The following is a 57376-nucleotide window of genomic DNA, read 5'->3' on the forward strand; positions in this document are numbered from 1 at the left end:
GACCCTCCCGCGGATCCGCCGTTCCACTCGGTGCCGTCCGACGCCGTGTTCCCCGACCCGCCGACCGCCGACGAGAGGCATCCCGCACCGTGACCGACCGCATCCGCGTCGCCCTGGTCGACGACCAGGCCCTGTTCCGCACCGGCATCCGGATGCTGGTCAGCTCCCAGCCCGACCTCGAGTTCGTCGGCGAGGCCGGCGACGGCGTGGAGGGGATCGCCCTCGCGGGCTCGACGCGACCCGACGTGATCCTCATGGACATCCGGATGCCCGTGCTCGACGGCATCGACGCGACCCAGCGGATCGTGGCCGCCCGGGCCGCCGGCGCCGAGAGCCCCCGCATCCTCGTGCTGACCACCTTCGACCTCGACGAGGCCGCCGCACGGGCGATCCGCGCGGGGGCGAGCGGCTTCGTGCTGAAGGACGCGGACCCGGAGTTCCTGCTCGCCGCGATCCGCACCGTGCACGCCGGCACCTCGGTCATCGCGGCGTCGGCGACGCGCGAGCTCTTCCAGCAGTTCGGCTCGCGCAGCGCCGGCTCGACGCCGCCGCCCGAGTTCGGCGGCCTGACGCAGCGCGAGCGCGAGATCTTCCTGCTCGCGGCCGCCGGGCGCAGCAACAGCGAGATCGCCACCGAGGAGTTCGTCAGCGAGGCGACCGTCAAGACGCACATCAGCCGCATCCTCGCCAAGCTCGGCCTGCGCGATCGCGTGCAGCTCGTCGTCTACGCCTACGAGAACCGGCTGATCGACTGAGCCCCGGGGCCCGGGAACTCGCGCGACTCGCGGGGGAGCCACGATCATCCCGTCGGATGACGAGGCACCTCCCGAGGTCCGACGCGCCGACTCCGCGGCCTTCGTAGCGTCGAAGACATGGAGATCACGACCACCGACATGGGCCTCGTCGCCCGGGTGCAGAACCTGACCAAGAGCTACGGGCGGGCCGCCGGAGAGGTGGTCGCGCTGCGCGACGTGACGCTCGGCATCCGCCGCGGCGAGTTCACCGCGATCATGGGGCCGAGCGGCTCGGGCAAGTCGACGCTCATGCACATCATGGCGGGCCTCGACTCGCCCACGGGCGGCCGCGTCTGGCTCGGCGACGCCGAGATGGGCGCGATGGGCGACAGCCAGCTGACGCTGCTGCGCCGCCGTCGTGTCGGCTTCGTCTTCCAGTCGTTCAACCTGGTGCCGACGCTCGATGTCGCGGGCAACATCCTGCTGCCCTTCGAGCTCGACGGGCGCCGCCCGACCGACCAGGAGCAGGCCTGGATCGCCCAGCTGCAGCAGGCGCTCGGCCTCGAGTCACGGCTGCGTCACCGACCGCACGAGCTCTCGGGCGGGCAGCAGCAGCGCGTCGCGATCGCGCGCGCGCTCGCGACCCGCCCCGAGCTGGTCTTCGCCGACGAGCCGACCGGCAACCTCGACTCCCGCACCGGGCGAGAGGTGCTGGGCCTGCTGTCCACCGCGAGCCGCGAGTACGGCCAGTCGATCGCGATGGTCACCCACGACCCCGTCGCGGCGAGCTACGCCGACCGCATCCTGTTCCTCGCCGACGGCATCGTCGTCGACGACCGACCCCGCCAGAGCGCCGAGGAGATCTCGCGCACCATGCTCGCCATGGAGAGTGCGGCGTGAGCCGGCTCAGCGGGCACGGCTCGAGCATCACGGTCGCCACGCTCAGCGCGGCCTTCGGCGTCGCGCTGCTGCAGGTCACCGGATTCCTCGGCGCACTGGTCTCGCAGGATCCCGCCGCCGGGCGCAGCGGGTCGACCCTGCCGCTCATGCTCTCGATCCTCGCCCTCGTGTTCATCGCCATCTCGATCTACGTCGGCGCGATCGTCACCGCGAACACCTTCTCGACGATCGTCGCCGGGCGGGCGCGCACGATCGCGCTGCTGCGTCTCATCGGCGACAGCGCCGCGTCGCAGCGCCGGGCGATCGCCCGCGAAGGCCTGCTCGTCGGGATCATCGGAGCGGCGCTCGGCGTCGTCATCGGCACCGGCTTCGCGATCGCGCTCGATCGGGTCGCGGTCGCGACCGACACGATCCCCGACATCGACTACAGCGCCGGCTGGCTCAACCCGGCGGTGCTCATCCCGCTCGTCGCCGTCGTGCTCACCACCTGGGCCGCATCCTGGATCGGGTCGCGACGCGTGCTCACGGTCACGCCGCTGCAGGCCATCGGCGGGGCGCAGGAGGCGGGGCGCGAGGAGCTCGTGCGTCGCCCGGCGCGCACGGTCGTGGCGATCGTGCTGTTCGCACTCGGAACCGGCATCTTGTTGCTCGGCGTCGCGGTCGGACTCGTCAGCCCGTTCGGCGTGCTGATCGGGATCTTCGGCGGCATCCTCTCGTTCAGCGGACTCATCGCGGGCGCGCACCTCGTCATGCCGCCGGCGCTGCGCGTCGTCGGCCGGCTGTTCGGCTCGGCGCCGACCGCCCGACTCGCCGCGGAGAACGCCCTGCGCTACCCCGAGCGCAGCTCGCGCACGACGATCGGCGTCGTCATCGGCGTGACCCTGATCACGATGTTCGGGGTCGCGATCGCGAGCTTCTCGGACATGATCCACGCGGCCCAGTCGGCGAGCCCGGAGGTCTACGCCGGCACCGACACCGTGCTGACGGCGATCCAGGCGGTCTTCTCGGTGCTCGTCGGCTTCAGCGCGCTCATCGCGGCCGTCGGACTCGTGAACAACCTGTCGCTCTGCGTCGTGCAGCGCACCCGCGAGCTGGGGCTTCTGCGGGCGCTCGGGTTCAGCGTGCGCCAGCTGCGCACCATGATCACGGTCGAGAGCGCGCAGCTCACCGCCACCGCGGTGCTGGTCGGGCTCGTGCTCGGCGCGTTCTACGGCTGGTGCGGCGCGCAGTCGCTGCTCGGCAGCATCAACGGCTCGCCCGGCATCATCGTCCCCGACATCCCGTGGGTGCTGCTCGGCGTGATCGTGGTCGCCGCCGCCGCGCTGACCTGGGTCGCGTCCCTCGCCCCGGCCCGCCGCGCGACCCGCGTCGCCCCGGTCACCGCCCTCGCGGTCGACTGACCCCGGGCCGTCCAGCCCGGGTGCCGCCCGCCCGGGGCCCTGTCGGAAACTCAGGCGTTGCGCATCCCGCCCCGCATCAGGGCTGGGATGCGCGGCATCCCGCTGTGGGCAACGCCTGAGTTTCCGACACCGAGCCTCACGGACGGGGCCCCGCGGAACGGTGGTAGCCTCGGTCCGTGCTCTTCGGCCTGCTTCTTCTTAGCTGCCGCGACGAGGCCTAGATCCAACGGCCTCCCTCGTCGCGGAGTCTGTCGTCGGCTGTTTCCGTCCATCCCTCACAGGAGAGACCAGCTAGACCATGAAGAACACCCAGAAGCCCAGCCCCCTGCCGGTGCACCGCTACCGCTCCTACAGCGAGCAGTTCCGCACCGACCTGCCCGACCGCACCTGGCCCGCGAAGGTCATCGACGTCGCCCCGATGTGGTGCGCCGTCGACCTGCGCGACGGCAACCAGGCGCTCATCGACCCGATGAGCCCCGAGCGCAAGCGCATCATGTTCGACCTGCTCGTGAAGATGGGCTACAAGCAGATCGAGGTCGGATTCCCGTCGGCGAGCCAGACCGACTTCGACTTCGTCCGTCAGCTCATCGACGACGGCGCCATCCCGGATGACGTCACCATCCAGGTGCTGACCCAGGCGCGCGAGCACCTCATCGCCCGCACGTACGAGTCGCTGTGCGGCGCCAAGCAGGCGATCGTGCACCTCTACAACTCGACCAGCATCCTGCAGCGCGACGTCGTGTTCCGCACCGACCAGCAGGGCATCGTCGACATCGCGCTCGAGGGCGCGCGCCTGTGCCGCGAGTACGAGAAGACGATCCCCGAGACGACCGTCTACTACGAGTACTCGCCCGAGAGCTACACCGGCACCGAGCTCGAGTTCGCCCGCGACATCTGCAACCAGGTGCTCGAAGTGCTCGAGCCGACGCCCGAGCGCAAGGTCATCATCAACCTGCCCTCGACGGTCGAGATGGCCACGCCGAACGTCTACGCCGACTCGATCGAGTGGATGTCGCGCAACCTGAACCACCGCGAGAACGTCATCCTGAGCCTGCACCCGCACAACGACCGCGGCACCGCGATCGCCGCCGCCGAGCTGGGCTACCAGGCCGGCGCCGACCGCATCGAGGGATGCCTGTTCGGCAACGGCGAGCGCACCGGCAACGTCGACCTGGTCGCGCTGGGCATCAACCTGTTCACGCAGGGCATCGACCCGCAGATCGACTTCAGCGACCTCGACGAGATCCGCCGCACGGCCGAGTACTGCAACCAGCTGCGGGTGCCCGAGCGCAGCCCGTGGGCGGGCGACCTGGTCTACACCGCGTTCAGCGGCAGCCACCAGGATGCGATCAAGAAGGGCTTCGAGGCCATGGAGCGCCGCTCGGCCGAGACCGGCACCCCGGTCGCCGACCTCGAGTGGGCCGTGCCCTACCTGCCCGTCGACCCGAAGGATCTGGGCCGCGGCTACGAGGCCGTCGTGCGCGTCAACTCGCAGTCGGGCAAGGGCGGCGTCGCTTACCTGCTGAAGGCCGACCACTCGCTCGACCTGCCGCGTCGGCTGCAGATCGAGTTCAGCCAGGTCGTGCAGGGCAAGACGGACACCGAGGGCGGCGAGGTCACGAGCGAGCAGATCTGGAGCGTCTTCCAGGACGAGTACCTGCCCGCCGCCGCGGCCGACGACAAGTGGGGTCGCTTCGAGATCCTGTCGACACGTACCGCGAGCGAGATGACCGGCTCGATCGAGCTGGAGATCCGCTGGCGCGTGGGCGAGGAGGTCACGTCGGCGACCGGCGTCGGCAACGGCCCCATCGCCGCGTTCCTCGGCATCCTGGCGGAGGAGGGGCACGAGGTGCGCCTCTACGACTACGTCGAGCACGCACTGTCGGCTTCGGGCGACGCTCTGGCCGCGGCCTACGTCGAGCTGCAGGTGGGGGATGCGCGCCTCTGGGGCGTCGGCATCGACGCCGACATCTCGACCGCGTCGCTCAAGGCGGTCGTCTCGGCGGTCAACCGCGCCGTGCGCACCCACGGCGGCGACCGCGAGCTCGCCTCGGTCTGACCCGTCACCCGGCCCGCCGGCCCGTCGCATCCGCCGCGGGTGTCGGAAACTCAGGCGTTGGCGTCGTCGAGCGGTGCGGTCTCGTGCAGCCCTCGACGCGCGCCGCACTCAACGCCTGAGTTTCCGACAGGGCACGCCGACGTCGGCCGACTTGAGCAGGTCTGCGGCCGACGCGCCCGCTCAGTCGTCCGATGACGGCTCGGCGGAACGAACGGAGCGGCGCCAGGCGAACCGCCAGGCGAGCGCTCTCTGCTCGGGGAGCGTCCACGAGAACAGCACCGCGAGCACCCTGATCACGACCGTGATCGCGACGCACACCGTCGCGGCGGTCGCGATCGGCGCGCCGAGGGCGACGAGTCCGACGAGGCTCGTCGCCCCGGCGATCGCCGCGATGGCGTAGAGCGAGCTGACGTGCATGAGCGCGATCGGCAGGTTGAGCAGCAGATCGCGCAGCACAGAGCCGCCGACCGCGGTGAGCGCGCCGAGGAAGACGGCCGGCACCGGCTCGAGCCCGAGCGCGAGCGCCTTCGAGGTGCCGATCGCGCCGAACAGGCCGAGCGTCAGGGCGTCGAGCACGGTGATGAAGTGCCGCAAGCGGTGGAAGATCCGCTCGAGCAGCATCCCGAGCAGCGCGGCCCCCGTGGCGACGATCAGATGCCAGTTCGTCTGGAGCGCGGCCGGCACCTGGGCGAGCAGCACGTCGCGCAGGATTCCGCCGCCGAAGCCGGTCGCGATGCCGATGATCGCGACGCCGAGCAGGTCGAGGCGGCGGTCACGGAATCCGGCGGCGAACAGCGCCCCCTGCAGGCTGCCGATGCCGATCGACAGCAGGTCGGCCCACAGCGGGATGATGAACTGCTCGGTCACCGGGCAAGTCTGACGCGGGGTCGGTCGGGAGCGTCGTCGGCGCGCCCTACAGTGGATGCGCGGGGCCGCGCGGCGTCGCGGAGGGAGCCCCATGACGATCACCGCCGCCGCCGACGGATCCGCTCTGGGCAACCCCGGACCGGCGGGCTGGGCATGGTTCGTCGACGAGCAGAACTGGGCTGCGGGGGGCTGGCCGCACGCGACCAACAACCGCGGCGAGCTGCAGGCGGTGCTCGAGCTGTTCCGCGCCACCGCGCACGTCGACGACGACCTGCTGGTGCTCTGCGACAGCCAGTACGCGATCAACTGCATCACCAAGTGGATGCCCGGCTGGAAGTCGAAGGGCTGGCGCAAGCGCGACGGCGCTCCCGTGCTCAACGTCGATCTTCTGCAGGAGCTCGACGAGGCGATCCGCGGCCGCCGCTACCGCTTCGAGTGGGTCAAGGGCCACGCCGGCCACGACCTGAACGAGGCCGCCGACGTGCGAGCGCGCGCGGTGGCGGAGTCGTACCGCAGCGGGGGAGCGGCGGATGCCGGACCAGGATTCGCGGGCGCCCCGGGCGGGGCTGCCTCGGCGGGCGCCTCCGCCTCGCCCGAGCCGGTCGTCGGCGGAACGGCCGCGACGACGGCGGACGCGCATCCCCTCGATCTCGGCGACGACCCGGCCGACCGGGATCTGCCGGCCGAGACCGCGCTGTTCGACTTCGATGAGCCGACCGAGGTCGAGGTCGTGGTCCGCCTCGACCCCGACGAGCACCGCCGCCTCGTCGGACGCGCTCAGGACGAAGGCGTCTCGCCCGAGGAGCTGCTGCGCTCGCTCATCTGAGCTGCGTGCAGCCCGCTCATCCGCGCGAGCGCTCGGCTGCGCGCGGTCAATGCGGCTTCTTGATGACGAAGTAGGAGCCGCGGATCGTGCCGGCGAGCTTCGACTTCTGGCGCGCGAACTTGAACGTCGAGGCCAGCTCCTCCGGCACCTCCATGCCGTCGGAGAGCTTGAACCCGACGGCGCGCTTGCCGGCGTCGTCGAGCGTGTACATGACGTTGATCGACAAGCCGCTCTCGTAGAACACGTAGGCCATGCGGATGCCGTCGACCTCGAACTCGGTCGCCTCGAGCGGCGTCGAGGCGACCGACAGGTCCCTCTCCTCGGCGAGGATGTCGTGCACCCAGGCGATCGTGTCCGCGGCGTCGGCGGCCGGCACGACCGTGAACACGTGGTCGTACTTGTTCTTGAAGTAGCGCGCCTCGTTGGCGCGGAGGCCGGCGAGCGCATCGGCGACCGGAGACGACTCGAGCCCGACGGTGGAGACGTCGGCGAAATCGACGGCGTACGACATGGGTGGTCCTCTCGCGATGTCCGGGTCAGGGAAGCGGATGCGGATGCGGATGCGGCGCCGGGGAGCGCGGCCGCGCATCCGAACGGCCTGGACCGAGCGTAGACCCGGGGTGGCATCCCGGCGCAGGTCGGAGGTGCGCGGCAGAATGTGTCGGTGCCGACCTACCGTGACGACGTCGTGGTCCTGCGCACCCACAAGCTGGGTGAGGCGGACCGCATCGTCACGATGCTCAGCCGGCGTCACGGCAAGATCCGGGCGGTGGCGAAAGGCGTGCGGCGCACGGCATCTCGGTTCGGCTCGCGGCTGGAGCCGTTCATGGTCGCCGACGTTCAGTGCTACGAGGGCCGCAGCCTCGACATCGTGCAGCAGGCCGAGTCGATCGGCGCCTACGGGGCCGACATCGTCGGCGACTACGCGCGGTACACGGCGGCGACCGCGATGGTCGAGACCGCCGACCGGCTCACCGACCACGACGCCGGCCTGCAGCACTACCTGCTGCTCGTCGGCGCGCTGCGATCGCTGGCGCGCGGTGAGCACAGCCCCGCGCTCACGCTCGACTCGTACCTGCTGCGGGCGCTGTCGATCGCCGGCTGGGCGCCGAGCTTCGTCGACTGCGCCGTCACGGGCGCGTCGGGTCCGCACACGGCGTTCTCGCCGCAGCTCGGCGGAGTCGTCGCCGATGCGGTCGCGCCGCCCGGCACGCCGCGCCTCGACGTCGCGACCCTCAGTCTGCTCGGGGCGCTGCTCGCAGGCGACTGGGATGCGGCCGAGGACAGCGACGACCGCGCGCGCGGCCAGGCCTCGGGCGTCGTCGCCGCCTACGTGCAGTACCACCTGGAGCGCGGACTGCGCTCGATCGCGCACGTCGACCGCTCCGCGCATCCGACCGCCGTGGGCCGACGCCCGCAGTACTCAGGGGCGTCGACCTCGTCACCGGCGCCGACCGCGTCATCCGCCCCCTCAACCGCCGCACCGGGTGTCGGAAACTCAGGTGTTGCGACCGAGTCGACGCCCGAGAGCACGCCGACGGCGCTCGAACTCGACCACAACGCCTGAGTTTCCGACAGCAGCGCGGGCGTCGCGCCGCCGCGCAGACCGCGGCATGGCACGATCGACACGATGACCGATGCCTCGCGCTTCCTGCGCACCCACCGCGACGCCGTCGACTTCAAGCCCGTCGACTGGACGGGCCTGTACCCGCCGCGGATCCCGCGCGCCGCCGTGCCCGAGCACGTCGCCATCGTGATGGACGGCAACGGCCGCTGGGCCAACCGGCAGGGACTGACCCGCACGCAGGGCCATCAGGCCGGCGAGGCGGCGCTGCTCGACGTCGTCGCCGGGGCGATCCAGATCGGCGTCAAGCACCTCAGCGTCTACGCCTTCTCGACCGAGAATTGGAAGCGCAGCCCCGACGAGGTGCGCTTCCTCATGGGATTCAACCGCGACGTGCTGCACCGTCGGCGCGACCAGCTCAACGCCTGGGGCGTGCGCGTGCGCTGGGCCGGCCGCAAGCCGAAGCTGTGGCGCTCCGTCATCGACGAGCTGCAGTTCGCCGAGCGGCTCACCGCCGGCAACGACACGATGACGCTGACCATGTGCGTCAACTACGGCGGGCGCACCGAGATCGCGGATGCGGTGCGCGCGATCGGCGCCGAGGTCGCGGCCGGTCGGCTGAATCCGGCGAAGATCACCGAGAAGACCATCCAGCGGCACCTCTACACGCCCGATCTGCCCGATGTCGACCTGTTCGTGCGCAGCTCGGGGGAGCAGCGCACGAGCAACTTCCAGCTGTGGCAGTCGGCCTACGCCGAGATGGTGTTCCTCGACACGCTGTGGCCCGATTTCTCCCGCACCGAGCTGTGGCAGGCGGTCGAACTGTACGCGCGGCGCACGCGCCGCTTCGGCGGGGCGGTGGATGCGCCGGACTCCGTCGAGGGATGACGCCGGCCCGATAGGCTGGCGTGAACCCGAGGAGTCATCGTGTCCCTGCAGCAGTACGGCGCCGCCGATCCCGTGCTCATCGTCATCGGCGACGTGCAGGTGACGCACAACTGGGTCGTCACGCCGACCGGAACGGTCCCGCTGCGCGGCACGAGCATCGTCGCGAACGACTACACCCGCGTCGAGCAGGCGACGCCGACGTGGGCGATCGTCGTCGCGATCGTCGGGTTCTTCGTGATCACGTTCTTCAGCCTGTTCTTCCTGCTCGCGAAAGAGCAGCGCGTCGTCGGCTCGGTGCAGGTCACCGTGCAGGCTCCGGGCTTCGTGCACGTCGTCATCCTGCCCGCGTCGCACGCGGGCGCCTCGGCGGATGTGCATGGTCGCGTGCACTACGCGCGGCAGCTCGCCGCGGCGCTCGGCTGAATCCGGCGCGGCGCGGCGGGCATCGACGCGGCAGGCCTCAGCGCGGCGGATCGGTGATGAGCCGGTGCACGAAGGCGTCGGCCTCGCCCGACGACCCCAGCCGCACGATCGGCAGCTCGGGTCGCGCCGCGGCCAGCGCCGGCACCCGCTCGCGGTACTTGTCGCGGGTCGCGATCGTCCAGCGCAGGATGCTGTCGTCGGGTCGGGTGAAGAAGGTGCGCAGCGGCGGTTCGACATTCCCTGCCCAGAGGACCTCGCGGCGCACGCGACGGCGCACGGTCCGCCGGAGCACCCGCTGCATGGTCACCCGGAAGGGCAGGTCGAGCCACACGAGCAGATCAGCGCGGTCGAGGAGCCGATCGCGCACGAGGCGGTAGGACCACTCGGTGATCCAGCGGTCGCCGGCGACCAGCGCATCCACGTCGTCGGCGAACTGCGGGCGCGGCGTCCATTCCGGGCCCCAGTGCAGCGAGTCGATGTCGGTGTGCGGCAGATCGAGCACGCCGCCGATCTTCGCGGCGAGGGTCGTCTTGCCGCTTCCCGAGAGCCCGCAGACGAGCACGCGGCGCGGTCGCGCGGGCAGCGGCTGGTCGGCGGTGAGCACGGGCTCAGGCTATCGGCGCGCGCCCGTCAGAGGGCGAGGCGCCTGGAAGAGCCAGGGCGCGCCGAGCCGCGTCGTCAGCCACCAGAGGGCGAGGGGGAACGCGAGGCCCGCGATCACTCCGCCGGCGACCTGGAGCGCCGGTTCGTCGATCCCGAGCCGATCGAGCACGATCCGCGCGCCGGCGGTGGCGAGGATGTGCGCGAGGAAGATCTCGAGGGAGCGTTCGCCGAGCAGCGCCAGCACGCGGGTGAGCGGTCCCAGTCGGGAGAGAGCACGCGCCGCGGACAGCACGACGCCGGTGCCGACGACCGCCGCGAGGACGCCGAGCGCGACCGAGGTCGGCGTGCGCGTGGCCCCGCCCTCGGTGGGCGGAGTGGTGGTGCCGGCGAGCACGGCGACGAACACGAGCGCCAACAGCACGGCCACGAGCAGCGCCCGCACCACGCCGAGACGGCCGACAAGTCGACGCACGCGCTCGGCCCCGATCATGCAGCCGGCGAGGTAGAAGGCGGTGAGGGCGAGGCCCTGGCCTCCGACGACGTTCCAGCCGAGACCCCAGAAGGCGAGGCTCCCGATCGCCGCCGCGACGCCGATCCAGCGGCGCACACCGACGCGCCAGGGGCGGATGAGCACCGCGATCACGGTCGCGACGATCAGCCAGGTGAGGAACCAGAACTGATCTTTCGGCACCCACAGCTCCAGCACCTCGATCGGCGAGCGGGGACGGTTCACCAGCGACGACAGCGCGACCGTGACGAGTCCCTGCAGCAACGACCAGAGCACGTAGAGCCAGGCGAACAGCACGACGCGGGACCGCAGGTAGCGAGCGACGCCGTCGCGCTCCACCCCGCGGGCCACGAAGAGTCCGGCGAGGAAGGCGAACACCGGCAGGTGCACCAGATAGAGGATGCGATCGAGCTCGACGATGGCGGGAAGTGCTCCGTCCAGCAGGTCGGCGCGGATGAGACCGCGCTCGACATGGCCGAGCACGATCGCGATGATCGCGAGTCCGCGGGCGACGTCGACGGTCGCATCCCGAGTCGTGCTCATGGCCTGACGATAGTGCCGCAGACGGTTCAAGTCACCCGCACCTTTAGTGCTAGACTCCGTTCAGGTCAGTCAGACCTTTACTCCCCGATCGCACCGCGATCCCGGACCCGATCACGAAGGAGCCGCGGATGTCGACCATCGACCTCGCCGTCTCGACCGTGATCTTCGCGCTGCGACCCTGCGCCGAGGACGGGCGCGCGACCGTCTGGCTGCCGCTCGTGCGCCGCACGCGCGATCCCTTCGCCGAGCGGTGGGCACTGCCGGGCGGTGTGGCCGACGCCGTCGAGAGCCTCAGCGCGACCGCGGCCCGCAAGCTCTTCGAGACCACCGCCCTCGAGCCCGCGTACCTCGAACAGCTCTACGCCTTCGGCGAGCCGGACCGCTCGCCGACCGGACGCGTCGTCTCGATCGTCTACTGGGCCCTCGTGCGCACCGAGCAGGCCGAGGCCGCCACGGTCGACGAGAACGTGCGCTGGTTCGAGGCGGATGCGCTGCCGCCGCTGGCCTTCGATCACAACCTGATCGTCGAGTACGCGCTGTGGCGCCTGCGCACCAAGATGGAGTACTCGCGCATCGCCCACGCCTTCCTCGGCGAGACCTTCACGTTGAGCGAGCTGCGCCAGGTGCACGAGGCCGTGCTCGGCAAGCCGCTCGACCCCGCCAACTTCCGCCGTCAGGTGGAGTCCAGCCCCGCGATCGTGCGCACCGAGCAGCACGTCACCGGGGGTCGTCATCGTCCGCCGCGGCTCTATCGCTACGACGCCGACATCGAGCTGGTCGACAACGGCCCGCTCATCGCCAGCCCGGCCCCCGCCGGGCGCTAGGAGAGTCCCGTGCCTTCCGTCGACACCCTGATCCAGACCATCCGCACCACCGGCGCGGGCGCGAGCTGCGCCCCCGACCTCGCCAAGGGGCCGTGGGAGTTCGACAAGGTCGTCGGCTACGGCCCCGGATCGTCGATGGGCGACGTCATCCCGGTCGGCGCTCCGCGCCAGGGTGCACTGCCCGAGGAGTACCGTCTCGCCTCGAACGACGAGCTGCACGCCCGCATCCGCGCCGCCAAGGAGACGCTGGGCAGCCGCGTCGTCATCCTCGGCCACTTCTATCAGCGCGACGAGATCGTGCAGCACGCCGACTTCCTCGGCGACTCGTTCCAGCTCGCGAACGCCGCGCAGACGGTGCCCGAGGCCGAGACGATCGTGTTCTGCGGGGTGCACTTCATGGCCGAGACGGCCGACATCCTCGCCAAGCCGACGCAGAACGTGATCCTGCCGAACCTCGCCGCCGGATGCTCGATGGCCGACATGGCCGACCTCGACTCGGTCGAGGAATGCTGGGCGCAGCTCGAGGAGCTGTACGGCACGGAGCCCGACGCCGACGGCCGTGTGCCCGTCATCCCCGTCACGTACATGAACTCGAGCGCCGCGCTCAAGGGCTTCTGCGGTCGCCATGGCGGCATCGTCTGCACCTCGTCGAACGCCGAGACGGTGCTCGAAGACGCCTTCGCGCGGGGCCAGCGCGTGCTGTTCTTCCCCGACCAGCACCTCGGGCGCAACACCGCCAAGAAGATGGGCGTGCCGGTCGAGCAGATGCCGATGTGGAACCCGCGCAAGCCGCTCGGCGGGTCGACGGTCGAGCAGCTGCACGACGCGCGGGTCGTGCTGTGGCACGGCTTCTGCTCGGTGCACAAGCGTTTCAACGTGCGGCAGATCGAGGCCGCGCGGGCCGAGTTCCCCGGGGTGCGCGTGATCGTGCATCCCGAGTGCCCGATGGAGGTGGTGGATGCCGCCGACGAGGCCGGCTCGACCGACTACATCCGCAAGGCGGTCGCCGCCGCCACCGAGCCCACGACCTTCGCGATCGGCACCGAGATCAACATGGTCAACCGGCTGCAGGCCGAGTATCCGCAGCACACGATCTTCTGCCTCGACCCGGTCGTCTGCCCGTGCTCGACGATGTACCGCATCCACCCCGGCTACCTCGCCTGGGTGCTCGAGGAGCTCGTCGAGGGCCGGTCGCCGAACGTGATCGAGGTCGACGAGGTCACGGCCGCGGATGCGCGCCTCGCGCTCGAGCGGATGCTGGCGCTGCGTCCGAAGCCCATGCCGGGCGACGTGCCGCCGAGCAGCAGCGCCCACGCGCCCGCGCCGCGCGCGCCCGGTGCTGCGAGCGCAGTCGGCGCGCCTGGCGCAGCTCGCATCGGAGCCTGAGATGCGCGTGCTCGTCATCGGCTCGGGGATCGCCGGGCTCATCGCCGCCTATCGTGCGTGCCGCGACCACGACGTCGTGCTCGTCACGAAGGCGGCCGCGGGCGAGGCGAACACCGCCTACGCGCAGGGAGGGATCGCAGCCGCGCTGTTCCCTGACGACAGCGCCGAGTCGCACGCGGACGACACGCTGCGCGCCGCGGACGGCCTCGCCGATCCGGAGGCCGTGCGAGTGCTCACCTCCGAGGGACCGCAGCGCGTGCGCGACCTCATCGGGCTCGGAGTCGCATTCGACCGCGATCCCTCGGGCAGCGGGCTGGCCCGCGGACACGAGGCAGCGCACTCCGCGCGTCGCGTCGTGCACGCCGGCGGCGACGCCACGGGCCGCGAGATCGAGCGCGTGCTGCTCGACGCCGTGCGCCGGTCGGCCGTCGCACTGCACGAGCGCACCGCGCTGGCCGAGCTGATCGTGCGCGACGGCCGGGTCGTCGGAGCCGAGCTGCTCGGGCCCTCGGGGCTTCTCGTCGAGACCGCCGACGCCGTGATCCTCGCGACCGGGGGAGCCGGGCAGCTGTTCCGGCACACGACGAACCCCGCCGTCACGACCGGCGACGGAGTCGCGGCCGCGTGGCGCGCGGGCGCCGAGCTGACCGACGTCGAGTTCTACCAGTTCCATCCCACCGCGCTGGCCGTGCCGGGCACGCCGCTCATCTCCGAAGCCGTGCGCGGCGACGGAGCGGTGCTGCTCGACGAGCAGGGGCGGCGGTTCATGCTCGACGTGCATCCGGACGGCGAGCTCGCGCCGCGCGATGTGGTGGCGCGGGGGATCGCCGACGCGATGGCCAGACAGGGCGGACGCCCGGTGCTGCTCGACGCGACCTCGCTCGGCGGCGCGTACCTCGAGCAGCGCTTCCCCGGACTCACCCAGGTGACCCGCACGCACGGCTTCGACTGGGCCACGACGCCGATCCCGGTGACGCCGGCGGCGCACTACTGGATGGGCGGAGTGCGCACCGACGTCGACGGGCGCACCAGCATCCCGGGCCTGTTCTGCGTCGGCGAGGCCGCCTGCACCGGCGTGCACGGGGCGAACCGGCTCGCGTCCAACTCGCTGCTCGAGTCGCTCGTGTTCGCCGAGCGCGCCGCCGGCGCGCTCGACGCGCCCTGGCAGCCGCTGACCCCGGCGGACGATCTGCGCGTGATCGTCGCGCCCGCGCCCGCCGTGACGTCCTCGTCGGCCGCGCCCTCGTCGACCGCACGGCGGGCGGCGTCGGAAACTCAGGCGCTGTTCTCGGCCGGCCCCGTCGCCCGGGCGCGGATCCAGGAGCTCATGTGGTCTCACGTGGGTCTCGAGCGGGACGCCGCGGGTCTCGCCGCGGTGCTCGATGAGCTCGCCGCGCGGCCCGCATCGCGCGATCCCCGCGAGACCCTCATGGGTCTCGAGGACCGGAATCTCGCCGATCTGGCCGCCCTCGTCGCGACCGCGGCGCTGCACCGAACCGAGTCCCGCGGTGCGCATCACCGCCGCGACCACCCTGTCGCCGACCCGTCCTGGCTGCGACGCGTGACGTGGACGCGCACGCTGCACGTCGAATCGGCAACGCCTGAGTTTCCGACACCGCCGGCGTCGGCGACCGATCCGGCCGCGCGCGCATCCCGGCGCCGCCCGGCGAGAGCATCGAGCCCGTCGCGCGACCCCGAACCCGCCGTCACCACGAGAGCAGCCCTGGCATGACCCCCGAGCAGATCGACGACATCCTCCACCGCGCCCTCGCCGAGGATGCTCCGTGGGGGGACGTGACGTCGGAGACCTTCCTGCCCGCCGACGCGCGGGCCGAGGCGGTGCTCGCCGCGCGCGAACCGGGCGTGCTGAGCGGCGTCGATGTCTTCGCTCGCGCGTTCCGTCTGGTCGACCCGGCCAGCGACGTGCGCATCCACCTCGCCGACGGCGCCCGCTTCGCGGCCGGCGACGAGATCGCGGTGGTCACCGGCACGGCCCGAGCCGTGCTGCGCGCCGAGCGCATCGGGCTCAACCTGGTGCAGCGGATGTCGGGCATCGCGACGCAGACCGCCCGCTACGTCGAGGCGGTCGCCGGCACCCGCGCGCGGATCGTCGACACGCGGAAGACGACTCCCGGCCTCCGGGTGCTCGAACGTCACGCCGTGCGCAGCGGCGGCGGGCACAACCACCGCTTCTCGCTCAGCGACGCCGTGCTGGCGAAGGACAACCACCTCGCCGTGCTGCAGGCGCAGGGGATCGGCGTCGGCGACGCGATCCGGGCCGCGCGCGCCCGCATCGGTCACACGACGCACCTCGAGGTCGAGGTCGATCGGCCCGACCAGGTCGAGGAGGTCGTCGCCGCCGGCGTCGACACGATCATGCTCGACAACTTCACACCCGAGCAGCTTCGCGAGGGCGTCGCTCTCGTCGCGGGGCGCGCCCTCGTGGAGGCGAGCGGGGGCGTCAACCTCGACACGGTCGCGGCGATCGCCGCCGCCGGCGTCGACGTGATCTCGGTCGGCGCGCTCACCCACAGCGTGCGCGCGCTCGACCTCGGTCTCGACGTGCGGATCGGCTGAGGTCGCTCGTGCTCTATCTCGACCACGCCGCGACCTCGCCGGTGCGGCGCGAGGTGCTCGAGGCGATGTGGCCCTGGCTCACCGGCGAGTTCGGCAACCCCTCGAGCACCCACGATCTCGGACGCCGCGCCGCCGACGGCCTCGCCGACGCCCGCCGCCGCATCGCCGCGCAGCTCGGCTGCCGGGCATCGGAGGTCGTGCTCACCTCGGGCGGGACGGAGGCCGACAATCTGGCGGTGAAGGGCATCGTGCTCGCCTCGACCCGAGGCCGCCACATCGTCACGACGCCCATCGAGCACGAGGCCGTGCTCGCGGCGGTCGAGCAGCTCGGGCGGCTCCACGACGCGACCGTGACGCTGCTTCCGGTCGATCGCTCCGGACTCGTCTCGGCCGAGCACCTCGCGAACGCGATCCGCGACGACACGGCGCTCGTCAGCATCCAGCACGCCAACAACGAGGTCGGCACCGTGCAGGCGATCGGCCGCCTCGCCGAGGTCGCGCACGCCGCCGGCGTCCCGCTGCACAGCGACGCCGTGCAGTCGGCGGCCTGGTTCCCGGTCGGGCTCGGTCAGCTCGGCGTCGACGCCCTCACGGTCTCCGGACACAAGCTCGGAGCACCGAAGGGCATCGGCGCGCTGGCGGTGCGCGCCGGCCTGCCGCTCGAGCCGGTCATCGCGGGCGGAGGACAGGAGCGCGGACGACGCTCGGGCACCGAGAACGTCGCCGGCGCCGTCGGCCTCGCCGTCGCGCTCGAGGCGACGCGCGCCGAGACCGAGGAGTCGGCACCGCGCGTGCGCGAGGTACGGGATGCGCTTATCCGCGCCGTTCTCGATGGCGTCCCGATCGCGTCGGTGACCGGCGCCTGGGATTCCGCCGCGCAGTCGAGCGCTCGCGACGACGTGCGCCTGCCGGGCACGGCATCCTTCGTGCTCGACGGGGTCAGCGGGGAGTCGGTGCTGCTCGAGCTCGAGCAGCAGGGGATGGTCGGATCGAGCGGCTCGGCCTGCGCCGCGGGACGCGACGAGGCGTCGCACGTGCTCCTCGCCCTCGGCTACTCCGATGAGCTGGCGCGGTCGGCGATCCGCTTCACGCTCTCGCCCGAGGTGACCGTGGGCGACGCCGAGCGCATCGCGTCCGCTCTCGCCGATGCCGTCGATCGGGTGCGGGCGCTCGGCCGCTGACGGCTCCCTGCCGCGAGGGCGCGTCGGAAACTCAGGTGTTGCTGCGAGCGACCTCGCCGAGCCCGAGAGGGTTGCCGTCTCGTCGGATCGCTAACGCCTGAGTTTCCGGCAACCCGACCGGGATGGAGGAGTCGGTCCATCCTTACCGGCAGTTCGGCACAGCGGCAGCCGACCAGCAGGGACGGCCGAACAGCAGGGTCAGAGCGGCAGCGCGCTCAGCCTCCGACGCTGGCCTCGCGCAGCCGCCCCGCCAGCGCCAGGGCCGCTCCGATCGCCGGGACGCCTCGGCTGCCGGGCCGAGCGACGATCCGGATCGCCCGATCGCTCGCGGGCTCGGTCGCCCGCACCTCGGCCCCGTCGGGAACGACGGCGGTGCGCAGAGCGAGCCGGGGGAGCAGGGCGACGCCGAGTCCCGACGCAACCAGGTTGAGCACTGCGGCGGCGTTGTCGGTCTCCAGCTGGATGTCCGGGGCGATCCCGACGGCCTCGCACGCCGCCAGCAGATGCCCACGGCAGAGGGGGCAGCCCGCGATCCAGCGCTCCTGCGCCAGCGCGGCGAGCGGCACGGGACGATCGGGCCCCGAGTCCGCAGGATGTCCGCGCGGAAGCACGATCGCGACCGGGTCGGCCATCAGCTCGAGCACATCGAGGTTCTCGTCGCGGTGCGGGTCAGCCCGGTCGCCGGGATACGCGAAGGTGATGGCCAGGTCGACGACTCCGTCGCGCACGAGGGCGAGCGCCTCGGGCGGCTCGGCCTCGACGTAGCCGACGGTGAGGCCGGGATGCGCGGACCGCAGCGCCCCGAGCAGGCGCGGCACGAGGGTCGACGATGCCGTCGGGAACGCCGCGAGCCGCACACGTCCGTGCTCAAGCCCCGAGAGCTGCGCGAGCTCGCCAGCGGCCGCATCCAGCGCCGATCCGATCGAGATCGCGTGCCGTGCGAGCACCTCGCCGGCCTCGGTGAGTCGCGAGGTGCGCCCTGCCCGCTGGACCAGCGGCATCCCGATGCGCGTCTCCGCGCGCTGCAGGTGCTGACTCAGCGCGGGCTGGCTGTAGCCGAGTGCCCGCGCGGCCGCGGTGATGCTGCCGTGCTCGGCGATCGCGCGGACGATGCGCACCGAGTGCAGGTCGAGTTCCGGATCCACGACATAACCCTAGGCATGGTCTGCCACAACGAACATGCGGTTGTGCAATGGATGCGCTGCCACCACGCTGAACGCATGACGCTGCCCCTCGCGACCGCCGCCGCCGAGTTCGCCGGCGCAACCGGATACCTCGCCGCCGCGACGAGCGGACTCCCGCCGCGAGCAGCCGTGCAGGCACTCACCGACGACCTCGCCGAGTGGACCGCCGGCCGACGCGACGCCGTCGGCTACGACCGCGTCGTCGCCGCGACCCGCGCGTCCTACGCGCGACTCGTCGGCGTCGCACCCGAGCGAGTCGCGATCGGCTCGCAGACGTCCGCGCTCGTCTCCCTGATCGCCGCCGCAGCGCCGCGCGGCGCCGAGATCGTGCTGCCGCATGGTGACTTCTCCTCGCTCGTCTTCCCGTTCCAGGTGCGCCCCGACCTGCAGGTGCGCACCGTGCCGCTCGACGAGCTCGCCGACGCGATCCGTCCGACGACGTGGCTCGCCGCGTTCTCGGTCGTGCAGTCCGCGACCGGTGCCGTCGCGCCGATCGCCGCGATCACAGCCGCCGCCCGGGCCGCCGGGGCGCTGACCCTCGCCGACCTCACGCAGGCGGCGGGCGTGCTCCCGGTCGACGCGACGCTGTTCGACGCCACCGTCTGCCACAGCTACAAGTGGCTGTGCGCGCCGCGCGGGGTCGCGTTCCTCACGATCACGCCCGAGCTCGCCGAGCGGGTCAGCCCCGCGCAGGCCGGCTGGTATGCGGGCGACGACGTCTGGGCCAGCTGCTACGGGCCGAGCATCCACCTGGCCTCGGATGCGCGCCGCTTCGACGTCTCCCCGGCGTGGGAGGCCTGGGTCGGCGCCGAGCACTCGATCGGTCTGTTCGCCCAGCTCGACATCGCCGAGGTCTGGACGCACGCCTCCGGCCTCGGCGACGCGCTCGCTCGCGAACTGGGCTGCACGCCCCAGCAGCAGGCGATCGTCACCTGGCCCGACCCCGACGGAGCGGCGCTGGCGGCGCTCGGCGCGGCCGGGCTGCGGGCGTCGGGCCGCGCCGGCCGGGTGCGCCTCGCGTTCCACCTCTGGAACACGCGCGCCGACGTCGACGCGGCCGCGGCCGCGCTGCTCCCTCTGCGGGCGCATCTCGCCGCTCCCGCACGCCGGTAGGCTGGCGTTCCGTCAACGACCTCGCCGCGCAGCCAGCGCGGCTGACTTCCAGGAGCAGCACTTCGTGGCCAAGCAGCCGTCCGCCCTCGACTCGATCATCTCCCTCGCGAAGCGTCGCGGGTTCGTCTACCAGGCGGGCGAGATCTACGGCGGATCCCGCTCCGCATGGGACTACGGGCCCCTCGGCACGGCGCTGAAGGAGAACATCAAGCGCCAGTGGTGGAAGTTCATGGTGCAGTCGCGCGAGGACATCGTGGGCATCGACTCCAGCGTGATCCTGCCGAAGCGAGTGTGGGAGGCATCCGGTCACGTCGAGGTCTTCACCGACCCGCTCGTCGAGTCGACCGTGACGCACAAGCGCTACCGCGCCGACCACCTCTGGGAGGCGTTCGAGGCGAAGCACGGCCGCGAGCCCGAGAGCTGGGACGAGGTGCCCGACCCCGACACCGGCCAGCGCGGCAACTGGACCGAACCCCGCGCCTTCAGCGGACTGCTCAAGACCTACCTCGGACCGGTGGATGACGAGGCCGGCCTGCACTACCTGCGTCCGGAGACCGCGCAGGGCATCTTCGTCAACTTCGCGAATGTCGTCTCGAGCGCGCGCATGAAGCCGCCGTTCGGCATCGCGCAGGTCGGCAAGAGCTTCCGCAACGAGATCACGCCGGGCAACTTCATCTTCCGAACGCGCGAGTTCGAGCAGATGGAGATGGAGTACTTCGTCGAGCCCGGCACCGACGAGACCTGGCACCAGTACTGGATCGACCAGTGCGAGGCGTGGTTCCTCGGTCTCGGGCTCACTCCCGAGAACCTGCGGCAGTACGAGCACCCGAAGGAGAAGCTCTCCCACTACTCCAAGCGCACCGTCGACCTCGAGTACCGCTTCGGCTTCACCGGCGGCGAGTGGGGCGAGCTCATGGGCGTGGCCAACCGCACCGACTTCGACCTGTCGACGCACTCGCGCGAGTCGGGCGTCGACCTGTCGTACTTCGACCAGACCAAGAACGAGCGCTGGACGCCCTATGTGATCGAGCCCGCGTTCGGTCTCACGCGCGCGCTGATGGCGTTCCTGGTCGACGCCTACTCGGAGGACGAGGCGCCCAACACCAAGGGCGGCGTCGACAAGCGCACCGTGCTGCGGCTCGACCGTCGCCTCGCGCCCATCAAGGCCGCGGTGCTGCCGCTCTCGCGCAACGAGGCGCTGTCGCCGGTCGCGAAGGAGGTCGCGGCGAACCTGCGCGAGCTCTGGTCGGTCGACTTCGACGACGCCGGCGCGATCGGCCGCCGCTACCGCCGTCAGGACGAGATCGGCACGCCGTTCTGCGTCACGATCGACTTCGACACGCTCGAGGACAAGGCCGTGACCGTGCGCGAGCGCGACACGATGTCGCAGGAGCGCGTCTCGCTCGACCGCCTCGAGTCCTACCTGGCGGAGCGCCTGCGCGGCGCCTGACGCGGCGCACGAAGCGACGGTTCTCGGGCCGGCGCTCTGCTGCGCCGCGAGGCGCTCGGAGGAGCGCTCGCACCGAACGCATCGGCTCGCCATGCGTCCGGCTCTGCTCGCGCCTGGCCCGAGTCGAGTCGCGCTGCGCCGACTCGGGCCGCACTGTCGGAAACTCAGGCGTTGCATGGCGGACGCCCCCGAGGCAGCGCCGATCGCTGGTGCCTGCGCCGCCAACGCCTGAGTTTCCGACAGGGCAGCTCGATGAGGTGTCCTCCCCAGGCCGTGCATTCGAGACACTTCGCACCTTTCGGTCCGCGGGCCGCTGCCCGTCCCGGATCCCGAGCATCGTGGCCGCATGCAGGTGGAGGAGTGGGTCGACGGCCAGGGCGGGTTCGCCCGCACTCGCCAACTGCTCGCGGCGGGCGCCACCGAGCGGATGCTGACCTCCGCGGTCCGCACGGGCCGCCTCCGTCGCGCACGCAACGGCTGGTACTCGACGCGCGACGCGGACGACCCGGAGTTCCGGGCGGCGCGGGTCGGCGGGATCGTGGCCGGGCTCTCGGCGCTCCGACTCCTCGGCGTGTGGGAGTGGAGCCCCGACGGCGTGCTGCGCATCGCCGTACGGCGCGGAGATGCGCGTCTGCGCCGCTCACGCGGAGGCCGCCGCCGTCCGCGCACCCGGCGCGAACCCGGCGTGGTCGTGCGCTGGGATGCGGAGCTGCCGCGCCGAGGGCCGACGCCAATCACCGTCGAGCCTCTGCTCGACGCGCTCGAGCGCACGATCCGCGACGAGCCGGCCCCGGTCGCCGCGATGGCGCTCGATTGGGCGTATGCCGAGGGGCGGATCGACCGGATCGACCTCGAGTCGATCCTCGTCCGCGCGGGGACGCGCGGGCGCCGGGTCGCGCGACTCGTCGACGAGAAGAGCCAGAGCATCCTCGAGGATGCGGTGCGCATCCCCTTGCTGCTGCGAGGGCATCACGTGCGCGCCCAGCACCCGCTCGAGGGCGGGGGAGACATCGACCTGGTCGTCGATCGCAGCGTCGGGCTCGAGTGCGACGGCCGCCGGTTCCACGTCGATCGATTCGAAAGCGACCGCAGCAAGGATCTCCGGATGCTCGCCACCGGATTGACCCCGCTGCGCGTCGGCGAGAAGCACGTGCGGCACGGCTGGCCGCTCATCCTGGCCGCGCTCGACGCGGCCCTGCGCCGCCACGGTCGTCTCGTACCCGCCGGAAACTCAGGCGCTGACATCTGGCGGCCCCCTGATGGGCGCCTCCGACGCCGATCACCGCGCCGAACGCCTGAGTTTCCGACCGGGCCACCACGGAACACGCCGGGACCGGGTAGGGCGAGGCCAGGTGGGACCGGGCGGGATGCGGCAGGACCGGATGCTGCGGGGCCGGGTGCAGCGGGCGACGCAGCCGCGGGAATAGATCCGGCGGGGTGCGGTTGAGGCAGGGGTGAGCACCACCACCGACGACAGCCAGGGCACCGCCACCGCGCCGGCCGCCTCCGCGGCCAGCACCCCGATCAAGGTCGACATCTGGTCCGACGTGCAGTGTCCCTGGTGCTACATCGGCAAGCGCCGCTTCGAGGCCGCAGCGGCCGAGTTCCCGGGGCAGGTCGAGGTCGAGTACCACTCCTTCGAGCTCGCCCCCGATACCCCCGTCGACTACGAGGGCACCCCGATCGACTACCTCAGCGACCGCAAGGGCATCTCCCGCGACCAGGCGAGCGCCATGATCGATCGCGTCACCGGCATCGCCGACTCGGTCGGCCTCGACTACCACTACGACGACATCCACCAGACGAACACGGTGCTGGCGCACGAGCTGCTGCACTGGGCGAAGAGCCTCGGTCGCCAGCTCGAGCTGAAGGAGCGCCTGCTGAAGGCCTACTTCGTCGACGGCCGCCACGTGGGTCGCGCCGAGGATCTGGCCGATCTCGCCGCCGAGGTCGGGCTCGACCGCGACGAGGCCCTCGCCGTGCTCGCCGACCACCGATTCCTCCCGGCCGTCAAGCAGGACGTCGCGCAGGCCGCCGCCTATGGCATCAACGGCGTCCCCTTCTTCGTCGTCGAGGGGAAGTACGGCGTCTCGGGCGCGCAGGAGTCCGCGACGTTCCTGCAGGTGCTCGAGACGGTCGCCGCCGAGCGCGAGCCGGCAGGAGAGACCGCGTGAGCCCGATCGAGAACGCCGGGCCCGTGGATGCGCCCCTCTCGTCGACCGCCGCCCCCACCCCGGCGCTGACGCTGGTGGGCGCCGATGCCCCGGTCTGCGTCGACGGGGTGTGCGAGATCCCCGGACTCGACTCGCCGCCGGTCGGAGCGGATGCCGAATCCGCCCGCGAGGTCGTCGAGCGCCTCGACGACGGGATCCTCTAGGCAGCGCCGAGCCCCAGTTGAGCCTCGCCGCGCCTCAGCTCTCGCGCGGCACCGTGATGTCGGCCACGACGGCGCCGAATCCCGCGAGGAGGGCGTCCGCATCCACCGTCAGCGCCCGGCCGGGTCGCCCCGCACCCATCGAGACACGCCGCCCCACGATGCGCTCGTCGGCGTACACAGGCCAGGGCGTCGTCGATCCGAACGGCGTGATCGTGCCGCGCACGTAGCCGGTGGCGGCGAACGCGGCGTCGGGGTCGGGCAGTCGCAGCTTGTTGACGCCGACGAGCGCCCGCAGCTTCGGCCAGGCGATCTGGCGATCTCCCGGCACGAGGGCGAGAAGGTAGTCGCCGTCGTGCCGCTTCACGACGAGCGTCTTGACGATGTCGGCGGGCGTGATGCCGCGCTGCGCGGCCGCCTCGTCGAGCGAGCCGGCGGCGGTCGTCTCCTGGAACTCGATCGCGATCCCGCGCGCCGCCGCGTCGACGGCGACGCGGTCGACGGCGCCCGACGCGTCGTCGGGCGAGCCAGCGGCGCCCGGCGCGTCGTCAGGCGAACCGTCAGCGCCCGTGGGGAGGTCAGCACTCGTCATGCTCCGATCCTGACAGGATGCGCATCCCGCCGCCGGAGCGAAGCGCCTCCGGCATCTGGGACAATCGTCGGGTGTCCACCGTCCTCGCGCCCGCCGCACCGCTGAGCATCGGGCCCCTCCGGCTCGACGTGCCCGTCGTGCTCGCGCCCATGGCCGGCATCACGAACACCGCGTACCGCCGCCTCTGCCGCGAGTACGGCGCGGGGCTCTACGTCAGCGAGATGATCACGAGCCGCGCGCTCGTCGAGCGCACGCCCGAGAGCATGCGGCTCATCCAGCACCACGAGTCGGAGACGACGCGGTCGATCCAGCTCTACGGCGTCGACCCGAAGACCGTCGCCGAGGCCGTGACGATGCTGGTCGCCGAGGATCGCGCCGACCACATCGACCTCAACTTCGGCTGCCCCGTGCCGAAGGTCACGCGCAAGGGCGGGGGAGCGGCGCTGCCCTGGAAGCTCGACCTGTTCCGCGCGATCGTCGAGGGCGCCGTGAAGGCGGCGGGCGACATCCCGCTGACCGTCAAGATGCGCAAGGGCATCGACTCCGATCACCTGACCTATCTCGAGGCCGCGCGCGCCGCCGAGGGCGCCGGCGTCGCGAGCATCGCGCTGCACGCGCGCACGGCCGCCGAGTTCTACTCCGGCACCGCCGACTGGGATGCGATCGGCACCCTGAAGGAGACGATCACCGGCACCCCGGTGCTCGGCAACGGCGACATCTGGAGCGCGGCCGACGCCGTGCGCATGGTCGAGCAGACCGGATGCGACGGGGTCGTGGTCGGTCGAGGATGCCTCGGGCGCCCGTGGCTGTTCGGCGACCTGGCGGCGGCGTTCCGCGGCGAGGAGCTCAAGGCCGAGCCGACGCTCGGCGAGGTCGCGACGGCGTTCCGCCGCCACGCCGAGCTGCTGGTCGACTTCTTCGACGACGAGAACCGCGCCTGCCGCGACATCCGCAAGCACGTCGCCTGGTACTTCAAGGGCTACGCCGTCGGGGGCGAGCTGCGTGCGGCCCTCGCCGCGTCGAGCAGCCTCGCCGAGATCGACGAGCTGCTGGCCCGCCTCGACCACGACCAGCCGTATCCCGGTGCCGACGCCGAGGGCCAGCGCGGTCGCGCGGGCACCCCGAAGGTGCCGAGCCTTCCCGAGAACTGGCTCGACAGCCGCGAGCTGCCGGAGTCGTTCCGCGCCGAGCTCACCGCGGCCGAGCTGCACCACAGCGGTGGCTGAGCCGCACGGCACGCCTCTCGCTCGCACACGGGAGGCGCACACCCACGGGCGCGCCCGGCCGGAGAGCGAGACGCACGACCGCGACCTCGCTGCCGGCTACACGGAGGTCGACGCCGAGCGCTGGATGCCCGAGCGTCACTCCACGCGTCGCAGCGACTTCGCCCGTGACCGCGCCCGCGTGCTGCACTCGAGCGCGCTGCGCCGGCTCGCCGCCAAGACGCAGGTGCTCAGCCCGACCGCCGGCCTGGACTTCGCCCGCAACCGTCTGACGCACTCGCTCGAGGTGGCCCAGGTGGGTCGCGAGCTCGCGGCGAGCCTCGGTCTCGACCCCGATGTCGTCGACACCGCGTGCCTCTCGCACGATCTCGGGCATCCGCCGTTCGGACACAACGGCGAGCGGGCGCTCAACGAGTGGTCGCACGACATCGGCGGCTTCGAGGGCAATGCGCAGACGCTGCGTCTGCTGACGCGGCTCGAGCCGAAGGTGTTCCGGCGCGAGGCGGACGGGTCGGCCACGAGCGTCGGCCTGAACCTCACCCGCGCGAGCCTCGACGCGAGCTGCAAGTACCCGTGGCCTGAGCAGCAGGGCATCCCCGACCCCTCGGGTCGCAGCAAGTTCGGCTTCTACGCCGACGACACCCCGGTATTCGAGTGGCTGCGCGCCGGCGCTCCCGAGCGGGTGCGCTGCATCGAGGCCGAGGTCATGGACCTCAGCGACGACATCGCCTACTCGGTGCACGACTTCGAGGATGCGATCGTGAGCGGCTATCTCGACGTGCGCGCATTGAGCGCGCGAGTCGATCACGCCGACCTCGTCGACGCGATGTTCGACTGGATCGGCGGCGAGATCGACCGCGACGGCCTGATGGCCGCCTTCGACCGCCTCGACGGCCTCGCCTACTGGATCGACCGCTGGGACGGCAGCCGCGCCGACCTCGCGCGCCTGAAGAACCTGACGAGCCAGCTGATCGGACGGTTCGCCCACGAGGCCGTGCACGCGACCCGGCACGCCTATTCGGGCTCGCTCGCCCGCTTCGGCGGCTCGGTCGTCGTGCCCGAGGAGACGCGCGCCGAGATCGCCGTGCTCAAGGGGATCGTCGCCGCGAACGTGATGTCGACCAACGCGCGCCAGCCGCTCTATGCAGCGCAGCGCGGCATCCTGACCGAGCTCGCCGACCAGCTCTGGGCGTCGGGGCCGGAGCACCTGGATGCGGGCTTCGCCGCCGACTGGGCCGAGGCGTCCGACGACACGGCGCGCCGCCGCGTGATCGTCGACCAGGTCGCCTCGCTCACCGACCAGTCGGCCATGGCGCGCCACGAGCGCCTCGTCGGCTGAGCTCCGCCGAACCGGCGAGATCTCATGCAAGCCCTCCGCCAGGGGGCGCGCTGTCGGAAACTCAGGCGTTGCGCATCCGCTGACCCCGGAGGCCGCCCGGGTGACGCGTGCTTCGTCCGCCAACGCCTGAGTTTCCGACAGGCCGCCGAAGCGGCATGCCGGGCTCGTCAGCGCGCCTGGGGACGCGGTCGGCGGGAGCGCGCGCGGATCCGTAGGATTCGGCTATGCCCGGCCTCATCCGACAGAGCGACATCGACGAGGTGCGGGCACGGACCAACATCGCCGACATCATCGGCGAGTACGTCACGCTGAAGAGCGCCGGCGTCGGCTCGATGAAGGGCCTCTGCCCGTTCCACGACGAGCGCAGCCCGAGCTTCCACGTGCGACCCCAGGTCGGGTTCTACCACTGCTTCGGCTGCGGTGAGGGCGGCAACGTCTACACCTTCCTGCAGCGCATGGACCACGTGAGCTTCCGCGAGGCCGTCGAGCGCCTCGCGGGCCGCATCGGCTTCGAGCTGCACTACGAAGACGGCGGCGAGGCCAAGAGCGACTACGGCAGCCGGGCCCGTCTGATCGCGGCGAACACGGCCGCGGAGACGTTCTTCCAGCAGCAGCTGGCCACGCCCGAAGCCCAGCTGGCCCGCGACTTCCTCGGCGGCCGCGGCTTCGATCCGGCGGCGGCCGAGCACTTCGGCGTCGGCTTCGCCCCGAAGTCGTTCGACGCGCTCGGAACGGCGCTCAAGGCCCAGGGCTTCTCGCAGGAGGAGCTCGTCACGGCGGGCCTGCTCTCGACGAACGACCGCGGCAACGCCTACGACCGCTTCCGCGGGCGCCTGATCTGGCCGATCCGCGACGTGACCGGCGCGACGATCGGCTTCGGCGCGCGCAAGCTGCTGCCCGACGACCAGGACAAGGGCCCGAAGTACCTCAACACCCCCGAGACGCCGATCTACCACAAGGGCCAGGTGCTCTACGGGCTCGATCTGGCCCGCCGCGACATCGCCCGCGGCAAGCAGGTCGTCGTCGTCGAGGGCTACACGGATGTGATGGCCTGCCACCTGGCGGGCGTCACCACCGCGGTCGCCACCTGCGGAACGAGCTTCGGCGTCGATCACATCAAGGTGGTGCGCCGCGTGCTCGGCGACACCGACACGACCGGCGAGGTCATCTTCACCTTCGACCCGGATGAGGCGGGCCAGAAGGCCGCGACCCGCGCCTTCGCCGAGGAGCAGCGCTTCGCCGCGCAGACCTTCGTCGCGGTGGCGCCCGCTGGTCTCGACCCCTGTGACCTGCGCCTCAACCGCGGCGACGGCGCCGTGCGCCAGCTCATCGACGAGCGCAAGCCGATGTTCGAGTTCATGGTGCGCCGCCAGCTCGCCGCGCACGATCTCGAGACGGTCGAGGGGCGGGTCGCGGCGCTGCGCTCCGCGGCTCCGGTCGTCGCGGGCATCCGCGACCGCGCGCTCAACGCGGGCTACGTGCGCAATCTCGCGGGCTGGCTCGGAATGGACCCGACGGAGGTCGACCGGGCCGTGGATGCGGCGCGCCATCGTGCCGCGCGCGGCGCCCAGAGCGGTTCGAGCGGTGGTCGCCCCGGCGACACGCGCCGTGCGGACGGCTCCGCGGGCGGCGGATACGCCCACGGCGCCGCAGGCGCGCCGGGCGACGGCCGGTACCCCGCGAACGGCGAGGCGTCGTCCGGCGCCGACCCCAGCATCCAGAGCCCGCCCGACCTGCGCGTCGACCTGACCTCGCTGCCCGTCGACGTGTCGTCGCGACTGGAGCGCGACGCGCTCATGGCGATCCTGCAGCGTCCGGATGCGGTGGGCTCCGAGCTCATCCAGGAGGCTGTGCGCTCGCGCTTCGCGAACGAGACCCTCGCGGTCGTGCGCGACGGCATCGGCGCGTCGCTCGACAAGCTCGGGTCGGCGGAGTGGCTGACGATCGTCGCGGCCGAGGTGCCCGCGCCGTACCAGAGCCTGGTCAGCCAGATGGGCGTCGCCCCGCTGCTCGCGAAGAGCAGCCAGGTCGACGCCTACGCGCGCGGCGTCGTGATCGGCGTGGTCGAGCGCGAGCTGGTGCGGCGCAAGTCCGACCTGCAGGGCTCGCTCATGCGCGCGCAGGCCGGGGGCGACGGGATGCGCGCCGCCGAGCTGAGTCGCGAGCTCCTGGGTCTCGAGACCCAGCGTCGCCGCCTCACCGAGCAGTAGACCCGGCGGATCTCACGCACTGGCGGCGGCCCCACCTCCACCAGCCGCCGTCCAGCGCCCTCGCAGCCCGGCCGCGGGCGTGTTTCGGCCTCATGACGATCCGGCCGAGCACCCCGCATCCGGGGGCGTCGGACGCGCGTGCTGTGCTAGGACTGTGGAGCGCCGTCTCCTGACACCCCGGGTACGCACGGCACGTCCCCCTGCACAGAGAAGAGGACAACCACCATGAGTTCCGCTTTCCGCTCGCGACGGGCGCGCACGCTCGCCGTCGCCGCGAGCACCGCGACCCTCGCCCTCGCCCTCGCCGGCTGCGCCGCCGGCGGCGGCGACTCGGGCTCCGGCGATCTGCTCGTCGTCGGCACCACCGACAAGCTGACCACGCTCGACCCGGCCGGCTCGTACGACAACGGCTCCTACGCCGTGCAGACCCAGGTCTTCCCGTTCCTGGTGAACACCGACTACGGCAAGCCCGACGTCGAGCCCGACATCGCCGAGTCGGCCGAGTTCACGCAGCCGACCGAGTACACGGTCAAGCTCAAGTCGGGTCTGAAATTCGCGAACGGCAACGACCTCACGAGCTCCGACGTCAAGTTCAGCTTCGAGCGCGTCATCAAGATCAACGACCCCAACGGCCCGGCGTCGCTGCTGGCGAACCTCGACAGCATCGACACCCCGGATGACACCACGGTCGTCTTCACGCTGAAGAGCGCCGACCAGACCTGGCCGCAGATCCTGTCGAGCCCGGCCGGCCCGATCGTCGACGAGGACACGTTCTCGGCCACGAAGGTCACGCCCGACGACGACGTCGTCAAGGGCGACGGCTTCGCCGGTCAGTACACGATCGACAAGTTCTCGCTCAACAAGCAGATCAGCTTCCTGCCGAACAAGGACTACGACGGTCTGCTCGGCAAGGCCAAGAACGCCGGCATCCTGCTGAACTACTACGCCCAGTCGTCGAACATGAAGCTCGAGGTGCAGAAGGGCGAGATCGACGCCGCCTACCGCAGCCTCACGCCGACCGACATCGCCGACCTGCGCAAGGACGACAGCCTGAAGGTCTGGGACGGCCCCGGTGGCGAGCAGCGCTACATGGTGTTCAACTTCCGCACGATGCCGTTCGGCACCGACACGGCCGAGGCCGATCCGGCGAAGGCCCTCGCGGTGCGCCAGGCGATCGCCGCGACGGTCGACCGCGACGCCCTCGCGAAGGACGTCTACAAGGACACCTACACCCCGGCCTACTCGCCGGTCCCCGAGGGGCTGACCGGCGCATCCACGCCGTTCAAGGACCTCTACGGCAAGGACGGCGCTCCCGACCTGGCCCAGGCCGCGAAGTTCCTCTCCGACGCCGGCGTGCAGACCCCGGTGCAGATCGACCTGCAGTACAACCCCGACCACTACGGCGAGAGCTCGGCGGATGAGTACGCCGCGATCAAGAGCCAGCTGGAGTCGTCGGAGCTGTTCACCGTCAACCTGAAGTCGACCGAGTGGGTGACGTACTCGAAGGAGCGCGTCAACTCGTACCCGGTCTTCCAGATGGGCTGGTTCCCGGACTACTCGGACGCGGACAACTACCTCAGCGTCTTCTTCCTCCCGGGCACGGATGCCGACGGCAACCCGGTCGGCGGCGGATTCCTGCAGAACGGCTACGAGAACCCCGAGGTGACCAAGGCCATCCAGGGCGAGCAGACCGAGCAGGACGAGGCCGCGCGCACCACGCTCATCGAGCAGGCGCAGGAGCTCGAGGCGAAGGACATCTCGACGCTGCCTCTGCTCACGGGCAAGCAGGTCGTCGTGTCGACCGCGGACCTGAAGGGCGTCACGCTCGACGCCTCGTTCAAGTTCCGCTTCGCCCCGCTGGAGAAGTGATCCCCGCGATCATCGCGCTCCAGTGAGACCAGGGAGGGGATGGATCGCGTGATCCATCCCCTCCCGCACGACCCGACAGGCTCTCCATGACCACCACCACGGAGGCTCCGGCCTCACCCCCGACCGCCGCCAAGCCGGCGCGGTCGAAGTCCGGCGGAGGCGGCCTCGCCCGCTATCTGCTGGTGCGATTCCTCCTGATCTTCCCCACCGTCTTCATCCTCGTGACGATGGTGTTCCTGTTCATGCGGGTCACCGGCGACCCCATCACCGCCGCTCAGGGCGGGCGCCTCAGCGCGGCGCAGCTGCAGGAGCGCATCCACGAGGCCGGCTACGACCGGCCCATTCTGGTGCAGTACTTCGAGTACCTCGGCCAGATCGCGCGCGGTGACTTCGGCACGACGCTCACCGACAACCAGCCCGTCACGAAGCTGCTGCTCGAGTACGGCGGCGCGACCCTCGAGCTCGCGTTCTACGCGCTGATCGTCGCCCTCATCGTCGGCATCCCGCTCGGGATGCTGGCCGCCTACCTGCGCGACCGCTGGCCCGATGCCGTGCTGCGCATCTTCGCGATCCTCTGCTACGCGACTCCCGTGTTCTTCGCCGGACTGCTGCTCAAGCTGATCTTCTCGGTCTGGCTCGACGTGCTGCCGGTCGCGGGGCGCGCCTCCGCCCGCACCGAGCTGCAGATCACGAGCATCGACTCGCCGACCGGCATCTACCTGATCGACGCTCTGCGCACCGGCAACGGCGCGGTCATCGGCGACGTGCTCTCGCACGCCGTGCTGCCGGGTCTCGCGCTCGGTCTGCTCACCGCCGGCATCTTCCTGCGCCTCGTGCGCACGAACGTGATCGGCACCTTCTCGATGCCCTACGTGGATGCCGCCCGCTCGCGCGGCGTGCGCGAGTCGCGCCTCGTGCGCAAGCACGCCCTGCGTCCGGCGCTCGTGCCGATCATCACGGTCATGGGCCTGCAGATCGCGGTGCTGCTCGGTGGCGCCGTGCTGACCGAGACGACCTTCGAGTGGGAGGGCCTGGGCTTCCAGGTCGCCCACTACCTGCAGGCGCGCGACTTCGTCGCCGTGCAGGGCATCGTCGCGCTGCTGGCCGTGATCGTCGCCGTGACCAACTTCATCGTCGACATCGTCGCGGCGATCGTCGACCCGAGAGTGAGGTTCTGATGTCCGAGAACGTCACCTCGAACCCCCGTTCGCTCGGCGCCGTCTGGCGCCGCCTGCCGGTCGTGCACCAGCTGCGGCAGAGCGTCGGCCTGCAGCGCGGCATGCTCGTCGCGGGCCTCGTGATCACCGGGATCTTCCTGCTCACGGCGATCTTCGCCCCGCTGCTGGCGCCGTACAGCTTCAACCAGCTGCGGGATGACGCGGGCCGCTTCTCGCCGCAGGAGCCGCCGTCGGCGAAGCACCTGCTCGGCACCACGGTCGGCGGATTCGACGTGCTCTCGCGCGTGATCTGGGGCTCGCAGACCGCGCTGCTGGTCATCGTCTTCGCCGTGCTGCTGTCGATCTTCGCCGGCATCCTGCTCGGTCTCGTCTCCGGCTACCTCGGCGGCTGGGTCGATCGGGTGCTGGTCGTGATCGCGGATGCGGTCTACGCCTTCCCGACGCTGCTGCTCGCGATCGTCGCGGCGATCGTGATCACGGGCGGCGAGTCTGACCTGCTCGGCGGCGTGCTCGCGGCATCCATCTCGATCACGGTCGTCTTCGTGCCGCAGTACTTCCGCGTGATCCGCGCGGAGGCCGTGCGGGTGAAGTCGGAGGCGTTCGTCGAGAGCGCCAAGGTCGTGGGAGCGCGGGCGCCGCGCATCATGTTCCGCCACGTGCTGCGCAACTCGACCCGCACGCTTCCGCTGATCTTCACGCTCAACAGCTCGGAGGCGATCCTCACGCTCGCCGGCCTCGGCTTCCTCGGCTTCGGCATCGAGCCGACGCAGGCGGCGGAGTGGGGCTACGACCTCAACAAGTCGCTCTCCGACGTGACCGCCGGCATCTGGTGGACGAGCGTCTTCCCGGGCCTCGCGATCGTGCTCGTGGTGCTGGGCATCACGCTGATCGGCGAGAGCCTCAACGACCTGGCCGACCCGCGTCTGCGGGCGCGCCGGCGTCGGCGCGGTTCCACCGCGGCGGATGCGGCTGCCGCGGCGGCCCCCGCCACGATCGAGACGGAGGGAGCCCGATGAGCTCGAACACCGTGAGCGGGCCGACCGCCGACGCGGCGGTCGACATCCGCGATCTCGACGTCGTGTTCACGACCGACGGCGGCGACGTGCACGCCGTCGACCACGTGTCGCTGCAGGTCGCGCCCGGCGAGGTGCTCGCGATCGTGGGCGAGTCCGGCAGCGGCAAGACCGTCACCGCCCGCACGATCCTGGGTCTGCTGCCCGAGACCGCGACGGCGCAGGGCGCCGTCGTTCTGCGCGGCACCGACGTGCTCACCGCCTCGCCCGCGCGCCTGCAGCAGCTGCGCGGCGCCGACGCGGCCATGGTGTTCCAGGAGCCGTCGACCGCGCTCAACCCCGTCTACACGGTCGGCTGGCAGATCGCGGAGGGCCTGCGGGCCCACGGCGGCGTCGGCAAGGCCGAAGCCCGCACGCGGGCGATCGACATCCTGCGCCGGGTCGGCATCCCCGAGCCCGAGAAGCGGATCGACTACTACCCGCACCAGTTCTCGGGCGGGCAGAAGCAGCGCGTGATCATCGCGATGGCGCTCGTGCTCGACCCGGCGGTCATCGTGGCCGACGAGCCGACGACAGCGCTCGACGTGACGGTGCAGGCCGAGATCCTCGACCTGCTGCGCCGCTGCCGCGACGAGTTCGGCACGGCGATCGTGCTCATCACGCACAACATGGGCGTGGTGGCCGACCTGGCCGACCGGGTCATGGTCATGTACCGGGGCGAGACCGTCGAGACGGCGCCGGTGCGCGAGCTGTTCGCGAACCCGCAGGCCGACTACACGAAGACCCTGCTCGCGGCGGTGCCGAAGCTCGAGATCGTCGACCGGGCGCAGCCCGAGCCGGGGGAGCCGCTCGTGCGGGCGAAGGACCTCGTGATCGAGTACCCCGGCCGTCTGGGCCGCCGCGGCTTCACCGCCGTCGACGGCGTCTCGTTCGACCTGGGCCCCGGCGAGGTGCTGGGACTGGTCGGCGAGAGCGGCTCGGGCAAGACCACGATCGGGCGCGCGATCGCCGGGCTCACCAAGGTGACCGGCGGCTCGCTCGACGTGCTCGGCGTCGAGATGAACGGGATGCGCGAGCGCGACTTCCGGCCGCACCGCAAGGACATCGGGTTCGTCTTCCAGGATCCGGCGACGAGCTTCAACCCGCTGCTGACGATCGCCCAGTGCGTGGCCGAGCCGCTCATCGTGCACGGCGTGGCCCGCGACGCGAACGCGGCGCGCGGACGCGTCGACGAGCTGATGGAGGCCGTGCAGCTGCCGCGCGCCTACGGCGACCGGTTCCCGCACGAGCTCTCGGGCGGCCAGCGTCAGCGGGCGTCCCTGGCGCGCGCTCTCGCGCTCGATCCGAAGCTGCTCATCGCCGACGAGCCGACCAGCGCGCTCGACGTGTCGGTCCAGGCGCGCGTGCTCGAGCTCTTCGCCGAGCTGCAGGAGCGCTTCGGCTTCGCCTCGCTGTTCATCACGCACGACCTGGCCGTGGTCGACCAGCTCGCGCACCGGGTCGTGGTGCTGCATCACGGCAAGGTCGCCGAGCAGGGTCGCGCCGCGGAGGTGCTCGGCAGCCCGCAGGACCCGTACACCCGGCGGCTGCTGGCATCCCTGCCGGTGCCCGATCCGGTGCGTCAGGCGGAGCGCCGCGAGGAGCGCCGCGCGACGATGGCCGCCGGGGCCGACCCGGATGCCGAGGCCGCCTCGGCATGACACGATGAGTGTTCCGGCGCCGACCGCGCCGCGCACGCAGAACGGGGGCCGCTTCGGCATGGACGGCGACGACAGCGCACCGGTCGTGGTGGCCGACGACCTGACGGTCGGGTACACCCGGCGGCCCGGCGCGTGCCCCGCCGTCGACGGGGTCACGCTGCAGGTGCCGGCGGGCGGCATCCTCGGCGTCGTGGGCGAGGCGGGCTCGGGCAAGAGCACCCTCGCCGCGGCGATCGCCGGGCGCCTGCGTCGCGGCAGCGCGCCCGGTCCGGTCATCGTCGGCGGCTCGCTCAAGGTGCTCGGTCACCAGGTGCGGGATGCCGGCCGCCGCACGCGCGACCTTCTCGGCCTCGAGGTCGGCTACCTGCCACAGGACGCCGAGGCCGTGCTCACGCCGCACCTGACGATCGCCGAGAACGTGGCAGAGCCGATCTACGACCGCGACCGCCGCTTCGACCGGCTCGAGGCCGGCGGGCACGTCGCCGCGCTGATCGACGCGGTGCGCCTGCCGCTGACCGTTCTCGAGCGCTTCCCGCACGAGCTCAGCCGCGGGCAGCGTCAGCGCGTGGCCCTCGCCAAGGCGCTCGTGCTCGAGCCGCGACTGCTGGTCGCCGATGAGCCGACCATGGGCGTCGACGTGCTCGTTCGCGGCCGCATCCTCGGCGTGCTGGCCGACCTGCAGCGGGAGCGGAACTTCTCCGCCGTCGTGGTCGGTCACGACCTGCGCGAGCTGCGCTACATCACCGACCGCGTCGCCGTGATGCACGCCGGCGCGATCGTCGGCCTCGGCCAGATGGAGCGCGTGCTCGCCGAGCCGACGCACGAGTACGTCGAGGCGCTGTCGTCGCTGTACCCGCGGCACGCGCGCCTGCCGTGAGCGCGACGCTCCTCGTCGGGGGCTACGGCCCCGACATGGGCGGGTCGGCGCGGGGCGTGTCGCGCATCCGCATCGACGAGCGCGGGGCGCTGGCGCTCGACGGTCTCGTGCTCGAGATGCCGTCGCCGTCGTGGCTCGCCCTCGGCGAGCTCGGGCGGTCGGGGTCGAGCACCTCGGCACCGGACGCGCCGGATGTGGCACTTGCGCCGCTCTATGCGGCTCTTGAGCACGCCGACGCCGTCGCCACCGCAGTCGCGCCGTCCAGCACGGCCGACGGTGCTCCTGCGCGACTCGTGGCCCGCACCGCGACGGGAAGCGCCGCTCCGTGCCATCTGAGCGTCGCCGACGACGCGGTCTGGGTCGCGAGCTACACGGGTGGCACCGCCAGTCGCCACCGCCTCGAGAACGGCATGGCCACGACGTATGACCTGGTCGTGGCTTTCGACGGCTCGGGCCCTCGACCCGAGCAGGACGCGGCGCACGCCCACACGACACTCGGATTCGCTGATGACTCCCGGCTGATCGCCGACCTCGGCTCCGATCGGGTCGTCCGCATCGCGGATGCGGGCGAGGAACTCGACGCGCTCGCGTTCCCGCCGGGGACCGGCCCCCGCGATCTGCTGCCGCTCCACGACGGCACCGTGCTCGTGCTGGGGGAGCTCGACGGGACCGCGCACCGCATCCAGATCGCTCCGGCGCTCGCGCTCCTCGAGAGCGTGGCCCTGCCCGGCGCGGTGGAGGGCGATCATGCGGCGGGTCTCGCGCTCGACCGGCGCTCGGGCGTCGTGCACGTCGGGCTGCGCGGATCGAACCGGATCGCGCGCGTGCGCGTCGCCGTCGCGGAGACGGAGGCGGACCGGCCGCGCGGACGGGCCCGGCTCACCGCGCTCGACTCGATCCCTTCCACCGGGGACTGGCCGCGACACCTGCTCGTCGTCGACGACCTGCTGCTCGTGGCCGACCAGCTCTCGAGCTCGGTCAGCGCCTACGCGCTCGACCCCACCGGGCACGCCGCGCCGACACCGCGCGGCTCGATCGCGGTGCCCTCGCCGACGCATCTGCTGCGGGTCGACGACACGCCCTGGGCGACCGTCGCGACGCGCCCGTGAGGCGGCGCGCGTTCAGCGGCACTCCGAATCCCTGGTAGTCTGATCCGGCTGTTCAGGCAGCTTTCCTCCATAGCTCAATTGGCAGAGCAATCGGCTGTTAACCGATAGGTTTCTGGTTCGAGTCCAGATGGGGGAGCCCTTCCGAAGGCCCGGTTCACGCCGGGCCTTCGTCGTTCCCGGCCCTCGTCGATCCGACCCGGCCTGTGCCGCCCGCGGCGGTGTCGGAAACTCAGGCGTTAGAGCTCGGGCTCTCCGCTCTCGATCGGGCTCTCCGACGCGCCGCATCTTCAATGCCTGAGTTTCCGACAGGGCGCAGGGCGACGGCCGAGGTACTCCCGGGGGAGTAGCGGCCGCCTCCCTGGCGGCGATGGCGCCGCACCCGCCCGCGCGTAGCATCGAGCCATGCGGCGGCCGGAGCAATGGGAAGACGACGGCCCCGCCTGGCGCATGCCGCGCGCGTTCACGCTCTGGGCGCCGGTCGTCATCAGCTTCCTCGTGCAGGTGCCGTCGTCGCTCATCGCGGCGCGCTTCCTCGGACTCGCACCGCAGCTCGCCGCCCTCACGATCGGCCTGGCCCTGGTCGGACCGATCGCCCTCGCCTTCGCCCGACGCTTCCCCGGCCCCGTCGTCGCGATCGTCTCGCTCGCCGCCGCCGTCGACATGTTCCTCGACATCCGCTTCGGCCCGCCGTACATCGCGCTCGCCTTCGCGCTCCTCAGCGCGCTGGTGCGCGGCGCGCGGCGCTGGGCGTTCATCTCGATCACCGCCTGCTGGATCGGCACCATCACGATCGGCCTCGCCGCCGGCTACCGCTGGGAGCCCTGGCGCATCGCGGTCGTGACCATCGGCATCCTCGTCGTCGTCGGCATCGGCGAGGGGATGCGCGGACGCCGCGAGCGCTTCGGCGAGATCCGCGCCCGGCGGCGGCAGCAGCAGCAGGAGGCGCTGCAGGCCGAGCGCGTGCGCATCGCCCGCGAGCTGCACGACGTGCTCGCCCACTCGCTCAGCTCGATCAACGTGCAGGCCGGGGTCGGTCTGCATCTGCTGCAGAGCCGACCCGAGCAGGCCGAGGCGTCGCTCGTCGCGATCAAGGAGACGAGCAAGTCCGCGCTCGACGAGGTGCGCGCGGTGCTGGGCGTGCTGCGCTCCGACGACCGGGATGCGCCGCTCGTGCCGACCGCCGATCTCTCGCGCCTCGGCGAACTCGCCGACGACTCCCGGCGCGGCGGTCTCGAGGTGACGCTGGACATGCCGGCACCGGCATCCCTCGCCGACGTCCCGCAGGCGGCGCAGACCGCTCTGTACCGGATCACGCAGGAGGCGCTGACGAACGTGCGGCGGCACTCGGGCGCGCGGCGGGTGCGCCTGACACTGCGGCGTGGCCCCGGCGAGCTCGTGCTGACGGTCGTCGACGACGGATCGGGCCGCGGCGGCGCGCCGGAGGGACGAGGCCTGCTCGGCATGCGCGAGCGCGCCGAGCTGCTCGGCGGATCGCTGGAGATCGCCGATGCCGCGCCCGGCATGCGACTCGCGGCGCGCATCCCCGTCGCCGAGTCGCCCGACAACGCTGAGGGGGTCCCGGGCACGACGTCCGGACGCGATGCCGTCACGACCCCGCCCGCCGTCGCCACAGCCGCCGACGAGGCCGCCCCGCCGGCCGGACAACCGCAGGAGACCCCGTGATCCGCATCGTGCTCGCCGACGACCAGCACCTCATCCGGGCGGGCTTCCGCAGCCTGCTCGACGCCGAGCCCGACCTCGAGGTCGTCGGCGAGGCGGCGACCGGGCGCGACGCGGTCGATCTCGTCGCGCGCACCCACCCCGACGTCGTGCTCATGGACATCCGCATGCCCGACGGCGACGGGCTCTGGGCGACCGAGCAGCTCGTCGCGCGGCCCGAGCTCGCCGGCACGCACATCGTGATCGTGACGACGTTCGAGCTCGACGAGTACGTCGCGCGCGCGATCCGGGCGGGCGCGTCGGGGTTCCTGGTCAAGGACACCGAGCCCGTCGAGCTCATCCGCGCCGTGCACGTCGCCGCCGAGGGGGATGCTCTGCTCAGCCCGCGCGTGACGCGCCGCCTGCTCGAGCAGGTGGCCGGCACCCTCACCGGTCCGCTCGACGATGCGCGGCTCGCGCCGCTCACCGACCGCGAGCGCGAGGTGCTGACGCTCGTCGGTCAGGGGCTGACGAACGAGGAGATCGGGCGCTCGCTGTTCCTGAGTCCGCTCACCGCGAAGACGCACGTCTCGCGCATCATGTCGAAACTGCTGGCGCGCGACCGCGTGCAGCTCGTCGTCGTGGCCTACGAGACGGGGCTCGTGCGTCCCGGTCACGCCGCCTGACGCACCAGCATCTTCTGCGGCCCTCATCTGCCGCGCCGGTCGTGTGCCGCCCCGCGACAGCCGTGCCGCCCGTCGATCGTCGCTGTCGGAAACTCAGGCGTTGTCGCGTCGGCGCCTCGCGATCCGCGTGCATCCGCGCGCCCGTCCGACCTCAACGCCTGAGTTTCCGACACAACGCTGACGTGAGGCGGCGGCGCACCGGCGCAGCGGCGCGCGGGGCTTCCACGGGATGCTGTTTGCCGCCCCGCGATCGTCTCGGGGGAGTAGTCGGCGGGTCCCGGCGGCGGATTCGCGCGGGGCCCGCCACGACGACGCTGGAAGCACCCGGAAGCACCGGGCCGTTTCGAGCAAGGGACATCATGATCACCGCAACCGCTCTCACCGCCCTCGCCGCGCACCCGCACTGGGTCGGCGGCGGGGCACCGTGGCTCTTCTTCCTCATCCCGCTGTTCTGGATCGTCGTGCTGGGCGTGATCTTCGCGTTCGTCGGTCGTCGCTGGCGCCGCGCCGCGTGGTCGAACGGCTACGGCCCGCACGCCGCGCACTGGGCGACCACCAGCGGCGCGCGCAGCGCCGAGGCGGTTCTCGCCGACCGCTTCGCGAACGGCGACATCGAGGAGCAGGAGTACCGCGCACGCCTCGAGGTGCTGCGCGCGAATCAGCAGCCGCCGATGCCGCCGCGCGGCTGATCGTCGGCCACGAGCACAGCGTGCGACATCGAGGCCTCGGGATGCGCTCCCGGGGCCTCGACCCGTGTCCGGACAGCCCGAACCGATGCCCGCGCGACTCCCGCTACTCTCAGACCGTGCAGGACAACCCCGCCGCGAGCGTTCCCGGAGGATCGATGATCCTCACGATCGCTCTGCTCGCCCTCGCGATCGCGGCCGTCGTGCTCCTCGTCCTGTGGCTCGTGAACCGCGCCGCCGCCGTGCGCGCTCGCGCGGCGCTGCAGCGCGCCGAGTCCGACCGCGTCGAGTTCGAGCTCACGCTGGCCGAGCAGACCGATCGACTCCGCATCGCCGGCGAGCTCGACGACCTGGCCGCGGCGGCACTGACCGACGTCATCGCGCAGGCCGATCGCATCCGCCGGATCGCCGGCACGGATGCGGGGGCCGCCACCCGCGCCGCCGACGGGCTCGTGGATGCGGCGCGCCGCGCCCTCGCCGACCTGCGACGCGGGTCGACTCTGGCCCGCGACGGCGCCGCAGACGCGGCCGAGCTCGGCTCGACGCCGGGACTCGCCGACCTCGACCGCCTCGTCGACGCCCTGGCCGGAACCGGCGTCACCGCGACCCTGCGCTCCTTCGGCGAACCCTTCGAGCTGACGCCCGCCGCCGACCTCGCCCTGCTGCGCATCGTGCAGCAGGCGCTGCAGAACGCCGCGGCGCACGGGGGAGAGGGCACGACCGCGACCGTCGCGCTGCGGTGGTCGACGGATGCCCTGCAGCTGCAGATCGACGACGACGGCGAGCGGGCGACCGCGATCCGCGCCGGCTCCGACCCCGACGATCCGGCCGCGTACAGCGCCGGCGACGACCTCGCCGCGCTGACCGAGACGCCCTGGGGTCGCGGGATCACCGAGATGCGCGAGCGCACCGAACTCTTCGGCGGCGTCTTCACCGCGAACCGGATCGCGGGAGTCGGCTTCTCGGTGGTCGCGAGCTTCCCCGACCTGCGGCACCACAACGGCGTGCACGGCGTCCCGCTCTAGCCGGCGCCGCGCAACCACCCGACTCCACGCATCCACCCGGCGCCGCGCTCCCACGCAACGCCATCCGCGCAGCTGCCGAGCCGAGCCGCTCGACGCGATGTCGGAAACTCAGGCGTTGATCCGCCACACCTTTGATTCCGCGCGCCGCGACGTCATCGCCACACGCACAACGCCTGAGTTTCCGACAGGGCGCGGTCGCTCAGCCCTCGAGGTCGTCGACGCCCGGCAGCCACGAGGCGCCGGCGGCGCCCCAGCCCTGTTTCCGCACGGCCTTCTGCGCACGGCGCGAGAACGGCAGCTGGAGGCGGTCGACGTAGAGCACACCGTCGAGGTGGTCGTACTCGTGCTGGAAGATGCGGGCGAGCCAGCCGGTCGCCTCGATCTCGTAGTCGTTGCCGCCCACGTCGGTCGCGCGCAGCAGGGCGCGCTGCGACCGCAGCAGCGGGAAGCGCTCGCCCGGCACCGAGAGGCAGCCCTCGGAGTCGTCGTCCTCGTCCGGCTCGCCGATCGGACCCGGCGCGATGAAGAGGGTCGGGTTGATCGCGGTGCCGCGGTGACGGCGCCCGTCCTCGTCGGTCCAGTCGTAGACGAAGAGCCGCAGCGGGATGCCGACCTGCGGCGCCGCCAGACCGACACCCGGCGCGGCGGCCATGGTGTCGTACAGGTCGGTCACGAGCGTGCGGATGCGATCGTCGATCGTCCCGACCTCGTCGGCCCGCTGGTGGAGCACGGGTTCTCCCGTGATGCAGATGGGGAGGACGGCCATATGTCCAGGCTATCGGGGGATGCGCGGGTAGTGTCGCAGGGTGTCGCCCGACCTCGAGAACCTCCAGACCCTGGACGGGAACGCCCTCGTCGGCATCCTGATCGCGCTGGTCGGCGCGGTGTTCCTCTCGGTCGGCGCGCAGCTGCAGCATCGCGGCGTCGTCAAGGTGGAGGCGTCGCACGGCTCCGGCGCGAAGGCCGGCCTGAACCTGCAGCAGCTGCTGCGCCTGCTGGTGCGCCCCTCGTGGCTGTTCGGCTCGATCATGCTCGGGCTCGCGATCGTGTTCCAGCTCACGAGCCTCGGCTTCGCGCCGCTCATCGTCGTGCAGCCGCTCGGCGTCGTCGGCCTGATCATCACGTCGATGCTCAATGCCCGCGTGTCGAAGGTGCGGCTCGACAAGCAGGCGATCCGGGCGATCTCGCTGTGCGTCGCGGGCGTCGGCGTGTTCGTCGTGACGGCGGCGATCTTCGCGGTCGACACCCACATCGGCGAGACGCAGCTGCTCACGGTGGTCATCATCCTGGCGGTCGTCGTGGCGGTGCTGGCGACCGGCTTCGCGCTGTTCCGCCAGAAGCTGCCGGCGCTGTTCTACATCATCGCCGCGGGCGTGCTCTACGGCTTCGTCGCCACCCTCGCCAAGGTCGTGATCACGCGCATCCGCACCGGCAACTTCGAGTGGCTGAGCATCCTGGCGATCGTCGCGCTGATCGGGGCGGCGGCGCTGGGCGCCTACTTCGTGCAGACCGCCTACTCGGTCGGGTCGCCCGACCTGGTGATCGCCGGGCTGACGGTCGTCGATCCGATGGTCGCCGTGGCGATCGCCGTCGTGGTGCTCGGTGAGGCCTCGAAGGTCCCGCTGCCGGCGATCATCGCCTGGATCGTCGCCGGCGCCGTGGCGGTGTTCGGGGTCTTCCAGCTGGCACGTCATCATCCGCAGACGCACCAGCGCGATACCGGCGAGGTGACGCCGATCGCCGCGACGCCAGCGGTTGAGGCGGCCGAGCGGCGGGTTCTCGAGGGGCGAGCGGATGCGCCTCCCGAGCCCCTGCCGACGACCCCGCCGAGCGGAACCGACGCCGAGCGCACGCTCCCCGACGACGACCCCGAGCCGGTCCCCGTCGAGCCGCGTGACGAGGATGCCGCCTCGCCGCGCGCGCACCCGGGGCGCGATCTGCCCTGAGGTAGCGTGGCGGGGATGTTCGCCGACCGAGGGACCACCGCGCCGTGACCGACGGGACCACCGCCCACTCCGACAGCACCGCTCCCGACGGCAGCACCGGCGGCGCGGCCGCCCGCCGTCCGCTCCGGGTGATCGTCGGCGCCGACACCTTCCCGCCCGACATCAACGGCTCGGCGACCTTCGCGCGTCAGCTCGCCGCCGGCCTCAAGCGCCGCGGTCACGACGTGCACGTCTTCGCTCCCTCGCCCGATAACGGCTGGGGCCTGCGTCAGGAGGAGCACGGCGGCGTGACGCTGCCGGTGCACCGACTGCTGAGCTGGCGCTGGTTCCCGCACCCGTGGCTGCGCTTCGCGCTGCCGTGGCGCGTGCTGGCGAACGCGCGTCGCGTGATCGCCGAGGTGCAGCCCGACGTCGTGCACTTCCAGTCGCACATCGTGGTAGGGCGTGGTCTCGCGCCCGCCGCGCGCGAGAAGGGCATCCGCCTCGTCGGCACCAACCACACGATGCCCGAGAACATCACGCAGCACGTGCACTTCCTGCCGCCGCCGATGCTGCGCTGGCTCGTGCGGCTGCAGTGGGCCTCGGCGGGCAAGTGGTTCGGACTCGCCGACGCCGTGACGGCGCCGACGCAGCGCTCGGCCGACTACTTCGACAAGCACACCGGCCTGCACGACACGGTCGCGATCTCGAACGGCATCGCGCTGTCGAAGTACACCGCCGACCTCGGCCCGCGCGACGAGAACCTGATCGTGTTCCTCGGCCGCCTCGACGACGAGAAGAAGATCGACGAGCTGGTGAAAGCCGTCGCGAAGCTCGACCCGGCGCTGGATGCGAAGGCCGTCATCATGGGCGACGGCGACCAGAAGGCGAAGCTGGCCGCCCTCATCCAGGAGCTCGGTCTGCAGGATCGCGTGCGCCTCGCCGGCAAGGTCAGCTACGACGAGCTGCGGGCGACGCTGACGAGGGCGAAGGTGTTCGCGATGCCGTCGGTGGCCGAGCTGCAGAGCATCACGACACTCGAGGCGATGGCCTCCGGCCAGCCCATCGTCGCCGCGAACGCGATGGCGCTGCCGCACCTGGTCGACGAGGGCGTCAACGGCTATCTCTTCGAGCCCGGCGACATCGACGGCTTCGCCGCGCGACTGACGGATGTGCTGACCGCGCCCGAGGAGAAGCTGCGCGCGATGCGCGAAGCCTCGCTGCGCCTCTCGGCCGTGCACGACGTCGAGCACACGCTCGACATCTTCGAGGCGCTCTACCGCGGAGAGCCGCTGCCGCCGGCCCCCGAGCCGCGCACCGCCTGAGCGCTCGCGCTGCGCGCGTCGCGCATCCCGCAGCTCCCGACACCGGCGCGTGGATGCGCGCCCCGCGCCTGAACGGAGCACCCGCCCGCTCCCGCTATCGTGAACACGCCCGCGGTCGCCGCGGGCAACGGGGCGGTAGCTCAGCTGGTCAGAGCAGCGGACTCATAATCCGTCGGTCACGGGTTCAAGTCCCGTCCGCCCTACCGACATCGTCGGCGGCGCCCCGCACTGTCGCACGGCCTGCCGTGAACACAGCCGTGTTCACATGTCGCGCCCGCGACGCGATCGTGAGAATCCCGTGTGAGCGCTTCCGCTCGACGCCGCGCGCGCGATAGGTCTACCCCATGCGACCCGAACTCGGTCAGGGCGGGCCCGGGTCGCCGTTCGGCGTGGTCGAACCGCGACTCCTGTTCGCCCGACTCATCTCCGCGTGCAACGAGCACGACCCGGATGCGGCGGCGGCGCTGTTCTCGGCCGACATCGCGATCGACGGCGAGGCCATCGGCCGCAACCGCATCGTCGGTCGGCTCTCGGCGCTCTGGCGCGCCTTCCCCGACGCCCACTGGGAGGTGCTCGAGACGATCTCGAACGGGCGCCGCGTGGCCGCGCGGATGCGCTTCACCGGCACGCAGGCGACCCCGTGGCTCGGCGTCGACCGGCCCGGGCTCGTCGTCGACATGACCGAGTTCGGCTTCTTCCGCTGCCAGGGCGGGCACATCGTCGAGCACTGGGGCTCGGGAGATGCCCCGCGGATGCTCGCTCAGCTGCGATCCGGCACGATGGCCGAGTGACGACGCACGACCCCGGAACGCCCGCCAATCGGCCTCCCGACCGCGAGGCAACTGCCGCGTTCGCCGCCGACGTGCTGCGCCTCCGCGGGGCCGGCTGCGTCTACGCCGAGGACGAGGCGGCACTCATCCACGCCGAGTTCGCCGACGCCGACCGCCGAGAGGCCATCGTGGTCCGGCGGATCGCGGGGGAGCCGCTCGAGCACCTGCTGGGCTGGGCGGAGTTCCGCGGGTTGCGCGTCGCGGTCGCCCCCGGCGTGTTCGTGCCGCGCGCGCGCAGCGGCGTGCTCGTGGATGCGGTGGCCACGGCTCTCCGCCCCGGCGCGATCGTGGTCGAGCTCTGCTGCGGAGCCGGCGCCGTGAGCGCAGCCCTCGCGGCCGAGCATCCCGGGGCCTCCCTGCAGCTGCACCTCGGCGATCTCGACGCGGCCGCGATCGCCTGTGCACGCCGAACCCTGGCCGGCGTGGGCGTGGATCCGAGCCGTGCCCGCGTCGGGGACCTGTTCGGCGCGGTCCCGGCGGCGCTGCGCGGCCGCATCGACGTGGTCGTCGCGAACGCCCCCTACGTCCCGACCGCCGAGATCGCGCTCATGCCCTCCGAGGCACGCGACCACGAGGCGCCGATCGCGCTGGACGGCGGCGGAGACGGGCTCGACCTGCACCGCCGCATCCTGAGCGAGGCGCCCTCGTGGCTCGCACCGCACGGGATCGTGGTGCTCGAGACGAGCCCGCGCCAGGCGCCGACGGACCTCGCGCTGATGCACGCCGTGGGTCTGGTCGGACGCGTCGTGCGCGACGACGACGTCGAGGGGACCGCCGTCATCGGGGAGTCCAGTGGCGCCCCGACGATCGCGCCGTCGTGATCTCCGGGCCGCCCCGTACGTGGCCCCGCGGAACCCTGATCTAGGCTGTCGACATGCCGCGTGCCCCCCGACTCGCCGCGCCTCGTCGTTCCGCCGTGGCTGCTCTCGCGCTCTGCGCGGCTCTCGCCGTCGCCCTGAGCGGATGCGCCTCCGGTGCCGCCGAGCCCACGTCGAAGCCGTCCGCGACGAAGGCGGCGACGAAGCCGAGCGCGAGCCCCACCGAGGCTCCCGCGACCACGGCGAAGGTCGTGATCGACGCCGACAGCGTGAGCGTGCTCGACAGCGACGGCGGCACCGTCGCCGACGTCCCGTTCGTGACCGATGCGGTCACGGCGGCCTCGCAGCTGCAGCGCGCACTCGACGAGACGCCGGTCGCGGCGACCGTCACCGACGACACCTGCTACCCGCAGCTCGACGAGCAGAGCTTCGGCGGCCTCCACCTCTTCAGCTCGGTCGACGGCCTGACCCGGCCGGACAACGCGGGCTTCTACGTCACCGCCGACGCGGCGACGACGACCGGCGGCGTGCCGATCGAGATCCCGAGCGGGCAGGCGATCGGAGCCACCCGCACGGCCGTGCTCGAGGGCAACGTGCAGGCGCCGCGCTTCGACGTCGACGGCGGCCTCGAGGTGCACTACGACGTGGCCGGCGGATCGCCGACGAGCGATCCGAGCCAGTACTTCGGGGCGCTGGCGCGCATCGAGAGCGGCAAGCTGGCGCTGATCGACGCGCCGATCTACTTCGCCCGCGAGTGCTGACCCGCGGCTGACCGCATCCGACCCGCGCCCGACACCGACCCAAGCCCGACGCTCACCCGGCCGGCGCCACCCACGGCCAACACGACGGCGACACGCGAGGCGGCGCCGGGGCGGGGAATGACCGCCGTGTCCTGGGCGGTTGTGTCCGACGTCAGTGACAGGATGAGCACCCCCGACGAGCGAGAGCGAGACGATCCGATGACCGACGCAGCGACCCAGCAGACCCCCGCGACGCCGCAGGAGGTGCTCGCTCGCTTCCACGCCCGCCGCGAGGAGTCGGTCGTGCAGCCGCGCGGATCGCTCGCCCTCACGCAGACCCAGCAGGTGGATGCGGAGCAGACGATCTGGGGCGTGCCCGGCACCTGGGCGCCGCGCACCGACGGCGGCTCGGGTCTCACCGTGACCGCGACGGCCGCCGACGGCATCCGCGTCGACGGCGAGCTCGTCGACGGCACCGCGACCGTGCGCGGCAAGGACGACGAGTCGCCGAGCGAGGTCGTCTTCAGCGACACCGTCAGCGGGTTCGTCATCGCCCAGCACGGCGGCAGCTACGCGCTGCGGGTCTGGGATGCGGAATCCGACGCGATCCGCGACTTCGGCTCGATCGACACCTTCGACTTCAACCCCGAGTGGATCGTGCAGGCCGCGTTCACGCCGAACCCCGAGGGCACGACGCTCGGCTTCGAGCACCTCAAGGACGACGGGCAGACCCGCGACGAGGTCATCCCCGGGTCGATCACCTTCTCGAAGGACGGCGTCGACTACGACCTGGCCGCCTTCAAGTCGGGTCGCGCCCTGCAGATCGTGTTCGCCGACGCGACGAGCGGAGACTCGACCTACAGCGTCGGCCGTTTCCTCTTCGTGGCGCCGCGCCCCGACGGCACGATCACGCTCGACTTCAACCAGGCCGTGCTGCCGCCGTGCGCCTTCAGCTACGCCTTCAACTGCCCGATGCCGCCGAAGCAGAACCGCTTCACCGTGCCGATCGAGGCGGGGGAGAAGAACGTGCTGTCGAAGGCGGGCGCCCTGCTGCACTGAGCGCGGCGCGCAGGCGACCGGCCTCGCCGATCCGAGCGCCGGAGCCCGCCGGACACGGCCGTGCGGGAACATCCCGCCCGATCGATGCGTTCGCATCCACTGTGAAGCGCATCGGATTCCTCTCCTTCGGTCATCATCAGGCGGTCCCCGGCTCGCTGGTCCGCACGGCCCAGGATGCGCTGCTCCAGTCGATCGAGCTCGCGGTCGCCGCCGAGGAGGTCGGCGTCGACGGAGCGTTCTTCCGCGTGCACCACTTCGCGCGCCAGCTCGCGGCGCCCTTCCCGCTGCTGGCCGCGGTCGCGGCTCGCACGAGCCGGATCGAGATCGGCACCGGCGTGATCGACATGCGCTACGAGAACCCGCTCTACTTCGCGGAGGAGGCGGCCGCGGCCGATCTGATCAGCGCGGGCAGCGGTCGGCAGGGCCGACTGCAGCTCGGCATCAGCCGCGGGTCGCCCGAGACGGCGATCGACGGCTGGCGCTCCTTCGGCTACGCGCCGGCCGACGGCGGCGAGGGTCCCGCCGCCGAGGCGCAGATGGCCCGCGACAAGACCGAGGTGCTGCTGGCTGCGCTCGACGGCGCGGGCGTCGCGATGTCGAATCCCGCGATGACCGGCCAGTCGCGGCCCGTGCCGATCGAGCCGCGCTCCGAGGGGCTGCGCGACCGCATCTGGTGGGGCGCCGGCAGCCGCGCGACCGCCGTCACGGCCGCCGAGCTCGGCATGAACCTCATGAGCAGCACGCTGCTCACCGAGGACACGGGCGTGCCGCTGGGCGAGCTGCAGGCGGAGCAGATCCAGCTGTTCCGGGATGCCTGGGCCGCCGCCGGCCACGAGCGCACGCCGCGCGTGTCGATCAGCCGCAGCATCCTGCCGATCATCGACGACGAGACGCGGCACTGGTTCGGCCTGCGCGCCGAGGCCGATTCGCAAGACCAGGTCGGGCACCTGGATGCGACGACGGTCGCCCGCTTCGGCCGCAGCTACATCGGCGAGCCCGATCGCATCGTCGAGGAGCTCGCCGCCGACCCCGCCGTACAGGCCGCCGACACGATCCTCGTCACGGTGCCGAACCAGCTGGGCGTCGAGCTCAACGCCCGCATGCTCGAGTCGATCGTGCGCGACGTGAAGCCGGGCCTCGGGGACTGACGGGCGCCGCACCCGGCGCGCATCCCGGCCCCCGATCCAGGCGCTACTCTGTACCAACTCACGAGCGATGATGATCGGAGTCGGCATGTCCAGTCCCTGGACCGCAGCGCCCGTCGACCTCAGGGCCACCCTGCGGGTCGCGCACGACCGCGTCGTCGGCGACCGTTCCGAGAGCCCCGGCATCCGCCCGCTCGTCGAGGAGTCGTGGCGGCGTTCGCTCGCTCTCGAGATCGACCCCGACAAGGCGCTCGCGCGGCTGCCGCTCGGCGACGGCGAGCTGCGCTCGTACCGGGAGCAGCATCCACTGCGTCACGCGCTGCCGACGCTGCACCGCCTGCTGATCCGGCACACCTTCGACGCCGGGCTCATCGTCGCGATCGGCGACGAGGCGGGGCGCCTGCTCTGGATCGACGGCGACCGCGAGCTGCGGCGACGCGCCGAGGGGATGCTGTTCGTCGAAGGCGCGGACTGGTCGGAGTCGGTGGTCGGCACCAGCGCGCCGGGCACGGCCCTGCAGCTCGATCACGGCATCCAGATCTCCGGACCCGAGCACTTCACGCGCCTCGTGCACCCCTGGAGCTGCACGGCCGTGCCCGTGCACGACCCCGCCAGCGGCGCGGTGCTCGGCGTGATCGACATCACCGGGGGAGACGAGGCCGTCGCCCCGGCGACGCTGCCGCTGCTCGAGGCGGCGGTGGCGGCGGTCGAGGCCGAGCTGCGACTGCAGCGCCTCGACGACGCCGTCGCTCCGAGCCGCCGTGCGAACCGGGCTCCCGTCACCCGCCCGGTCGTGCCCGAGCTGCACGTGCTGGGGCGCGACGACGGCGAGCTCGCCTGGGGTGTCGACCGGCACGAGCTGAGCCTGCGACACGCCGAGATGCTGACGCTGCTCGCCTGGCACCGCGGCGGGCTCAGCGCCGAGCGCCTCGCCGAGCTGCTCTACGGACGCGACGACGCGCTCGTCACCCTGCGCGCCGAGATGGTGCGGCTGCGCAAGGCGCTGCCCGAGCGCTTCGCCCCGCTGTCGAAGCCCTACCGACTTCCCGAGCCGGTCGAGCTGGATGCGCAGCGCCTGCTCGGGTTCCTGGAGCGCGGCGCGCACAAGGTGGCCCTCGGCGCCTACCGGGGCCCGCTGCTGCCGCGGTCGAGCGCACCCGGTGTGATCGAGATCCGCACCGAGCTGGCCGCCGTGCTGCGCGAGACGCTCATGGCCGACGCCGCGGTCGACACGCTGCTCGACTACGCCCGCACCGACGACGCCGCCTGGGACGTCGAGGTCTGGCAGCAGGTGCTGCGGATGCTGCCCGCGCGCTCTCCGAAGCGCGCCGGCGTCGTCACGCGCATCGAGCGCATCCAGGCCGAGCTGGGCTGAGGAGCCGAGCGCCCCCTCGCAACTCCTCGCAACCTCCGCGCGCCTACCGTTGCCGCACACGGGCTCCCTCGCCCGCATCCCGACAACGGAGTTGGAGAAACGCGATGACCGTCTACGCCGCACCCGGCACGCCCGACGCGAAGGTCACCTTCAAGCCGCGCTACGAGCACTGGATCGGGGGTGAGTGGGTCGCGCCCGTGAAGGGCCAGTACTTCGAGGACATCTCGCCCGTCAACGGCAAGCCGTTCGCCGAGGTCGCCCGCGGCACCGCCGAGGACATCGACGCCGCACTCGACGCGGCGCACAGGGCCGCCCCCGCCTGGGGCCGCACCTCGACGACCGAGCGCGCCGCCGTGCTGAACCGCATCGCCGACGTGATCGAGGCGAACCTCGAGCTGCTCGCCGTCGCCGAGACCTGGGACAACGGCAAGCCGATCCGCGAGCCGCTCAACGCGGATCTGCCGCTCGCGGCCGACCACTTCCGCTACTTCGCCTCGGTGATCCGCGCGCAGGTCGACGAGTCGACCCCGCTCGACCACGACACGGTCGCCTATCACTACAAGGAGCCGCTGGGCGTGGTCGGGCAGATCATCCCGTGGAACTTCCCGATCCTCATGGCCGTCTGGAAGCTCGCGCCGGCCCTCGCCGCCGGCAACGCGATCGTGCTGAAGCCGGCCGAGCAGACCCCGGTGTCGATCCTCGTGCTGATCGAGCTGATCGGCGACATCCTGCCCCCGGGCGTGGTGAACATCGTCAACGGCTTCGGCGCCGAGGCGGGCAAGCCGCTCGCGTCGAGCCCCCGCATCCGCAAGATCGCCTTCACGGGCGAGACCACCACCGGGCGCCTGATCCTGCAGTACGCCTCGGCGAACATCATCCCGGCGACGCTCGAGCTCGGCGGCAAGAGCCCGAACATCTTCTTCGACGACGTCGCCGCACAGAACGACAGCTACTACGACAAGGCGCAGGAGGGCTTCGTGCTCTTCGCCTTCAACCAGGGCGAGGTCTGCACCTGCCCGAGCCGCGCGCTGCTGCACAAGCCGATCTACGACAGCTTCCTGGGGGATGCGATCGAGCGCACCAAGCTCGCGAAGCAGGGCAACCCGCTCGACACCGACACCCAGGTCGGCGCGCAGGCGTCGAACGACCAGCTGGAGAAGATCCTCAGCTACATCGACATCGGCAAGCAGGAGGGGGCGAAGCTCGCGCTCGGCGGCGAGCGGGTCGACCTCGGCGGCGACCTGACCGACGGCTACTACGTGCAGCCGACGATCTTCGAGGGCCACAACAAGATGCGCCTCTTCCAGGAGGAGATCTTCGGGCCCGTGGTCGCCGTGACGAGCTTCGACGACTACGACGACGCCATCTCGATCGCCAACGACACGCTCTACGGCCTCGGTGCGGGCGTGTGGTCGCGCAACGGCAACGTGGCCTACCGCGCCGGGCGCGACCTGCAGGCGGGCCGGGTGTGGGTGAACAACTACCACGCCTATCCGGCCGGAGCGGCGTTCGGCGGCTACAAGAGCTCGGGCATCGGACGTGAGAACAACGCGCTCGCGCTCGACCACTATCAGCAGACGAAGAACCTGCTCGTCAGCTACAGCGAGAGCAAGCTCGGCTTCTTCTGAGCTCACCCTCCCACCCACCGGGTCCGCGCGCGTCGGGTCGCGCGGACCCGGCTCCACGATCCGGCGGGCGACGGGATGCCTGGATTCCCCGTCGCCCGCCGCACCACGCGCGTACAGTGACGACAGGAGGCCACCATGCCCGCACTTCTCGATTCCACCGTCGCGATCGAAGGAGAATCCGTCTCCCGGGTCGCGCTCACCGACACCTCGGTCGAGCTCCTGCGCCGGCTCTGGCAGCTTCACGGTCCGCTGATGTTCCATCAGTCGGGCGGCTGCTGCGACGGCAGCTCGCCGATGTGCTTCCCCGCCGGCGACTTCCTCACCGGACCGTCGGACGTGCTGCTCGGCACCTTCGACATCGCCCCCGACGGCGGCGAACCGCAGCCGATCGAGTTCTGGATGTCGTCGGAGCAGTTCACCTACTGGAGCCATACCCATCTCACGGTCGACGTGGTGAAGGGCCGAGGATCGGGCTTCTCGGTCGAGGCGCCCGAGGGCGTGCGGTTCCTGCTGCGCTCGCGCCTGATGGAGAGCGCCGAGCCCTTCGTCTGATCGGGCGCGCTCGATCCCGTCGCGCCGGCGCCTGTCGCGGCGTCGGCGGGTGTCGCCGGTCGGCGGCAGAATCGAGGGGTGCCCGTCGTGCTCGATCGCCGCGGCGACCGCGTCGTCGCCGTCACGGTCGACGACGACGCCGTCGAACTGCATCGCATCGACGTGGCCGCGGCGGATCTGATCGAGTGGATGCGCGGCCACGAGTCGCGCGAGCACCCCCGCTGGGTCTGGTCCGATACGACCGAGTGGTACCCGGCTCTGCTGGGCCGCGGCATCCGGGTCGAGCGCGCCGTCGACCTGCGTCTCTGCCGCCGCATCCTTCGCTCGGCCGAGGCGGCGGCCGGCTCGCGGCTCGCCGCAGCGCGCCGCGACGCCTGGGATCGAGCGCCGATCGCGAGCGCGCCCGATTCGGGCACGACGCTGTTCGACCTCTCCGCGCCGGCCGAGCGATCCGACCCGCTCGACGAGCTCCGGTTGCAGACCGAGGCGGTGGCGCAGAGCGCGCAGCGCGGCGTGCTCGCGCTCCTGCTGGCCGCGGAGAGCGTCGGAGCCCTGACCGCGGCCGAGATGTCGCATGCCGGCCTGCCCTGGAGCGCGTCGCGCCACGACGAGATCCTGACCGACCTGCTCGGCGCCCGTCCCGTCGCCGGCCGCCCGCGGCGGATGGAGGAGCTCGTCGTGCGGCTGCGAGAGCTGCTCGAGGCCCCGGACCTCGACCCCGACTCGCCCGAGCGCCTCCTGCGCGCGCTGCAGAACGCCGGGTTGCCCGCGCGCTCGACGCGCTCGTGGGAGCTCAAGGAGATCGAGCATCCCGTCATCGCACCGCTGCTCGAGTACAAGAAGATGGCGCGCGTGCTCACGGCGAACGGCTGGAACTGGGTCGACACCTGGGTGCACGAGGGGCGCTTCCGCCCGGTGTACGTCGTCGGCGGCGTCGTGACCGGGCGCTGGGCCTCGGACGGCGGAGGAGCGCTGCAGCTGCCGCATCAGGTGCGCGGCGCCGTCGTCGCCGATCCGGGCTGGAAGCTCGTCGTCGCCGATGCCGCGCAGCTCGAGCCGCGCGTGCTCGCCGCGATGTCCGGCGACGCGGCGATGGCGCGGGCGGGGCGCGCTCACGACCTGTACGAGGGCATCGTCGCGAGCGGCGCGGTCGCGGATCGCTCGGAGGCGAAGTACGGCATGCTCGGCGCCATCTACGGCGGCACGACCGGTGTCAGCGGTCGTGTGCTGCCCCGGATGCGCCGCGCCTTCCCCGCGGCGATGGCTCTCGTGGAGGACGCGGCGCGGGCGGGGGAGCGCGGGGAGCGCGTGCGCACCTGGCTCGGCCGCACCTCACCCGCCGGGCGGGGCGAGGGCTACGACGAGACGCTCACCGACGAGGCGCGCGCCCGTGCCCGCACCGACGCCCGCTCATGGGGACGCTTCACCCGCAACTTCGTCGTGCAGGGAACCGCGGCGGAGTGGGCGATGTGCTGGATGGGTGCGCTGCGTCGTCGCCTGTGGCAGCTCGGCGAGGGGGCGCCGAGCATCGCGCCCGAGCCCTTCGCGCGGCGGCCGCACCTGGCGTTCTTCCTCCACGACGAGGTCGTCGTGCACGCTCCGGCCGAGCTGGCGGATCGCGTCGCCGAGGAGATCAGGTCAGCCGCCGCCGACGCGGGTCGGATGCTGTTCCCCGCCGCGCCGGTCGAGTGGGCGCTGACCGTCGCGATCGTCGACAGCTACGACCGCGCGAAGTGAGCGGCGGGGCTCAGCGCTGGGTCTTCGCGACCGCGTCGACGCCCGCGCGAACGATCTCGATCGCCGTGCTGACCACGGTGTCATCCGCGGCCGCCGCGCTGGTCGCGCTCGTCGTGTCGGCCGGCGCGCTCTCGTCCGGGGCGGAGGCCACCGGGGCGGTCGGCGTCGACGTCGACGGCGCCGCGCTCGCGACCGGCGCCGGAGCGGCGGGGGCGGCCGGAGCCGAGGTGACGGGGGGAGCGACGACGACCGGCGCCGCGACGCTGATCGACACGTTCACGGGCGTCGAGGTGCCGTGGCTGTCGGTCACGACGAAGGCGAAGTGGTCGCTGCCGGAGAAGCCGGACTGCGGCGTGTAGACCGCCGTGCTGCCCGACAGGGAGACATCGCCGTAGCTGGCGAAGAGCGCGAGCTGGTAGGTGAGCGCCTCGCCCGTCGAGCTGGTGCCGCGCAGCGGGATGCTGACCGCGGTTCCGGCGGCGGTCGAGGCCGAGCCGGCCGCCGCGATCGGAGCAGCGGCGTCATCGGCGTGAGCGAGGGCGGGTCCGGCCACGGAGAGGGCGAGACCTAGTGCGAGGGCGCCGGGAAGAGCGCGCAGGACGGGACGGGTGCGTGCGGCCACGGGGGAGACCACTTTCGGGTAAGCGCAGCGGGGACTGCGAGAGGTGGAGCCAGCGCGGGGACGATGGCCCCGATTCGGGGGTGGCCCCAGTGTAGGGAACGATGCGCATCCGCCGCTAGATCCGCGTGCGGCGCGTCTCACCGTGTCGGAGGCGGCCGAGGCCCGCGCTGCCGGTCGACACGGCGAATCACATGCTTGTCATCCCGCGGGGCCGTCGGGCATAATCGCGAGTAGCGCACGCAGCATTCTCTGCAGCCAGGTCGATGGGGAAGTCGCACCTGACGATCGGAGAAGAAAGTGGTCGCAACACCGTCGCGCGGAGTGGTCTACGTCCACTCCGCTCCTCGCGCGCTCTGCCCCCATGTCGAATGGGCCGCCGGTCGCGCCCTCGGGCATGCCGTCACCGTCGAATGGCGAGAGCAGCCCGTTCTTCGTGGTGCCCAGCGCGCCGAATTCTCATGGCAGGGTCCGCGGGGCACCGGCGCCGTCATCGCCTCGGCGCTGCGCGGCTGGGAGCACCTGCGCTACGAGGTGACCGAAGACGCCGGGCTCGGCGCCGACGGCGGCCGCTGGATGCACACCCCCGACCTGGGCGTCTTCTTCGCCCAGACCGACACCGCCGGCAATATGGTCATCTCCGAGGACCGCCTGCGCTCGGCCATGGAGACCGCCGGGTCGAACGCCCTCGAGCTGCACCGCGAGCTGCGCCTCGCGCTCGGCCAGGCCTGGGACGACGAGCTCGAGCCCTTCCGCACCGCCTCCGACGACTCGTCGGTCGTGTGGCTGCACAAGGTGGGCTGACGCGTGTCGCGCATCCTGTCTCGCCTGCGTCGCCGCCGTGGTGTCGTGGCCCGCGCCTGGCTGACCCGCCGCGCACAGCACCGCGCGGAGTTCGGACGCTCGCGACTCGGCGTCTGACCCTCAGGTTCCTCGGCGTTCTGACGCCGAGACGAGACGAGCCCCTGCCGAATACGGCGGGGGCTCGTCGTCTGTCCGGGCATCGCCCGGCACGGGGATGCGGCTCAGACGCTCCGGAACGCGGCGACGGCGTTGTGGCCGCCGAAGCCGAAGGAGTTCGAGATCGCCAGCTGGTCGCCGGAGCCCAGATCCATCGGGCTGCCGCTGATGGTCAGCGGGATCTCGGGGTCCTGCTCCGAGAGGTTGATCGTCGGCGGCGCCTGGCGGTGCTGGAGCGCGAGGATCGTGAAGATCGCCTCGAGCGCACCGGTGCCGCCGAGCAGGTGGCCGGTGGCGCCCTTCGTCGCCGAGACCGGGATGCCGTCGACGCGGTCGCCGAACGCGACCTTGAGCGCCGCGTACTCGGCGATGTCGCCGACCGGGGTGCTCGTGGCGTGCGCGTTGATGTGCGTGACGTCGTCGGGCGAGGCGCCGGCCGCTGTGAGCGCGAGGGCGACGGCGCGCGAGGCGCCGCGACCCTCGGGGTCGTTCGCCGTGATGTGGTACGAGTCGGCCGTCACGCCGCCGCCGGCGAGCTCGGCGTAGATCTTCGCGCCGCGGGCCTTGGCGTGCTCCTCGGTCTCGAGCACGAGGCTGGCCGCGCCCTCGCCCATGACGAAGCCGTCGCGGTCGACGCTGTAGGGGCGCGACGCCGTCTCGGGCGAGTCGTTGCGCTTCGAGAGCGCCTGCATCGAGGCGAACGACGCCATCGTGATCGGGTGGATGGCCGACTCCGAGCCGCCCGCGATGACCACGTCGGCGAGTCCCGCCTGCAGGTGCTCGTAGGCGTTGACGAGCGACTCCGTGCTGGAGGCGCAGGCGGAGGCGACCGTGCGCGCGAAGGCGCGGGCCTCGAAGCGCATCGACACGGCCGCGGAGGCCGCGTTCGGCATCAGCATCGGCACGGTCATGGGCAGCACGCGGCGCGGGCCCTTCTCGCGCAGCACGTCCCAGGCGTCGAGCAGCGACCAGAGGCCGCCGATGCCGGTCGCGTAATCGACGCCGAGACGCTCGGGCTCGACCTCGGGCGAGCCCGCGTCCTCCCAGGCCTCGCGCGACGCGATCACGGCGAACTGGCTCACCGGGTCGAGGCGCTTCACCTCGACGCGCTCGAGCACCTCGCTCGGGCGCACCTTCGCCTCGGCGGCGAACTTCACCGGCAGGTCGTACTTCTCCACCCACTCGTGGGGGAGCGTGCGGGCTCCGGACTCTCCGGCGAGCAGCGCCGTCCAGGTCTCGGCCACGGTTCCGCCGAGGGGCGACGACGCACCGATGCCGGTGACGACGATCTTCTTGGTCATTTCACTCTCCCTGATGGATCGACCGCGCGGCTTCTGGCCGTGGTCGAAGAAGGCGGGGGACCGGAACGGCGCCCCCGCCTTCGATGCGTCGTGACGCGGCGGTCAGGCCTGCGCGTTGACGATGTAGGTGACGGCGTCGCCGACGGTCTTGAGGTTCTTGACCTCTTCGTCGGGGATCTTCACGTCGAACTTCTCCTCGGCGTTGACCACGATGGTCATCATCGAGATCGAGTCGATGTCCAGGTCGTCGGTGAACGACTTGTCCAGCTCGACCGTGTCGGTCGCGATGCCGGTCTCGTCGTTGATGAGCTCGGCCAGGCCGGCGAGGACCTCGTCGTTGGACAGTGCCATTGCGTATCTCCTAGGGGGTGTCGATTGACCGGGATAAAGCTTAGGGGAGCCGCACGACCTGGGCTCCGAAGACCAGGCCGGCGCCGAATCCGATCTGCAGCGACAGGCCGCCGCTGAGCTCGGGCTGCTCCTCGAGCAGACGGTGGGTGGCGAGCGGGATCGAGGCGGCCGACGTGTTGCCGGTCGTCGCGATGTCGCGGCCGATCGCGACGTGCTCGGGCAGCTTCAGCTGCTTGGCGAGCTCGTCGATGATGCGCATGTTCGCCTGGTGCGGCACGAAGGCGACGATGTCGTCCGCGGTCACACCCGCCGCATCCAGCGCCTGCTGCGCGACCTTGGCCATCTCCCAGACGGCCCAGCGGAAGACGGTCTGGCCGTCCTGACGCATGTAGGGCCACTCGCTGTCGCCGTCGAGGAACTGCTCGAAGGTCGCGCTCATGC

The 57376-nt window shown here is 72.0% G+C and carries 53 protein-coding genes, 2 tRNA genes and 2 pseudogenes (1 of these 57 running past the window's edge); 45 read left to right on the top strand and 12 right to left on the bottom strand.

Annotated elements, in window-relative coordinates; genetic code table 11:
• Positions 1 to 89: 89 nt before the first annotated feature.
• From FJ658_RS11740 to leuA, 4 genes are all read left to right on the top strand, one after another.
• A complete protein-coding gene (locus FJ658_RS11740; protein WP_141145570.1) occupies positions 90 to 755 on the top strand; it encodes a response regulator transcription factor in 666 nt (221 codons plus the stop codon).
• Positions 756 to 872: 117 nt separating this feature from the next.
• Entirely contained in the window at positions 873 to 1634 is a 762-nt protein-coding gene (locus tag FJ658_RS11745) for an ABC transporter ATP-binding protein (protein WP_141145571.1), read from the top strand.
• On the top strand, positions 1631 to 3034 hold the full coding sequence (locus FJ658_RS11750) for an FtsX-like permease family protein (protein WP_141145572.1): 1404 nt from the start codon (positions 1631 to 1633) through the stop codon (positions 3032 to 3034). Before FJ658_RS11745 ends, FJ658_RS11750 begins: the two co-directional genes overlap by 4 nt.
• A gap of 298 nt (positions 3035 to 3332) precedes the next feature.
• Positions 3333 to 5093 carry a 2-isopropylmalate synthase gene (leuA, locus tag FJ658_RS11755; protein ID WP_141145573.1) on the top strand — a complete coding sequence of 587 codons (1761 nt, stop codon included), beginning with the start codon at positions 3333 to 3335 and terminating at the stop codon, positions 5091 to 5093.
• A gap of 180 nt (positions 5094 to 5273) precedes the next feature.
• Here the strand turns inward: leuA and FJ658_RS11760 are convergent, their stop codons facing one another.
• Positions 5274 to 5960 (bottom strand): trimeric intracellular cation channel family protein, encoded by a 687-nt coding sequence (locus FJ658_RS11760; RefSeq protein ID WP_141145574.1) that lies wholly within the window; start codon positions 5958 to 5960, stop codon positions 5274 to 5276.
• Positions 5961 to 6051: 91 nt separating this feature from the next.
• Here FJ658_RS11760 and FJ658_RS11765 point away from each other — a divergent pair, with 91 nt between their 5' ends.
• Positions 6052 to 6786: a ribonuclease H gene (locus tag FJ658_RS11765; RefSeq protein ID WP_141145575.1), complete on the top strand. Its 735-nt coding sequence runs from the start codon at positions 6052 to 6054 to the stop codon at positions 6784 to 6786.
• A gap of 46 nt (positions 6787 to 6832) precedes the next feature.
• On the opposite strand, the gene FJ658_RS11770 is transcribed toward FJ658_RS11765, so the two are convergent.
• Positions 6833 to 7297, bottom strand: a complete 465-nt coding sequence (locus tag FJ658_RS11770) for a phage tail protein (RefSeq protein WP_141145576.1) — start codon at positions 7295 to 7297, stop codon at positions 6833 to 6835.
• A gap of 153 nt (positions 7298 to 7450) precedes the next feature.
• On the opposite strand from FJ658_RS11770, the pseudogene recO reads away from it, so the two are divergent.
• From recO to FJ658_RS11785, 3 genes and pseudogenes are all read left to right on the top strand, one after another.
• Positions 7451 to 8167 (top strand): annotated as a pseudogene (gene recO, locus FJ658_RS11775) (DNA repair protein RecO); the annotation flags it as partial.
• A 249-nt stretch (positions 8168 to 8416) separates the two neighbouring features.
• Positions 8417 to 9238: an isoprenyl transferase gene (locus tag FJ658_RS11780; RefSeq protein WP_141145578.1), complete on the top strand. Its 822-nt coding sequence runs from the start codon at positions 8417 to 8419 to the stop codon at positions 9236 to 9238.
• A gap of 39 nt (positions 9239 to 9277) precedes the next feature.
• On the top strand, positions 9278 to 9661 hold the full coding sequence (locus tag FJ658_RS11785; RefSeq protein ID WP_141145579.1) for a hypothetical protein: 384 nt from the start codon (positions 9278 to 9280) through the stop codon (positions 9659 to 9661).
• 37 nt (positions 9662 to 9698) lie between these two features.
• Here the strand turns inward: FJ658_RS11785 and FJ658_RS11790 are convergent, their stop codons facing one another.
• Together FJ658_RS11790 and FJ658_RS11795 are read right to left on the bottom strand one after the other, a co-directional pair.
• Positions 9699 to 10265: an AAA family ATPase gene (locus FJ658_RS11790; RefSeq protein WP_141145580.1), complete on the bottom strand. Its 567-nt coding sequence runs from the start codon at positions 10263 to 10265 to the stop codon at positions 9699 to 9701.
• Positions 10266 to 10274: 9 nt separating this feature from the next.
• Positions 10275 to 11315, bottom strand: a complete 1041-nt coding sequence (locus FJ658_RS11795; protein WP_141145581.1) for an acyltransferase — start codon at positions 11313 to 11315, stop codon at positions 10275 to 10277.
• Positions 11316 to 11443: 128 nt separating this feature from the next.
• On the opposite strand from FJ658_RS11795, the gene FJ658_RS11800 reads away from it, so the two are divergent.
• The 5 genes from FJ658_RS11800 to FJ658_RS11820 are packed head-to-tail and all read left to right on the top strand — an operon-like array spanning position 11444 to position 17283.
• Positions 11444 to 12139 (top strand): NUDIX domain-containing protein, encoded by a 696-nt coding sequence (locus FJ658_RS11800; protein WP_141145582.1) that lies wholly within the window; start codon positions 11444 to 11446, stop codon positions 12137 to 12139.
• A 9-nt stretch (positions 12140 to 12148) separates the two neighbouring features.
• On the top strand, positions 12149 to 13525 hold the full coding sequence (gene nadA, locus FJ658_RS11805; RefSeq protein WP_141145583.1) for a quinolinate synthase NadA: 1377 nt from the start codon (positions 12149 to 12151) through the stop codon (positions 13523 to 13525).
• A gap of 1 nt (position 13526) precedes the next feature.
• Positions 13527 to 15257, top strand: a complete 1731-nt coding sequence (nadB, locus tag FJ658_RS11810; RefSeq protein WP_141145584.1) for an L-aspartate oxidase — start codon at positions 13527 to 13529, stop codon at positions 15255 to 15257.
• Positions 15254 to 16102, top strand: coding sequence for a carboxylating nicotinate-nucleotide diphosphorylase (nadC, locus tag FJ658_RS11815; RefSeq protein WP_141145585.1), 849 nt, complete (start codon positions 15254 to 15256; stop codon positions 16100 to 16102). The genes nadB and nadC overlap by 4 nt, the downstream gene beginning before the upstream one ends.
• An 8-nt stretch (positions 16103 to 16110) precedes the next feature.
• Positions 16111 to 17283 (top strand): cysteine desulfurase family protein, encoded by a 1173-nt coding sequence (locus tag FJ658_RS11820; protein WP_141145586.1) that lies wholly within the window; start codon positions 16111 to 16113, stop codon positions 17281 to 17283.
• Positions 17284 to 17498: 215 nt separating this feature from the next.
• On the opposite strand, the gene FJ658_RS11825 is transcribed toward FJ658_RS11820, so the two are convergent.
• A complete protein-coding gene (locus FJ658_RS11825) occupies positions 17499 to 18428 on the bottom strand; it encodes a LysR family transcriptional regulator (protein ID WP_255447698.1) in 930 nt (309 codons plus the stop codon).
• 75 nt (positions 18429 to 18503) lie between these two features.
• Between FJ658_RS11825 and FJ658_RS11830 the strand changes: the two genes are divergently transcribed.
• The 3 genes and pseudogenes from FJ658_RS11830 to FJ658_RS16995 form a co-directional block, all read left to right on the top strand.
• Complete coding sequence (locus tag FJ658_RS11830) at positions 18504 to 19580, top strand: aminotransferase class V-fold PLP-dependent enzyme (protein WP_141145587.1); 1077 nt, start codon at positions 18504 to 18506, stop codon at positions 19578 to 19580.
• 64 nt (positions 19581 to 19644) lie between these two features.
• Positions 19645 to 21030 (top strand): glycine--tRNA ligase, encoded by a 1386-nt coding sequence (locus FJ658_RS11835; RefSeq protein ID WP_141145588.1) that lies wholly within the window; start codon positions 19645 to 19647, stop codon positions 21028 to 21030.
• A 346-nt stretch (positions 21031 to 21376) separates the two neighbouring features.
• Positions 21377 to 21502, top strand: a pseudogene (locus tag FJ658_RS16995) (type IV toxin-antitoxin system AbiEi family antitoxin domain-containing protein); the annotation flags it as partial.
• 168 nt (positions 21503 to 21670) lie between these two features.
• Here the strand turns inward: FJ658_RS16995 and FJ658_RS16875 are convergent.
• Entirely contained in the window at positions 21671 to 22237 is a 567-nt protein-coding gene (locus FJ658_RS16875) for a hypothetical protein (protein WP_255447699.1), read from the bottom strand.
• A 316-nt stretch (positions 22238 to 22553) separates the two neighbouring features.
• Here FJ658_RS16875 and FJ658_RS11845 point away from each other — a divergent pair, with 316 nt between their 5' ends.
• A complete protein-coding gene (locus FJ658_RS11845; RefSeq protein WP_370454803.1) occupies positions 22554 to 23204 on the top strand; it encodes a DsbA family protein in 651 nt (216 codons plus the stop codon).
• Positions 23201 to 23407: a hypothetical protein gene (locus FJ658_RS11850; RefSeq protein ID WP_141145589.1), complete on the top strand. Its 207-nt coding sequence runs from the start codon at positions 23201 to 23203 to the stop codon at positions 23405 to 23407. Before FJ658_RS11845 ends, FJ658_RS11850 begins: the two co-directional genes overlap by 4 nt.
• A gap of 34 nt (positions 23408 to 23441) precedes the next feature.
• On the opposite strand, the gene FJ658_RS11855 is transcribed toward FJ658_RS11850, so the two are convergent.
• On the bottom strand, positions 23442 to 23996 hold the full coding sequence (locus tag FJ658_RS11855) for an aminoacyl-tRNA deacylase (RefSeq protein ID WP_141145590.1): 555 nt from the start codon (positions 23994 to 23996) through the stop codon (positions 23442 to 23444).
• 71 nt (positions 23997 to 24067) lie between these two features.
• On the opposite strand from FJ658_RS11855, the gene dusB reads away from it, so the two are divergent.
• From dusB to FJ658_RS11925, 14 genes are all read left to right on the top strand, one after another.
• Positions 24068 to 25222 carry a tRNA dihydrouridine synthase DusB gene (dusB, locus tag FJ658_RS11860; RefSeq protein WP_255447700.1) on the top strand — a complete coding sequence of 385 codons (1155 nt, stop codon included), beginning with the start codon at positions 24068 to 24070 and terminating at the stop codon, positions 25220 to 25222.
• A complete protein-coding gene (locus FJ658_RS11865) occupies positions 25215 to 26558 on the top strand; it encodes a deoxyguanosinetriphosphate triphosphohydrolase (protein ID WP_255447701.1) in 1344 nt (447 codons plus the stop codon). Before dusB ends, FJ658_RS11865 begins: the two co-directional genes overlap by 8 nt.
• Positions 26559 to 26782: 224 nt before the next feature.
• Positions 26783 to 28768 (top strand): DNA primase, encoded by a 1986-nt coding sequence (gene dnaG, locus FJ658_RS11870; protein ID WP_141145592.1) that lies wholly within the window; start codon positions 26783 to 26785, stop codon positions 28766 to 28768.
• 225 nt (positions 28769 to 28993) lie between these two features.
• Positions 28994 to 30637, top strand: coding sequence for an ABC transporter substrate-binding protein (locus FJ658_RS11875; RefSeq protein WP_141145593.1), 1644 nt, complete (start codon positions 28994 to 28996; stop codon positions 30635 to 30637).
• Between the two features lie 86 nt (positions 30638 to 30723).
• Positions 30724 to 31815 carry an ABC transporter permease gene (locus tag FJ658_RS11880; protein WP_141145594.1) on the top strand — a complete coding sequence of 364 codons (1092 nt, stop codon included), beginning with the start codon at positions 30724 to 30726 and terminating at the stop codon, positions 31813 to 31815.
• A complete protein-coding gene (locus FJ658_RS11885) occupies positions 31815 to 32831 on the top strand; it encodes an ABC transporter permease (RefSeq protein ID WP_141145595.1) in 1017 nt (338 codons plus the stop codon). Before FJ658_RS11880 ends, FJ658_RS11885 begins: the two co-directional genes overlap by 1 nt.
• Positions 32828 to 34528 carry an ABC transporter ATP-binding protein gene (locus tag FJ658_RS11890; protein WP_141145596.1) on the top strand — a complete coding sequence of 567 codons (1701 nt, stop codon included), beginning with the start codon at positions 32828 to 32830 and terminating at the stop codon, positions 34526 to 34528. The genes FJ658_RS11885 and FJ658_RS11890 overlap by 4 nt, the downstream gene beginning before the upstream one ends.
• 4 nt (positions 34529 to 34532) lie before the next feature.
• On the top strand, positions 34533 to 35405 hold the full coding sequence (locus FJ658_RS11895) for an ATP-binding cassette domain-containing protein (protein ID WP_255447702.1): 873 nt from the start codon (positions 34533 to 34535) through the stop codon (positions 35403 to 35405).
• Positions 35402 to 36514 carry a beta-propeller fold lactonase family protein gene (locus FJ658_RS11900; RefSeq protein WP_141145597.1) on the top strand — a complete coding sequence of 371 codons (1113 nt, stop codon included), beginning with the start codon at positions 35402 to 35404 and terminating at the stop codon, positions 36512 to 36514. Before FJ658_RS11895 ends, FJ658_RS11900 begins: the two co-directional genes overlap by 4 nt.
• A 63-nt stretch (positions 36515 to 36577) precedes the next feature.
• Positions 36578 to 36650, top strand: a tRNA-Asn gene (locus FJ658_RS11905).
• A gap of 266 nt (positions 36651 to 36916) precedes the next feature.
• On the top strand, positions 36917 to 38197 hold the full coding sequence (locus tag FJ658_RS11910) for a sensor histidine kinase (protein WP_141145598.1): 1281 nt from the start codon (positions 36917 to 36919) through the stop codon (positions 38195 to 38197).
• Positions 38194 to 38859: a response regulator transcription factor gene (locus tag FJ658_RS11915; protein WP_141145599.1), complete on the top strand. Its 666-nt coding sequence runs from the start codon at positions 38194 to 38196 to the stop codon at positions 38857 to 38859. Before FJ658_RS11910 ends, FJ658_RS11915 begins: the two co-directional genes overlap by 4 nt.
• 359 nt (positions 38860 to 39218) lie before the next feature.
• On the top strand, positions 39219 to 39548 hold the full coding sequence (locus FJ658_RS11920; protein WP_141145600.1) for an SHOCT domain-containing protein: 330 nt from the start codon (positions 39219 to 39221) through the stop codon (positions 39546 to 39548).
• A gap of 116 nt (positions 39549 to 39664) precedes the next feature.
• Positions 39665 to 40570 (top strand): sensor histidine kinase, encoded by a 906-nt coding sequence (locus FJ658_RS11925; protein WP_141145601.1) that lies wholly within the window; start codon positions 39665 to 39667, stop codon positions 40568 to 40570.
• A gap of 199 nt (positions 40571 to 40769) precedes the next feature.
• Here the strand turns inward: FJ658_RS11925 and def are convergent, their stop codons facing one another.
• Positions 40770 to 41336 carry a peptide deformylase gene (gene def, locus FJ658_RS11930; RefSeq protein ID WP_141145602.1) on the bottom strand — a complete coding sequence of 189 codons (567 nt, stop codon included), beginning with the start codon at positions 41334 to 41336 and terminating at the stop codon, positions 40770 to 40772.
• Positions 41337 to 41376: 40 nt separating this feature from the next.
• Here def and FJ658_RS11935 point away from each other — a divergent pair, with 40 nt between their 5' ends.
• The 12 genes from FJ658_RS11935 (at position 41377) to FJ658_RS11990 (ending at position 53704) form a co-directional block, all read left to right on the top strand.
• Positions 41377 to 42516, top strand: coding sequence for a DMT family transporter (locus FJ658_RS11935; protein WP_181408438.1), 1140 nt, complete (start codon positions 41377 to 41379; stop codon positions 42514 to 42516).
• Positions 42517 to 42560: 44 nt separating this feature from the next.
• Positions 42561 to 43820, top strand: coding sequence for a glycosyltransferase (locus FJ658_RS11940; protein WP_141145603.1), 1260 nt, complete (start codon positions 42561 to 42563; stop codon positions 43818 to 43820).
• Between the two features lie 129 nt (positions 43821 to 43949).
• Positions 43950 to 44023, top strand: a tRNA-Ile gene (locus FJ658_RS11945).
• A gap of 141 nt (positions 44024 to 44164) precedes the next feature.
• Positions 44165 to 44611 (top strand): ester cyclase, encoded by a 447-nt coding sequence (locus FJ658_RS11950; protein ID WP_141145604.1) that lies wholly within the window; start codon positions 44165 to 44167, stop codon positions 44609 to 44611.
• The gene (locus FJ658_RS11955; protein WP_255447703.1) at positions 44608 to 45471 is read left to right on the top strand and encodes a putative protein N(5)-glutamine methyltransferase; all 864 of its coding nucleotides are present in this window, start codon (positions 44608 to 44610) and stop codon (positions 45469 to 45471) included. The genes FJ658_RS11950 and FJ658_RS11955 overlap by 4 nt, the downstream gene beginning before the upstream one ends.
• Before the next feature lie 53 nt (positions 45472 to 45524).
• On the top strand, positions 45525 to 46229 hold the full coding sequence (locus FJ658_RS11960) for a hypothetical protein (RefSeq protein WP_141145605.1): 705 nt from the start codon (positions 45525 to 45527) through the stop codon (positions 46227 to 46229).
• Positions 46230 to 46427: 198 nt separating this feature from the next.
• Positions 46428 to 47267 (top strand): DUF1684 domain-containing protein, encoded by an 840-nt coding sequence (locus tag FJ658_RS11965; protein ID WP_141145606.1) that lies wholly within the window; start codon positions 46428 to 46430, stop codon positions 47265 to 47267.
• 101 nt (positions 47268 to 47368) lie between these two features.
• On the top strand, positions 47369 to 48415 hold the full coding sequence (locus FJ658_RS11970; RefSeq protein WP_141145607.1) for an LLM class flavin-dependent oxidoreductase: 1047 nt from the start codon (positions 47369 to 47371) through the stop codon (positions 48413 to 48415).
• 85 nt (positions 48416 to 48500) lie between these two features.
• A complete protein-coding gene (locus FJ658_RS11975) occupies positions 48501 to 49787 on the top strand; it encodes a GAF domain-containing protein (protein WP_141145608.1) in 1287 nt (428 codons plus the stop codon).
• Positions 49788 to 49891: 104 nt separating this feature from the next.
• On the top strand, positions 49892 to 51415 hold the full coding sequence (locus FJ658_RS11980) for an aldehyde dehydrogenase family protein (RefSeq protein ID WP_141145609.1): 1524 nt from the start codon (positions 49892 to 49894) through the stop codon (positions 51413 to 51415).
• Positions 51416 to 51550: 135 nt separating this feature from the next.
• Positions 51551 to 51967 (top strand): DUF779 domain-containing protein, encoded by a 417-nt coding sequence (locus FJ658_RS11985; protein WP_141145610.1) that lies wholly within the window; start codon positions 51551 to 51553, stop codon positions 51965 to 51967.
• A gap of 78 nt (positions 51968 to 52045) precedes the next feature.
• On the top strand, positions 52046 to 53704 hold the full coding sequence (locus FJ658_RS11990; RefSeq protein WP_141145611.1) for a bifunctional 3'-5' exonuclease/DNA polymerase: 1659 nt from the start codon (positions 52046 to 52048) through the stop codon (positions 53702 to 53704).
• A gap of 10 nt (positions 53705 to 53714) precedes the next feature.
• Here the strand turns inward: FJ658_RS11990 and FJ658_RS11995 are convergent, their stop codons facing one another.
• The gene (locus FJ658_RS11995) at positions 53715 to 54257 is read right to left on the bottom strand and encodes an Ig-like domain-containing protein (RefSeq protein ID WP_141145612.1); all 543 of its coding nucleotides are present in this window, start codon (positions 54255 to 54257) and stop codon (positions 53715 to 53717) included.
• 366 nt (positions 54258 to 54623) lie between these two features.
• Between FJ658_RS11995 and FJ658_RS12000 the strand changes: the two genes are divergently transcribed.
• On the top strand, positions 54624 to 55127 hold the full coding sequence (locus FJ658_RS12000) for a DUF3145 domain-containing protein (protein WP_181408439.1): 504 nt from the start codon (positions 54624 to 54626) through the stop codon (positions 55125 to 55127).
• Between the two features lie 221 nt (positions 55128 to 55348).
• Here FJ658_RS12000 and FJ658_RS12005 read toward each other — a convergent pair whose 3' ends face one another.
• From FJ658_RS12005 to FJ658_RS12015, 3 genes are all read right to left on the bottom strand, one after another.
• Complete coding sequence (locus FJ658_RS12005) at positions 55349 to 56584, bottom strand: beta-ketoacyl synthase (RefSeq protein WP_141145613.1); 1236 nt, start codon at positions 56582 to 56584, stop codon at positions 55349 to 55351.
• A gap of 102 nt (positions 56585 to 56686) precedes the next feature.
• Positions 56687 to 56935, bottom strand: a complete 249-nt coding sequence (locus FJ658_RS12010) for an acyl carrier protein (protein WP_141145614.1) — start codon at positions 56933 to 56935, stop codon at positions 56687 to 56689.
• 40 nt (positions 56936 to 56975) lie between these two features.
• A protein-coding gene (locus FJ658_RS12015; protein WP_141145615.1) for a beta-ketoacyl-ACP synthase III crosses the window boundary here: on the bottom strand, positions 56976 to 57376 show its 3' portion. Its footprint extends 598 nt past the window's final position; 401 of the gene's 999 nt are visible here — the last part of the coding sequence; its start codon lies beyond the right edge, outside the window; its stop codon occupies positions 56976 to 56978.

It is taken from the genome of Schumannella sp. 10F1B-5-1, from assembly GCF_006517535.1.
Classification (GTDB): domain Bacteria; phylum Actinomycetota; class Actinomycetes; order Actinomycetales; family Microbacteriaceae; genus Schumannella.

What these genes read in the sequence shown, in the direction of transcription:
- FJ658_RS11745 (WP_141145571.1), top strand. Translation starts at nt 873, where the DNA reads ATGGAGATCACGACCACCGACATGGGCCTCGTCGCCCGGGTGCAGAAC.
- leuA (WP_141145573.1), top strand. Translation starts at nt 3,333, where the DNA reads ATGAAGAACACCCAGAAGCCCAGCCCCCTGCCGGTGCACCGCTACCGC.
- FJ658_RS11765 (WP_141145575.1), top strand. Translation starts at nt 6,052, where the DNA reads ATGACGATCACCGCCGCCGCCGACGGATCCGCTCTGGGCAACCCCGGA.
- FJ658_RS11770 (WP_141145576.1), bottom strand. Translation starts at nt 7,297, where the DNA reads ATGTCGTACGCCGTCGATTTCGCCGACGTCTCCACCGTCGGGCTCGAG.
- FJ658_RS11780 (WP_141145578.1), top strand. Translation starts at nt 8,417, where the DNA reads ATGACCGATGCCTCGCGCTTCCTGCGCACCCACCGCGACGCCGTCGAC.
- FJ658_RS11795 (WP_141145581.1), bottom strand. Translation starts at nt 11,315, where the DNA reads ATGAGCACGACTCGGGATGCGACCGTCGACGTCGCCCGCGGACTCGCG.
- FJ658_RS11800 (WP_141145582.1), top strand. Translation starts at nt 11,444, where the DNA reads ATGTCGACCATCGACCTCGCCGTCTCGACCGTGATCTTCGCGCTGCGA.
- nadB (WP_141145584.1), top strand. Translation starts at nt 13,527, where the DNA reads ATGCGCGTGCTCGTCATCGGCTCGGGGATCGCCGGGCTCATCGCCGCC.
- nadC (WP_141145585.1), top strand. Translation starts at nt 15,254, where the DNA reads ATGACCCCCGAGCAGATCGACGACATCCTCCACCGCGCCCTCGCCGAG.
- FJ658_RS11830 (WP_141145587.1), top strand. Translation starts at nt 18,504, where the DNA reads ATGACGCTGCCCCTCGCGACCGCCGCCGCCGAGTTCGCCGGCGCAACC.
- FJ658_RS11855 (WP_141145590.1), bottom strand. Translation starts at nt 23,996, where the DNA reads ATGACGAGTGCTGACCTCCCCACGGGCGCTGACGGTTCGCCTGACGAC.
- dnaG (WP_141145592.1), top strand. Translation starts at nt 26,783, where the DNA reads ATGCCCGGCCTCATCCGACAGAGCGACATCGACGAGGTGCGGGCACGG.
- FJ658_RS11875 (WP_141145593.1), top strand. Translation starts at nt 28,994, where the DNA reads ATGAGTTCCGCTTTCCGCTCGCGACGGGCGCGCACGCTCGCCGTCGCC.
- FJ658_RS11880 (WP_141145594.1), top strand. Translation starts at nt 30,724, where the DNA reads ATGACCACCACCACGGAGGCTCCGGCCTCACCCCCGACCGCCGCCAAG.
- FJ658_RS11885 (WP_141145595.1), top strand. Translation starts at nt 31,815, where the DNA reads ATGTCCGAGAACGTCACCTCGAACCCCCGTTCGCTCGGCGCCGTCTGG.
- FJ658_RS11890 (WP_141145596.1), top strand. Translation starts at nt 32,828, where the DNA reads ATGAGCTCGAACACCGTGAGCGGGCCGACCGCCGACGCGGCGGTCGAC.
- FJ658_RS11895 (WP_255447702.1), top strand. Translation starts at nt 34,533, where the DNA reads ATGAGTGTTCCGGCGCCGACCGCGCCGCGCACGCAGAACGGGGGCCGC.
- FJ658_RS11910 (WP_141145598.1), top strand. Translation starts at nt 36,917, where the DNA reads ATGCGGCGGCCGGAGCAATGGGAAGACGACGGCCCCGCCTGGCGCATG.
- FJ658_RS11920 (WP_141145600.1), top strand. Translation starts at nt 39,219, where the DNA reads ATGATCACCGCAACCGCTCTCACCGCCCTCGCCGCGCACCCGCACTGG.
- def (WP_141145602.1), bottom strand. Translation starts at nt 41,336, where the DNA reads ATGGCCGTCCTCCCCATCTGCATCACGGGAGAACCCGTGCTCCACCAG.
- FJ658_RS11950 (WP_141145604.1), top strand. Translation starts at nt 44,165, where the DNA reads ATGCGACCCGAACTCGGTCAGGGCGGGCCCGGGTCGCCGTTCGGCGTG.
- FJ658_RS11960 (WP_141145605.1), top strand. Translation starts at nt 45,525, where the DNA reads ATGCCGCGTGCCCCCCGACTCGCCGCGCCTCGTCGTTCCGCCGTGGCT.
- FJ658_RS11965 (WP_141145606.1), top strand. Translation starts at nt 46,428, where the DNA reads ATGACCGACGCAGCGACCCAGCAGACCCCCGCGACGCCGCAGGAGGTG.
- FJ658_RS11975 (WP_141145608.1), top strand. Translation starts at nt 48,501, where the DNA reads ATGTCCAGTCCCTGGACCGCAGCGCCCGTCGACCTCAGGGCCACCCTG.
- FJ658_RS11980 (WP_141145609.1), top strand. Translation starts at nt 49,892, where the DNA reads ATGACCGTCTACGCCGCACCCGGCACGCCCGACGCGAAGGTCACCTTC.
- FJ658_RS11985 (WP_141145610.1), top strand. Translation starts at nt 51,551, where the DNA reads ATGCCCGCACTTCTCGATTCCACCGTCGCGATCGAAGGAGAATCCGTC.
- FJ658_RS12005 (WP_141145613.1), bottom strand. Translation starts at nt 56,584, where the DNA reads ATGACCAAGAAGATCGTCGTCACCGGCATCGGTGCGTCGTCGCCCCTC.
- FJ658_RS12010 (WP_141145614.1), bottom strand. Translation starts at nt 56,935, where the DNA reads ATGGCACTGTCCAACGACGAGGTCCTCGCCGGCCTGGCCGAGCTCATC.